At 61.5% G+C, this 48,903-nt stretch carries 46 protein-coding genes and 1 riboswitch (1 of these 47 running past the window's edge); of the genes, 21 read left to right on the forward strand and 25 right to left on the reverse strand.

Going from position 1 to position 48,903, the window contains the following annotated elements; translation table 11 throughout:
- The 4 genes from ACOYQJ_RS12920 to ACOYQJ_RS12935 all read right to left on the reverse strand — a co-directional run.
- A protein-coding gene (locus tag ACOYQJ_RS12920) for a DUF1194 domain-containing protein (RefSeq protein ID WP_422906434.1) crosses the window boundary here: on the reverse strand, positions 1-723 show its 5' portion. It extends 9 nt beyond the left edge of the window; the window shows 723 of its 732 coding nt (coding positions 1-723); its start codon is at positions 721-723; its stop codon lies beyond the left edge, outside the window.
- Entirely contained in the window at positions 690-1,118 is a 429-nt protein-coding gene (locus ACOYQJ_RS12925) for a VOC family protein (RefSeq protein WP_422906435.1), read from the reverse strand. Before ACOYQJ_RS12925 ends, ACOYQJ_RS12920 begins: the two co-directional genes overlap by 34 nt.
- 67 nt (positions 1,119-1,185) lie before the next feature.
- Positions 1,186-2,580 (reverse strand): surface lipoprotein assembly modifier, encoded by a 1,395-nt coding sequence (locus ACOYQJ_RS12930; RefSeq protein WP_422906436.1) that lies wholly within the window; start codon positions 2,578-2,580, stop codon positions 1,186-1,188.
- Between the two features lie 6 nt (positions 2,581-2,586).
- A complete protein-coding gene (locus tag ACOYQJ_RS12935) occupies positions 2,587-3,561 on the reverse strand; it encodes a hypothetical protein (RefSeq protein ID WP_422906437.1) in 975 nt (324 codons plus the stop codon).
- A 207-nt stretch (positions 3,562-3,768) separates the two neighbouring features.
- Between ACOYQJ_RS12935 and ACOYQJ_RS12940 the strand changes: the two genes are divergently transcribed.
- The 4 genes from ACOYQJ_RS12940 to parE all read left to right on the forward strand — a co-directional run bounded on the left by ACOYQJ_RS12940 (position 3,769) and on the right by parE (position 8,163).
- Complete coding sequence (locus ACOYQJ_RS12940; protein WP_422906438.1) at positions 3,769-4,560, forward strand: thymidylate synthase; 792 nt, start codon at positions 3,769-3,771, stop codon at positions 4,558-4,560.
- On the forward strand, positions 4,557-5,039 hold the full coding sequence (locus ACOYQJ_RS12945; RefSeq protein ID WP_422906439.1) for a dihydrofolate reductase: 483 nt from the start codon (positions 4,557-4,559) through the stop codon (positions 5,037-5,039). Before ACOYQJ_RS12940 ends, ACOYQJ_RS12945 begins: the two co-directional genes overlap by 4 nt.
- A 9-nt stretch (positions 5,040-5,048) precedes the next feature.
- Positions 5,049-5,927 (forward strand): BRCT domain-containing protein, encoded by an 879-nt coding sequence (locus tag ACOYQJ_RS12950; RefSeq protein ID WP_422906440.1) that lies wholly within the window; start codon positions 5,049-5,051, stop codon positions 5,925-5,927.
- A gap of 277 nt (positions 5,928-6,204) precedes the next feature.
- Complete coding sequence (gene parE / locus ACOYQJ_RS12955) at positions 6,205-8,163, forward strand: DNA topoisomerase IV subunit B (RefSeq protein ID WP_422906441.1); 1,959 nt, start codon at positions 6,205-6,207, stop codon at positions 8,161-8,163.
- Between the two features lie 280 nt (positions 8,164-8,443).
- On the opposite strand, the gene ACOYQJ_RS12960 is transcribed toward parE, so the two are convergent.
- Positions 8,444-8,641 carry a CsbD family protein gene (locus ACOYQJ_RS12960; protein WP_422906442.1) on the reverse strand — a complete coding sequence of 66 codons (198 nt, stop codon included), beginning with the start codon at positions 8,639-8,641 and terminating at the stop codon, positions 8,444-8,446.
- Between the two features lie 139 nt (positions 8,642-8,780).
- Between ACOYQJ_RS12960 and ACOYQJ_RS12965 the strand changes: the two genes are divergently transcribed.
- Positions 8,781-9,464, forward strand: coding sequence for a hypothetical protein (locus ACOYQJ_RS12965; protein ID WP_422906443.1), 684 nt, complete (start codon positions 8,781-8,783; stop codon positions 9,462-9,464).
- Here ACOYQJ_RS12965 and ACOYQJ_RS12970 read toward each other — a convergent pair.
- Together ACOYQJ_RS12970 and ACOYQJ_RS12975 are read right to left on the reverse strand one after the other, a co-directional pair.
- Complete coding sequence (locus tag ACOYQJ_RS12970) at positions 9,461-9,871, reverse strand: L,D-transpeptidase (RefSeq protein WP_422906444.1); 411 nt, start codon at positions 9,869-9,871, stop codon at positions 9,461-9,463. The two genes, ACOYQJ_RS12965 and ACOYQJ_RS12970, sit on opposite strands and share 4 nt — an antisense overlap.
- On the reverse strand, positions 9,868-10,266 hold the full coding sequence (locus ACOYQJ_RS12975) for a c-type cytochrome (protein ID WP_422906445.1): 399 nt from the start codon (positions 10,264-10,266) through the stop codon (positions 9,868-9,870). Before ACOYQJ_RS12975 ends, ACOYQJ_RS12970 begins: the two co-directional genes overlap by 4 nt.
- 125 nt (positions 10,267-10,391) lie before the next feature.
- Between ACOYQJ_RS12975 and ACOYQJ_RS12980 the strand changes: the two genes are divergently transcribed.
- A complete protein-coding gene (locus tag ACOYQJ_RS12980) occupies positions 10,392-11,099 on the forward strand; it encodes a DUF1194 domain-containing protein (RefSeq protein WP_422906446.1) in 708 nt (235 codons plus the stop codon).
- On the opposite strand, the gene ACOYQJ_RS12985 is transcribed toward ACOYQJ_RS12980, so the two are convergent.
- On the reverse strand, positions 11,096-12,592 hold the full coding sequence (locus ACOYQJ_RS12985; RefSeq protein WP_422906447.1) for a phosphatase PAP2 family protein: 1,497 nt from the start codon (positions 12,590-12,592) through the stop codon (positions 11,096-11,098). The two genes, ACOYQJ_RS12980 and ACOYQJ_RS12985, sit on opposite strands and share 4 nt — an antisense overlap.
- Positions 12,593-12,848: 256 nt before the next feature.
- Here ACOYQJ_RS12985 and ACOYQJ_RS12990 point away from each other — a divergent pair, with 256 nt between their 5' ends.
- On the forward strand, positions 12,849-14,918 hold the full coding sequence (locus ACOYQJ_RS12990; protein WP_422906448.1) for a S8/S53 family peptidase: 2,070 nt from the start codon (positions 12,849-12,851) through the stop codon (positions 14,916-14,918).
- A gap of 91 nt (positions 14,919-15,009) precedes the next feature.
- Here ACOYQJ_RS12990 and ACOYQJ_RS12995 read toward each other — a convergent pair whose 3' ends face one another.
- Positions 15,010-16,083: a phosphatase PAP2 family protein gene (locus ACOYQJ_RS12995; RefSeq protein ID WP_422906449.1), complete on the reverse strand. Its 1,074-nt coding sequence runs from the start codon at positions 16,081-16,083 to the stop codon at positions 15,010-15,012.
- Positions 16,084-16,243: 160 nt separating this feature from the next.
- Here ACOYQJ_RS12995 and ACOYQJ_RS13000 point away from each other — a divergent pair, with 160 nt between their 5' ends.
- Positions 16,244-17,848, forward strand: coding sequence for an AfsR/SARP family transcriptional regulator (locus ACOYQJ_RS13000; RefSeq protein ID WP_422906450.1), 1,605 nt, complete (start codon positions 16,244-16,246; stop codon positions 17,846-17,848).
- A 5-nt stretch (positions 17,849-17,853) separates the two neighbouring features.
- On the opposite strand, the gene ACOYQJ_RS13005 is transcribed toward ACOYQJ_RS13000, so the two are convergent.
- Positions 17,854-19,107 carry a lytic murein transglycosylase gene (locus tag ACOYQJ_RS13005; protein WP_422906451.1) on the reverse strand — a complete coding sequence of 418 codons (1,254 nt, stop codon included), beginning with the start codon at positions 19,105-19,107 and terminating at the stop codon, positions 17,854-17,856.
- A gap of 156 nt (positions 19,108-19,263) precedes the next feature.
- Here ACOYQJ_RS13005 and ACOYQJ_RS13010 point away from each other — a divergent pair, with 156 nt between their 5' ends.
- The 4 genes from ACOYQJ_RS13010 (at position 19,264) to ACOYQJ_RS13025 (ending at position 23,947) form a co-directional block, all read left to right on the forward strand.
- The gene (locus ACOYQJ_RS13010) at positions 19,264-19,503 is read left to right on the forward strand and encodes a hypothetical protein (RefSeq protein ID WP_422906452.1); all 240 of its coding nucleotides are present in this window, start codon (positions 19,264-19,266) and stop codon (positions 19,501-19,503) included.
- A gap of 88 nt (positions 19,504-19,591) precedes the next feature.
- Positions 19,592-20,725 carry an alpha-D-ribose 1-methylphosphonate 5-triphosphate diphosphatase gene (locus ACOYQJ_RS13015; protein ID WP_422906453.1) on the forward strand — a complete coding sequence of 378 codons (1,134 nt, stop codon included), beginning with the start codon at positions 19,592-19,594 and terminating at the stop codon, positions 20,723-20,725.
- Positions 20,726-20,786: 61 nt separating this feature from the next.
- Entirely contained in the window at positions 20,787-22,313 is a 1,527-nt protein-coding gene (locus ACOYQJ_RS13020; RefSeq protein ID WP_422906454.1) for an FGGY-family carbohydrate kinase, read from the forward strand.
- The gene (locus tag ACOYQJ_RS13025; RefSeq protein WP_422906455.1) at positions 22,310-23,947 is read left to right on the forward strand and encodes a glycerol-3-phosphate dehydrogenase/oxidase; all 1,638 of its coding nucleotides are present in this window, start codon (positions 22,310-22,312) and stop codon (positions 23,945-23,947) included. Before ACOYQJ_RS13020 ends, ACOYQJ_RS13025 begins: the two co-directional genes overlap by 4 nt.
- Positions 23,948-23,950: 3 nt before the next feature.
- Here ACOYQJ_RS13025 and derI read toward each other — a convergent pair whose 3' ends face one another.
- The 3 genes from derI to ACOYQJ_RS13040 are packed head-to-tail and all read right to left on the reverse strand — an operon-like array spanning position 23,951 to position 25,968.
- Positions 23,951-24,406: a D-erythrulose-4-phosphate isomerase gene (derI, locus tag ACOYQJ_RS13030; RefSeq protein ID WP_422906456.1), complete on the reverse strand. Its 456-nt coding sequence runs from the start codon at positions 24,404-24,406 to the stop codon at positions 23,951-23,953.
- A gap of 18 nt (positions 24,407-24,424) precedes the next feature.
- Complete coding sequence (locus tag ACOYQJ_RS13035) at positions 24,425-25,192, reverse strand: triose-phosphate isomerase (RefSeq protein ID WP_422906457.1); 768 nt, start codon at positions 25,190-25,192, stop codon at positions 24,425-24,427.
- Positions 25,189-25,968 carry a DeoR/GlpR family DNA-binding transcription regulator gene (locus ACOYQJ_RS13040; RefSeq protein WP_422906458.1) on the reverse strand — a complete coding sequence of 260 codons (780 nt, stop codon included), beginning with the start codon at positions 25,966-25,968 and terminating at the stop codon, positions 25,189-25,191. The genes ACOYQJ_RS13035 and ACOYQJ_RS13040 overlap by 4 nt, the downstream gene beginning before the upstream one ends.
- A 129-nt stretch (positions 25,969-26,097) precedes the next feature.
- Here ACOYQJ_RS13040 and fsa point away from each other — a divergent pair, with 129 nt between their 5' ends.
- Both fsa and ACOYQJ_RS13050 read left to right on the forward strand, forming a co-directional pair.
- A complete protein-coding gene (gene fsa / locus ACOYQJ_RS13045) occupies positions 26,098-26,751 on the forward strand; it encodes a fructose-6-phosphate aldolase (protein ID WP_422906459.1) in 654 nt (217 codons plus the stop codon).
- 150 nt (positions 26,752-26,901) lie between these two features.
- Positions 26,902-27,180: a YMGG-like glycine zipper-containing protein gene (locus ACOYQJ_RS13050; protein ID WP_422906460.1), complete on the forward strand. Its 279-nt coding sequence runs from the start codon at positions 26,902-26,904 to the stop codon at positions 27,178-27,180.
- Positions 27,181-27,187: 7 nt separating this feature from the next.
- On the opposite strand, the gene ACOYQJ_RS13055 is transcribed toward ACOYQJ_RS13050, so the two are convergent.
- The 6 genes from ACOYQJ_RS13055 to ACOYQJ_RS13080 all read right to left on the reverse strand — a co-directional run bounded on the left by ACOYQJ_RS13055 (position 27,188) and on the right by ACOYQJ_RS13080 (position 34,091).
- Positions 27,188-28,144 (reverse strand): sugar-binding transcriptional regulator, encoded by a 957-nt coding sequence (locus ACOYQJ_RS13055; RefSeq protein ID WP_422906461.1) that lies wholly within the window; start codon positions 28,142-28,144, stop codon positions 27,188-27,190.
- 22 nt (positions 28,145-28,166) lie between these two features.
- The gene (locus ACOYQJ_RS13060; RefSeq protein WP_422906462.1) at positions 28,167-29,318 is read right to left on the reverse strand and encodes an iron-containing alcohol dehydrogenase; all 1,152 of its coding nucleotides are present in this window, start codon (positions 29,316-29,318) and stop codon (positions 28,167-28,169) included.
- Positions 29,319-29,756 (reverse strand): 6,7-dimethyl-8-ribityllumazine synthase, encoded by a 438-nt coding sequence (locus ACOYQJ_RS13065; RefSeq protein ID WP_422906463.1) that lies wholly within the window; start codon positions 29,754-29,756, stop codon positions 29,319-29,321. It abuts the gene before it with no gap.
- A gap of 69 nt (positions 29,757-29,825) precedes the next feature.
- Positions 29,826-29,957: riboswitch (FMN riboswitch) on the reverse strand.
- Positions 29,958-30,078: 121 nt separating this feature from the next.
- Positions 30,079-31,011, reverse strand: a complete 933-nt coding sequence (locus ACOYQJ_RS13070) for a sugar phosphate isomerase/epimerase family protein (protein WP_422906464.1) — start codon at positions 31,009-31,011, stop codon at positions 30,079-30,081.
- Entirely contained in the window at positions 31,012-32,520 is a 1,509-nt protein-coding gene (locus tag ACOYQJ_RS13075) for a glycerol-3-phosphate dehydrogenase (RefSeq protein WP_422906465.1), read from the reverse strand. It lies immediately after the preceding gene.
- Positions 32,517-34,091, reverse strand: a complete 1,575-nt coding sequence (locus tag ACOYQJ_RS13080; protein ID WP_422906466.1) for an FGGY-family carbohydrate kinase — start codon at positions 34,089-34,091, stop codon at positions 32,517-32,519. Before ACOYQJ_RS13080 ends, ACOYQJ_RS13075 begins: the two co-directional genes overlap by 4 nt.
- Before the next feature lie 449 nt (positions 34,092-34,540).
- Here ACOYQJ_RS13080 and ACOYQJ_RS13085 point away from each other — a divergent pair, with 449 nt between their 5' ends.
- The 4 genes from ACOYQJ_RS13085 to ACOYQJ_RS13100 all read left to right on the forward strand — a co-directional run bounded on the left by ACOYQJ_RS13085 (position 34,541) and on the right by ACOYQJ_RS13100 (position 38,867).
- Positions 34,541-35,197 (forward strand): DUF2291 family protein, encoded by a 657-nt coding sequence (locus tag ACOYQJ_RS13085; protein ID WP_422906467.1) that lies wholly within the window; start codon positions 34,541-34,543, stop codon positions 35,195-35,197.
- A complete protein-coding gene (locus ACOYQJ_RS13090; RefSeq protein WP_422906468.1) occupies positions 35,194-36,747 on the forward strand; it encodes a sugar ABC transporter ATP-binding protein in 1,554 nt (517 codons plus the stop codon). Before ACOYQJ_RS13085 ends, ACOYQJ_RS13090 begins: the two co-directional genes overlap by 4 nt.
- Positions 36,748-36,773: 26 nt before the next feature.
- On the forward strand, positions 36,774-37,820 hold the full coding sequence (locus ACOYQJ_RS13095; RefSeq protein WP_422906469.1) for an ABC transporter permease: 1,047 nt from the start codon (positions 36,774-36,776) through the stop codon (positions 37,818-37,820).
- Positions 37,821-37,919: 99 nt separating this feature from the next.
- Entirely contained in the window at positions 37,920-38,867 is a 948-nt protein-coding gene (locus tag ACOYQJ_RS13100) for a D-ribose ABC transporter substrate-binding protein (protein ID WP_422906470.1), read from the forward strand.
- Between the two features lie 160 nt (positions 38,868-39,027).
- Here ACOYQJ_RS13100 and ACOYQJ_RS13105 read toward each other — a convergent pair whose 3' ends face one another.
- From ACOYQJ_RS13105 to ACOYQJ_RS13125, 5 genes are read right to left on the reverse strand one after another with little or no spacing between them, the layout of a single operon-like run.
- The gene (locus tag ACOYQJ_RS13105; protein ID WP_422906471.1) at positions 39,028-39,966 is read right to left on the reverse strand and encodes an SMP-30/gluconolactonase/LRE family protein; all 939 of its coding nucleotides are present in this window, start codon (positions 39,964-39,966) and stop codon (positions 39,028-39,030) included.
- A complete protein-coding gene (locus tag ACOYQJ_RS13110) occupies positions 39,963-40,910 on the reverse strand; it encodes an ABC transporter permease (protein ID WP_422906472.1) in 948 nt (315 codons plus the stop codon). Before ACOYQJ_RS13110 ends, ACOYQJ_RS13105 begins: the two co-directional genes overlap by 4 nt.
- A gap of 1 nt (position 40,911) precedes the next feature.
- Positions 40,912-41,847 (reverse strand): ABC transporter permease, encoded by a 936-nt coding sequence (locus ACOYQJ_RS13115; RefSeq protein WP_422906473.1) that lies wholly within the window; start codon positions 41,845-41,847, stop codon positions 40,912-40,914.
- Entirely contained in the window at positions 41,844-43,286 is a 1,443-nt protein-coding gene (locus ACOYQJ_RS13120) for a sugar ABC transporter ATP-binding protein (protein WP_422906474.1), read from the reverse strand. Before ACOYQJ_RS13120 ends, ACOYQJ_RS13115 begins: the two co-directional genes overlap by 4 nt.
- A 6-nt stretch (positions 43,287-43,292) precedes the next feature.
- Positions 43,293-44,297 (reverse strand): ABC transporter substrate-binding protein, encoded by a 1,005-nt coding sequence (locus tag ACOYQJ_RS13125; protein WP_422906475.1) that lies wholly within the window; start codon positions 44,295-44,297, stop codon positions 43,293-43,295.
- Between the two features lie 232 nt (positions 44,298-44,529).
- On the opposite strand from ACOYQJ_RS13125, the gene ACOYQJ_RS13130 reads away from it, so the two are divergent.
- The 3 genes from ACOYQJ_RS13130 (at position 44,530) to ACOYQJ_RS13140 (ending at position 47,766) form a co-directional block, all read left to right on the forward strand.
- Positions 44,530-45,744, forward strand: a complete 1,215-nt coding sequence (locus ACOYQJ_RS13130) for a GAF domain-containing sensor histidine kinase (RefSeq protein WP_422906476.1) — start codon at positions 44,530-44,532, stop codon at positions 45,742-45,744.
- A complete protein-coding gene (locus ACOYQJ_RS13135; protein ID WP_422906477.1) occupies positions 45,741-46,448 on the forward strand; it encodes a response regulator in 708 nt (235 codons plus the stop codon). Before ACOYQJ_RS13130 ends, ACOYQJ_RS13135 begins: the two co-directional genes overlap by 4 nt.
- 766 nt (positions 46,449-47,214) lie before the next feature.
- On the forward strand, positions 47,215-47,766 hold the full coding sequence (locus tag ACOYQJ_RS13140) for a 2OG-Fe(II) oxygenase (protein WP_422906478.1): 552 nt from the start codon (positions 47,215-47,217) through the stop codon (positions 47,764-47,766).
- 131 nt (positions 47,767-47,897) lie between these two features.
- Here ACOYQJ_RS13140 and ACOYQJ_RS13145 read toward each other — a convergent pair whose 3' ends face one another.
- A complete protein-coding gene (locus tag ACOYQJ_RS13145) occupies positions 47,898-48,542 on the reverse strand; it encodes a hypothetical protein (protein WP_422906479.1) in 645 nt (214 codons plus the stop codon).
- Positions 48,543-48,903: the final 361 nt, after the last annotated feature.

Genomic DNA, 48,903 nt, shown 5'->3' on the forward strand with positions numbered 1-48,903 from the left:
CTCTTGCTCCAAAGGCAGACCGCCGACGATGCGCTCTTCTATCTCGCGGAACAGCTTGCGTTCCATCGCATTCTGAAAACCTTGGTAGCCATCCGATGTCTCGACAAAGGCGCCCGGGCCGTGCTGCACGAAATACTCGTAGTGATCCAGAACATCCCGATCCGCCCCTAGCACCGCCAAGCCGTTTACCGTCACGCCGTCGAACGGAAAATGCCGATAGGCCAGTTCCGGTCCGAAACCGTCGTTGGTGATCCCGTCACCTGACACGTCGATCGTTCGGCGCTCGCACTGCGGCGCGCGCGCCATCATCGTCGCGCCAAACCCCAGCGCGAACCCCAATGCGGTGGGAAAGCGCGTGAACGAGCGCTGCGAACGCCGTAACTGCGTCGCCGCCGCCTCAATGTCCGCCTCGCTGCGCAGCACCGTCCAGTCAAGGATCACCGATGACTGGTTGCGCCCACTCCATTCATAGGCGCCCAGCGCCACGGCACCGCCACCACCCTCAAGGATCGCCCGCATCACATCGGGCGAGGTCAGCGCCGCGGCCGTGCCATCGCGCTGCAAGGCATATTCCGCGGCATCCACCGAGGAAGAAACATCCAGCGCCAAAAGCAGCGCCAACCGGCACGGGCTTTGCGCACCTGCCGCAACGGGCAGCAAGCACAGCAAAGCCAATAGCCGGAAAAGCCTTACCAATGGCCCGTGTTCTCCATCGACAGCCACGGCTCGGCGGGCTCAAGCGCATCGCCTTCCTGGAGCAATTCCACCGAGATATTGTCGGGGCTGCGCACGAAAGCCATGCGGCCATCGCGCGGCGGGCGGTTGATCACCACGCCGTTGTCCTGCAAATGCTGGCACATCTCGTAGATGTTCGGCACCGAATAAGCGAGGTGCCCAAAATGCCGACCATCAGACGGCAGCCCGTCGTCGCCGTCCCAATTGTAGGTCAGTTCGACCGGGCATTCTTCCTGCCCCTCGGGCGCCATGAAGATCAGCGAAAAGCGGCCCGCCTCGCTGTCCATGCGCCGGGTCTCTTTCAGGCCCAGCAGCGCATAAAACTTCATAGATTCCTCAAGGTCCTTCACCCGAACCATCGTGTGCAGATAGCGCGTTCCCATAATCTCTCCCATCAGGTCAGGCGGGGAGCAAAATTTTCACTGAAAATCTTCTCGCCGCAATGTGCGGTCAGAATACCGACCTGAGGCCAACGCGCAAATCGGTGCTCTGAGTTTCATACAGCGAATAGTTGGAGCTTCTGTCGCGGAAGGAAACCCCGATTTCCGGGGCAAAGCCGAAATAATCCATCTTTGGCAACAGCACGTCCACTGAAACGCCCCATTCTTCGTCCCTGCGCGGATCGACCCAAAAGCCAAAAGGCGACAAGTCGTATCGCACTTCCTCATAGGTCAGCGACAGGCGTGGCAACATTCCCATGACCGGCTTGCCCAACTGGTACCGCAGCGCGGCGCGGTCGGTCTCGCGGGCCACCAGCCGCGATTCAGAATCCGTTTCGGCGGTTTCCAGATCCAGCGTCAAAGCGCCATGGCCAAAGCGCCGCGTTACATTCAGGCCCAGCTCAGTGCTTTGCGAACTGCGCGACACCAAGTCATAACGGGTCTCATCCACAAAGCCGAACCGCAGCCCGCCTTCCCAACCCTCGCCGAGTCGGCGCTGATAGGTCAGGTCCAGCCGCACCGCGTCAGACGACAATTGGCCGCCCGTCCAGAACCGCGCCACCGACAATTCGCTTTTGGCCAGCCATTGCTGTTGGTCTCCGATCCGCTCGTAGCCAAGCGAAAGCCCCAGGCGATCCCGGCTGTAGTCGGCATCCTTGATGGTGGGCACCTTTTCGCGTGCGGCTTTGGAAAAACGCACCCGCTCGATCCCGGCAAAAGCGCCAAGATTCACGCGGCTGCGTTCGCCCGTCGGGATGCGATAGGTGAAATTCACGTCCCCGCCAAAGCGCAGCCCCGAAAACGGCACCGCGGCAGGGTTTTCAAATGTCAGCCCGGCAAAGGTGAATTCATTGGTCTTGGGGGCACCGTTGATGTTGTCCGAAGGTTCGCCAAAGAAACTGAGCTTCAGCCGCCAAGGCGTCGTGCGACGGACAAAGCGGAAATCGCGCACGGCCACCGCGCGCAGCCCGTCGTCCGGTGCGACCTGCGCCGCATAGCGCAGCCAGTATTGCGCAATCCCGTTTTTCCCGCCCGAGGCCTTGGCCTGCGCCGTCACCAGCGCCGCAAAGAAACGGTCCTTGTCGGAGCCTGCCGCCGCGCGGGCGGCCGCCGCGGCCTGATCCGCCTCTTTGAAACGGCCAAGATCGCGCAGCGCGCGGCTTTTGAGAACAAGCGCGGGAACATCGTTGGGCAGGCCCTTGAGCAGCCCTTCGGCCAGCATCAGCGCCTCGCGGGGGCGGCCCATCTGCAACAAGCGGCCCGCCACATCGCGCGCTTCTTCAATGCTGAGCCGGGTTTCGGCGAAAGCGGCTTGTGGCGGCGCTCCGATCAGCCCGCTTGCGATCATTGCAGCCAGCAGGCTGATCGCGGCGAACCGTCGCATCAGGCGTCGAAATGCCCCCATGCGCCCTTACCGTTCGGCTACAAAGCCGCCAACTTCGCGGACCTGAACCTCGATGTACTCACCTGTGGCGGGATCAATTCCAATCGGACCGGTGCCTTCGATAACGACGATGCCAGCCACCTCTTCACCGTTGGGACCGGCAAACAGCCCTTCCCATGTGCCGGTGGCGCCGGTGGTTCCCGGGCCGCCAACAATTGTCGCATCCGAAGATTCGATGGTCCAGTTGTCAAAGTTGATCGACGCGGTGCTCAGGCTGATGAATTCGCCGGTGCCGTTCAGATCGTCGATCGGCACTCCGTTGTTATCAAAGAACGTCCGGTCAGCAATATAGCCTTCGACCGCACCGGTGGTGTCAAAGTCTTCGATATCCACCCGGATCCGCGTTGTGCCCGCGACGTACTGGATTTGGGAACCGGTGTCCGGGTCAATGATCGTCCGAACCGCCGCGTATTCCCCGTCGTAGATATAAGACTGGTTGCTGGTCGGAAGCTTGCCGCTGCCACTCAGGCGCTGCGCCGCAACGCCGCCAAAGCCGAAGGTCACATAGTTGTCTGTGCCCACCGCAGTCACTTGGCTATAGCCAGAGCCGGTCCGGCGGAAGACGGCATAATAGCGGTTGGTACCTGCCACGTTGCGATAGGCATCAAAACTTGACCCCGCAGTTCCGAAAGCGGTCGAAACCGCTGCGTCGCGCTGGTACAGGTTGTCGTCGCCATCGAAAGGCAGGTTGTTCAGGACAAGTTCACCTGTCGCGGGATCAAAATCCACATCGTTCATGGTCAGCTTTTCATTGGCACTTGTGCCGTAGACGTCCGGGCCTGTACTGGCAGTCCCTTCGTCCGGCACGTTCGTCGGCACTTCCTCGTCAACAAGCGGTTGGGTACCAGACCCAATGCCATCGTCACCGGAATTGCCGGGGTTGCCACCTGTACAGGCGGCAAGGACGCTCGACAACGCGAGCGCGAGAATAAATCGATTCATCTGACTGCCTCAGGTCTTGCCCGTTTTTATTTTGAGGATGAACCTGCGCAGATGAGCCCTTCTTGTCAATTCCTGCCCCGATTACGACACAATTTCCCTGAATGTGAGGCAATTCAGCCGCTACAGTATCTCGCCTTCCCTACCCACGCCCCCACCAGATATAGTGACCTCCGACTCATCTTGTGGCTCTGATCCGGGAAGCGACCCATGCAGCAATATCTTGACGCCCTGCGCACCGTTCTCACCGAGGGCACCCCCTCGACCGACCGAACCGGCACCGGCACCACCTCGTACTTCGGCCTGCAATGCCGCTATCCGCTGGCTCAGGGCTTTCCGCTTGTGACCACCAAGAAACTGCACCTCAAATCCATCGTGTACGAACTTCTGTGGTTCCTGTCCGGTGACACCAACATCGCCTACCTCAAGGAAAACGGCGTTTCGATCTGGGACGAATGGGCCGACGAGAACGGCGATCTTGGGCCAGTCTACGGCCACCAGTGGCGCCACTGGCCCGGCCACAAGGGCACCATAGACCAGATCACCACCCTGCTGGACCAGATCAAGACCACCCCCGACAGCCGCCGCCTCATCGTTTCCGCCTGGAACCCGGCCGACGTGCCCGACATGGCCCTGCCGCCCTGCCACACCCTCTGGCAGGTCCGTATCCTTGACGGAAAACTGCACCTGCAACTCTATCAGCGCTCGGCTGACATGTTCCTTGGCGTGCCCTTCAACATTGCCTCTTACGCGCTGCTTGCCCATATGCTGGCCCATGTCACCGGGTACGAGCCGGGCGACTTTGTCCACTCCATCGGCGACGCGCATATCTATTCCAACCACATGGATCAGGTCCACGAACAGCTGTCGCGCGACCCGCGCGCCCTGCCAAGGCTCGAGATCAAACGTCAGGTGCCCTCACTCTTTGACTTTACCGATGACGACTTCGCCTTCCCCGGCTACGACCCCCTTCCGGCGATCAAGGCGCCTGTCGCGGTATGATCACCCTCATCGCCGCCCGCGCCCGCAATTCCGCCATTGGCAAGGCCGGGGACATCCCCTGGCACGCCCCGGAAGACCTCGCCATGTTCAAGCGCGAGACCCTCGGCGGGGCGCTGATCATGGGCCGCAAAACGTGGGAGAGCCTGCCCGTCAAACCGCTCAAATCCCGGCTCAACGTGGTGGTCACCTCGAACCCCGACCTGACCGAGCACACTGCCCCCAGTATCCAGGACGCCCTCGCCCTGTGCCAATCCCAAGGCTATTTCCGCATCTACGGCATCGGCGGGCAAAGCATCTACGAAGCGCTGTTGCCCTTAGCCCACCGCATGCTGATCACCGAGGTTGATCTGGAGGTCGACGGCGCAGATGCGTTTTTCCCGGGGTTTGACGAGGGGGAGTGGCGCGAATTGGCGTCAGAACAGTTGAGAGAGAAAGAGCCGAGGTGTAAGGTTAGGGAATTGATGAGATTCCGAAAATAGCGAGCCAAAATGGATAAGTTTGAAACCGGAAGCCGAACGCTAGCTAGAATTCACAAAGCGGCAAATGACAAAAAGTATTTCTGCTACTTCACTGGATTCTTAGAAGGTATTGTTGCCAGTGGCCGCATAGAGGCCGAAGAAATTCCTCCGCTAATTTCTCAATGTGAGGATTTTATCGCAAATATCGGAGACGCTGATGCCTCTGAAATAATTGAAGATTTTGATGTAGACCTCCTAGAGTTTGAGTCGCTCGAAAATGCGATCGAGTATCGCGGCAGAGAAATCGACACGGTTTGTCCAAAAAGCTCGACCAACAGATTCTTGGGCTACTGTGCTGGCATATCGTGTGATGGTAAGATCACAATCGACGAGGCGCGAATTCTAAAGGAAAAAATTGATGAAGCACCTGTGCTGCTGAACGATCCAATCTGCAGAAGTTTGAAGAGTATCTGCAACGATGCGCTTGAAGATGGTATTATTGATCCTTCAGAATCAGCTGAAATTTGTAACGCCATCACACGACTGATTGGTGATGCTTATAACGATACTGGAATCTCTGAACTCGGTAACGTTCCTGTATTCGAACCACACCCCATTGCTGCAGATCCAACCGAATTGGAAGGGGCTAACTTGGTTCTGACCGGCTCCTTTTCCATAACACCAAGGCGAATACTGGAAGAACACCTGGAAGCACACGGCAGCATTATCTTCCGTAGCGTTAGCAGGAAAACGTCGTTTGTAGTTGTTGCATCAGAAGCGTCTCGCGACTGGGTACACACACACAAAGGCACAAAGATAATCAGGGCATTGAAGCTTCAGGAGGAGACTGGGAAACCAAGATTTATTTCCGAAGCTGATTTGCTTACCTTGTTAGGAATGCGCCCATAAAGCAGCATTAGGTGCGTGCCCGCACGCAGTTCCCGTACAAAGGTTCACGCCCGAGCCCGGGAGGGTCGGGCGCAGCCCGGGGCTGATGCCCCGCAACAAGGGGGTTTGCTGAAGCCCTCGCTCCAGAATATCCGCTGTATGGGCCGTTGATCTGATTGGGCTGCTAAAAGACAGTGCAGTCCAACCGAATCCCTGTGACGGGACAAACGCATCCTCTTTCCCCGGCCCGCCCGCTCTGTCATACTGCGCCAAACCCCAATAAAAGAAGGGCTCGAGCATGGCCGACGACCTCTTGCAAGTCACTGAAAACAATGACTACAACGCCTCGTCCATCGAGATTCTGGAAGGGCTGGAACCAGTCCGCAAACGCCCCGGCATGTATATCGGCGGCACCGACGAACGCGCCCTGCACCATCTGGTGGCCGAAGTGCTCGACAACTCCATGGACGAAGCTGTCGCTGGCCACGCCAATCGCATCGAAGTCGCCCTGCTCTCCGATTACTCGATTGAAATCAAGGACAACGGGCGCGGCATCCCGATTGATCCGCACCCCAAGTTCCCCGACAAATCCGCCCTCGAAGTGATCCTTTGCACCCTGCACGCGGGCGGCAAATTCTCGGGCGATGCCTATGAGACCTCCGGCGGTCTGCACGGCGTCGGCGCCTCTGTGGTCAACGCCCTGTCGGATTCCATGGTGGTTCAGGTCGCCAAGAACAAGGAGCTTTACGAGCAGCGATTCTCGCGCGGGATCCCGCTTGGCCCCATCGAAAAGATCGGCGCGGCCCCCAATCGGCGCGGCACCACGACGACCTTCCACGCCGACGAAGAGATATTCGGCCACCACCGGTTCAAACCCGCCCGCCTGTTCAAGATGGTCCGCTCCAAGGCCTATCTGTTCAGCGGCGTCGAGATCCGCTGGAAGTCCGAGATCAACGACAACGAGACCCCGCTTGAGGCAACTTTCCATTTCCCCGGCGGCCTCGCGGACTATCTGACCGAAACGCTCGGCAGCGCCAGCACCTACGCCGATAAGCCCTTTGCCGGGATTGTGGATTTCAAAGAGAAGTTCAACACGCCGGGCAAGGTGGAATGGGCCATCAACTGGACCCCGTCGCGCGATGGCTTCATCCAGTCCTACTGTAACACCGTGCCCACGCCCGAGGGCGGCACCCACGAGGCGGGTTTTTGGGCGGCGATCCTCAAGGGCGTGCGCGGTTATGGCGAGCTGATCAACAACAAGAAAGCGGCGCAAATCACCCGTGACGATCTGATAACGGGGGGCTGCGCGCTGGTGTCCTGTTTCATCCGCGAACCGGAATTCGTCGGGCAGACCAAAGACCGCCTCGCCACGACCGAAGCGCAACGGCTGGTGGAAAACGCGGTGCGCGACCATTTCGACAACTGGCTGGCCTCGGATACGAAATCCGCCGGGGCGATCCTCGATTTCCTCGTGCTGCGTTCCGAGGAACGCCTTCGACGTCGTCAGGAAAAGGAAACCGCGCGCAAGTCGGCGACAAAGAAACTGCGTCTGCCGGGCAAGCTGACCGACTGCACTGCCAAGTCCCGCGAAGGGACCGAACTGTTCATCGTCGAGGGCGACTCGGCCGGTGGATCGGCCAAGGGCGCGCGGTTCCGCGAAACGCAGGCGCTGCTGCCGCTCAAGGGCAAGATCCTGAACGTGCTCGGCGCGGCCTCGAACAAGCTGTCGTCCAACGCCGAAATCCGAGACCTCTGCGAGGCTTTGGGCGTCGGCGTCGGCACCAAATTCAACCTTGATGACCTGCGCTATGAAAAGATCATCATCATGACCGACGCGGACGTCGACGGTGCCCACATCGCGGCCTTGCTGATGACGTTCTTCTTCACCCAGATGCGCCCGCTGATCGACAACGGCCATTTGTATCTGGCCTGCCCGCCGCTGTACCGCCTGACCCAGGGCGCACGGCGGATTTATGTCCCTGACGATGCAGCGAAAGAGGCTGCCATGGCCAAGGGGCTGGGTGGTAAAGGGAAGATCGATGTCCAGCGCTTCAAGGGTCTGGGCGAGATGGACGCGAAGGATCTGAAAGAAACCACGATGGACCCGGCAACCCGCACCCTGATCCGCGTCACGATAGACGAAGATGAGCCCGGCGAGACCGGCGATCTGGTCGAGCGACTGATGGGCAAGAAACCCGAGCTACGCTTCCAGTATATTCAGGAGAACGCGCGGTTTGTAGAAGAGTTGGATGTTTGAATTCGAAGCGCCCTGAAGGACTGTGGACAAAATCCGCAACACGCTGATGAGGCACCTCGGCTCAAAGCCCGCCGGATAAGTCATGAGGCGGAGGCTTGTCGGCGCTAAAAACTCCTATCAAGCTCCGGTTTCAAATCGGACAACCCTGAGCAGGTTTTCCTGAGAGCAAGCCTGCGTCGTTCCAACCGCTTTGATACTTATAGGCGGTGATTGGGCTTGGAGTGCCAACCACGAAAAAACGGCCCCGAAGGGTCGCTGCACTCGTTAATTCATCAAACCGTCAAAGCTGGGCGACCCACTCGTCGAATTCGCGTTCGGCCTCTTCGCGGGTCTTGCCGTATTTCTCTTGGATCTTGCCCACCAGCTGATCGCGTTCTCCGTGGGCTTCCTGCACTTCATTCTCGGTCAGCTCGCCCCATTCTTCACGGGCTTTGCCAACCAATTGAGTCCATTGTCCTTTGATCTGGTCCATATTCATGGCGTGATCTCCTTTGTGCTATCCAGCTTCACCAGACCAACCCCCGAACCGCGCATCAGGTTGCATCCGCCGGAAAATAAATTTGAATGGGTGGTGCAAATACCTTGCCTCCGGCGAGTTCACGCGCTTCCCTGCGCTTATGCGCAAACTTCTGATCTTCCTGCTTTTCCTTGCCGCCTGCGGACGGCCCCTGACCCCGTCAGAGACCGCCTATCTGCACGCCCTTCAGGGCGACCAGATCGACACGCAAAAGATCCGCATCGTGGACGGACATTTCGCGGGGTCCTACGTCTATACAATCCCCGTTCGCCCCCGCACCACCTGTCAGGAGCGGATCTGGCCACCTTTGGACAAAGCGCAAAAAGTCGAAGTCTCACCTGCCGCCAGCGTGATCTACAACACCATGATGTTCCGCAAGGACCTGTATCGCGATGACCTGATGCAGGGCTGGCCAACCAAGATCGATCTGTATCAGGCAATGCTTTTCGCCCATGAATCCACCCATGTCTGGCAATGGCAGAACAGGGATCGCACGGGCTATACCCCGCTCAAGGCGCTGTCCGAGCATACCGCCAACGTCGACCCCTACCTTTTCGATCCGGACAAGACGCAGGATTTTCTGAGCTACGGCTATGAACAGCAGGGCAGCATTGTCGAAGAATACGTTTGCTGCCGCCTGCTGGACCCCGGCGCGCCGCGCACCGGGCGGTTGCGGGCGATGATCTCGCAATACATGCCGGTGGATGGTCTGGACAAAGCCCTGGGCGAAGGGACCGTTCGCCTGTCATGGGCGGGCGCTCAGCCCAAGGGGATTTGCCGCTAGGGTTGGATCACAACCCGGGTTTCGTCCATGCCGACCGCTTTGACTTCACCGTACAGCGTCTCGGCGTTGTCAGGGGCCAAACGCACACAGCCCGCCGACGCTGGCGTGCCCAGTTTCGCCACATCGGTCGTGCCGTGGATCGCGTAATTGCCAGCAAAGAAGATCGACCAGGGCATTGGCGCGTTGTTGTAAAGGCTTGAATAGTGCATTCGCTTCATCAGGTAGGGCGTGTACGTGCCCACCGGAGTGCATTTGCCCGCACGGGCCGTCGATACTGGCCATTGATGCAAAATCTCATCGCCTGCCGTCACGGTCATCTGCTGATCCGACAGATCAACTGTGACGCGCAGGGATTCGGCCGGCAAAGGTGCGGCCCAGACCAGAAGAAGGGCCAGCAGTCGGATCATTCAAGCCGCTGGATTTCACGCAGATAAGCCACCAGATCAACAACCGGTTGCGACGTCAGCACCGGCTGGCCGGTCGGGGCCTTCATCGGGACATCGAAGGAGCCTTCGAAATAGTCGCCATAGACCGGCATGGGTGATCCGTGGCTGACAAGGGGATCGCGCCCGTCGATGCGCTTGACCACGCGCTCAAGCGGGAACGTGCCGCCATTCTGGGCAGAAAGCTCGGTCAGGTTGACCGGCTTGATCAGTAAGACGCCAGCCATCGGGCCATCGCCGCGCCCTTCCAGACCGTGACATGTGGCACAATGCGCGTGGTAATGCGCGCGCCCGATGTCGGCGTCCTGCGCCAAGGCAGGTGTTGCGGCCAGTGCAGCCATTAGAACAAGTCGTTTCATCTGTTCGTCCTCCGGTGTCCCCTGATGACATTGCCATGGCCCCCGGTCCGGCACCTTGATCCCCATCAATCTGGCCGTGGTGTTTTCCAGCCCTATCCTTGGATGATCCGCAACAGGAGACCCTTATGCGCCGGATCGCTTTTGCCCTGACCTGTCTTGCCCTGCCCGCCTTGGCACAGGACACCGATCTTGAACTTGTCCTTCTGGCCGATGCCTCGGGCAGCATTGACGCGAACGAGATCGCCTTTCAACGACAAGGCTATGCCGAAGCGATCACCGATCCAGAGGTGTTGGCAGCCATTGCCAATACCGCCTATGGCTCGATCGCCGTGACCTATGTGGAATGGGCGGCAAATCAGGCGGTGGTCGCAGACTGGCAGATCATAAACGATGGCAGCAGCGCGCAGACCTTTGCGAACGAGTTGTTGCGCAAACCCCGGCAGGCTTATGGACGCAACGCCATCGGGGCCGCCCTGCTCGAGGCGCTTCGGCTGATGGATGACAATGACATCGAAGGTTGGCGACGCGTGATCGACTTTTCCGGCGACAGTGCCAATTCGTTTTCCGGCCCCAGCATTGCCGAAGCCCGCGAGACGGTTCTGGCGGCAGGCGTGACGATCAATGCCCTGCCCATTTTGCGCCCGGACGATCCCGGGAGGGCGCAAGGCGGGCTGGAGGTGCTTTACGAACAGCGCATCATCGGCGGCCCCGGCGCCTTTGTGGTCACCGCAGAAAGCCGCGCGTCTTTTGCCGAGGCCGTGAAGCGCAAGTTGATCCTTGAGATATCCCAACGCATGCCCGAGCGCAGCTATGCTGCGACCGACGGCCGTTAGACCACGGCCGTCAAATGGGCAGCGGGCGGTGTCGCCTCTTGCGGCCAGGGCAAGCTGACATCGCCCTGACGCAGTTCGGCGATCCCGCGGCCAAACTGGCGCGGATGAGAGACCAGTTGAAGTATCCGGCCATCGAAATCGCGGAAGGTCAGGCTGGCGCTTCGGTTGTCCTCTTCCATCGCCGTGCGCAGGACCTGAAGCGCAATCGCCTGTCCCAGACGCATATCCTGATGGTTTTCCGCCGGGAAATAAGCCCCCGTCACTACACGCGCCAAGGCCGTATTGGCGACCAGTCTGTCCAATTCTTGCCCGAGGTCCATCCGCGCGTCCGCCTTGCTGGCCAGACGCAGGTGGCGCGGCTGCGAGGTGTCGAAAACCGCTTTCATCAAAGTTGCCAATGCCCCCGCGACAACCACATGTGTGGCGGTGTCAGACGGGTGCATTGTCTCGGCCGCTGTGCCAAGCGGCAGAAAGAGGCTGTGTTCAAAGCGTTGCCGACTGCGGGCCGCCTTATTTGCACGGCTTACCCAGTTCAACAGGTTCGGAGCCGATCGGGCCAGTTCGTCGGCAGCCCCGCGATAGCGCGCCTCTGCCGCATCACTTTGCTGTTCTTCGCGGGCCAGATGCACCGTCATCCGCGCCGCCGTCACCGCCGGGCGCGACAAGCGGTCGGCCCGCGCCAAGCGGCGCAGCGCGGCCCAGCGCGCGCGGCTCTCGGCCTCGGCCAAAAGCGCGAACAGCCGCCCGCCGGTCCAGCCCTCGGCTTTGCCCGTCAGCCCATTGAGCCCCGGATCGAAGGGGCTGCCATGTGCCAGACTGGCCAAAGTCGCTGAATGAAACGCCCGGGCAGGAGGCGCTTTGAACACATGCTCGGCAAGCTCGGACAGGGTCGTGATGTCAGCATTGGAGGCTCCGCGCCCCGGCAAACCCAGCCCCGCACCGCTGTGAACCGCGCACCACCGCGACCACAGGGACAAAGGCGCCGCGCTGACCGGTGCGGGCAAAGGCCCCTGCGCCGGTCCCACCGCGTGATCGGTCGCAAAAAGGCCGGACAGAGGCGCCGCTCCGCTCGTCAAGGCCACACCCGAGCGGAACAGCGTCCCGAGGGTCAGTTGACTCTCAATGTTCCAGCGGGCCGCGCGGCGATGCCCCGCCTCATCCATGTCGTCCGTAGCAGGCAGATCACCAAGGTCTTTGGCAGGTGTCCGGGCGTCGCACCATGGTAGGCTGCGCAATTCGCAAAGCAATTCATGCAGGTTAAAGCGGGTCGCCGGATCAATCTGCACGACGCAGTGCGGATTATCCAGATCGCTCAGGTGGCATTCTGCAATCAGCGACATCGCAAAGATCTCGGCCATTTCGGCGGCCAATTCCTGCGCCCCAAGGTCCGGCGCATCGGGCAACATCAAGGGCCTGACAAAAGCTTTGCCTGCGTCTTGAGAGCCATCAATCACACGCAGATTGCTGCGCGAAGGGGTCTGTTTGCGTATCATCACTGTCACCGGGTTGGCAGAGAATTGCGACTCTGCGAGGTTGACGAAAGGTTAACGTCACATTGCTTCCCTACCGTGATCGCTCCGTAAATCTGGCGTGAACGATGTGTAATTCTTGCGAATTCCTTTTGGTATGACGGGAAAAAGGGGCTTTTTTGCGTGAATTTTGCGTAAACAGTGGTGCTTTTCTTGACGGGCACCCCAGCGGCGGACTTACCTAGGCCACATAAATGCATGAATTTTCAGGAGGCGCCCCATGGGTTTGACTTGGACCGACAGTCAGGATGCGAGTTTTCAGGACGCTTACCTTGACTGGTCGTGGCTGCTGACGCGGCGGCGCGCCGCTCTGAACCCCGCCCAGCCCGACAAAGGCACGTTTTACGAACCGATCTTCGTGCGCCTTACCGGTCCCGCAGCGCGTGACGGCCTGATTGAGGCGCTCAATGACGGCAGCGGCGTCTTATTGATGGATGGCTATGAATATACAGAGCTGGTCGAGCGCGCGGGCAAGACCGATCCGTTGAAAGGTCTGCCGGATGAATATGCCCTTTATCGCCGTCTGGGAACCTCTGATGCGGATTTCGCCGATTTATTCCATGTGCTGGACTCAGGCGTTCCTGTCTCAATTGCGGATGTCGGCAGTGGCCCCGTGCAGGCCCGTTCCGCTCCCCCCAGCGGGAAACCCGGCGCGCCGATCATCGCGGTTGTGGACGACGGTATCGCCTTTCTCAACGGGCGGTTTCGCAGACAAGCCAAGGATGGCACGCAAACCAGCCGGTTTCACGCCGTTTGGGTGCAGGCCCTCGAACAATACAGTGGCGGTGGACAGGTTGTTCTGGGCGAGACCCTGAACAAGGATGAGATAACGGCGCTGTTGGGGCAGGACGAAACTGACGTCTATGCGAATTTGAACAATCGCCTTTTTGGCGTCGAGGCGCGGCAGGTCACCAATTTCAGCGCCTCGCATGGCACCAATGTGCTGGATCTGGCCGCCGGGGCGGACCCGAACGGCACGGACGAAGCGCGCGATTGGCCGCTGCTTGCGGTGCAACTGCCACCACAGGCGATCGAGGACACCTCGGGCACCCTGTTCGAAAGCTACATGATTCAAGCCGTTCGCTGGGTTCTTCGCAGCGCCCGGCAGGTTGACCCCACGGCGCCGGTGATCGTGAACCTGTCACTGGGCGTTCTGGCCGGCCCCAAGGATGGCACCCGGTTCGTTGAATACCAGATCGCCCGCGAAGCCTCGGAGTGGGAGCGCGTCACCGGGCAACCGGTTCGGGTTGTCTGGTCCTTTGGCAATAACTTCGAAACGCGATTGGTGGCGCAACTGCCCTACAAGGCTTCGGCCACGCGCAAACGGCCTGTCCGCAAGACGACATGGCGGGTGCAGCCCGGAGACCAGACGCCAAGCTACATGGAGGTGCGCGTGCCGCACGCGAACCTTGGAGATCTTCAGATTGCGCTGACTGCCCCGGATGGAACGGCCTCCGGCTTTCAGGACATCGCGCCCGGTCAATGGCGCACGCTTGAAAATGACGGCGCGGCCGTGGCCCGCATCTACCATGTGGCCCCGCGCGATTACGGGAATGGCGTGATCAGCCCGGCGCATTTCGTTCTGGCCCTCGCACTGACCGACGGGCGCAAGACGGGCGAGCCGGAAACGCCCTCGGGCGCATGGCAGGTCAAGTTGCAACACAGCGGCCCCGAGGCTTTGAATGTGGTCGCGCAAATTCAGCGCGACGATGGGCTGCGTGGATATCGCTCGCAAGCGCGCCAAAGCTATTTCGATGACGAATTTTCCCATGAATGGGATGACGAAACCATGTCCTACAGCGCCTATGGAAAAGGCTGCGCGATCACCCATGCCGGCAGCCACAGCGCCATGGTCACCGCGCCCGTCCGTCAGGTCTTTTCCGCGGGCGCTGCCCTGCGGCGCCCGGCGCCCGAACATTTCACTGTTGCCCGCTATTGCCCGGAAGGGGCGGATTGGTCCGTGCCGGGGCCAACAGCGTCGACAATCGCGGATGACAGTGTGTTCCATCGCGGCGTGTTGTCCAGCGGCACGTTCAGTGGCTCTACCCGCGCGCTGAGCGGCACCAGCGCGTCGGCGGCGCGACTGACGCGCGCCTTGGGGTTGTCGGCCAAACGGATTATTTCGAACGGCGGGCAAGGCCCGCGCACGGCCGACCTTGACCCCGCCAAATGTGATTTGTTTGCGGTCGCGACTGCGGACCAGCCGCGTCTGGGGGAATATGTCGTTGGGTTGAACTCTGGGCCGGGGCGCATCTGGGACGATGCAGAGGCCGCCCCGCCAGTCAGCTGACACGCCAAAGCCGAGGCCCTTTCGGCGCCTCGGCCCACTGGTTACCCATCATAACGGGGCCAAAGCCCCATTGAGCACCTACAAAACCTGATTACCACTCATCCTTGGCGGTCTGCCACATCTGGGCCAGCCAATAGGGAACTGCGCCGCTTGGCAGCGGGGCCGAAGACGTCTCAACAATCGAGGCGTCGTCGAGCGCAGAAGAAAACAGAGAAAGGTTAAAATCTCCCTTATAGCTCTCGCCATGGTAGAGGCGGGTGGTGGTTTGGCTTTCGCCATCCAGTTGGCGCACCAAGGCCTCGGCCACGGTCACCCCCAGAACGGCCCCCGCCATACTGTCTGTCGGAAAATGCACCCCGGCGACCGTGCGGTTCGTCGCGATACGCGCGGCCAGACGGTACAGATCGTTGCCTGCGGCGATTTCGGCCTTGGGATCAAAGGCGCGATTGTAAAAGAGCCGGGTCAGCAGGGTTGCCAGGGCAAAGGACTCGGTCGAATGCCCGGATGGCCATGACCCGTGCCCCGGTGTTTGGATGATCGGCTGCACCTTGTATGACATCGCGATTGGTCGGGCGACGTCAAACCCGAATTTCAGCGGCTGTTCTATCGACTGCATCAGGCGCAACACGGCGTAATGCAGCATCAGGGTCCATTTCGTCGCCTCGGGGGACATATGGCCAACCAGCCCGAAAAAGGACCGCAGGTTGCTGATCTGAACCTTGATCTCGCCCAGCCGATCAGGACGCAAGTCCGCAGCGGTGCGCAGGTAATGCAATTGGTGTTTGGCCAGAAACGCCTCTTCAGGTTTGTTCAGGGTCACGATGGTCTTGTCGTGGCAACTGACCGTTCCGGTAGTGTTGGCATCCTTTGAGTCATTCAGCGTGACGCCGAACATCCCACCAATCGCCTGATCCAGCACCTTGACCTTGGGTTTGCTGCCCAAAGTCTGAAACGTCGCCCAGCTGTCGCGCCCGATGCTGGCCGGTGTCCGATCCGCGCTGCCGTCCCAATAGCCGACCGTGCCATCCCGGGCCGATCCTAGCGCCGCGCTGGGGGCACCGCCGCCCCGGCCCCCGCTGCCATCGTACCCGTCGTAGCCATCATATCCGTCATACCCGTCGTAGCCATCGTACCCGTCATACCCATCATATCCATAGCGCGGCATAATCTGTCCTCTGAAATAATTTCGTTAACTTTTGTCTAAAGATTAACGCGCGTCAAAGCCCGATCACGCTGTGGACAAAAGATTAACGAAGAATTCACGGCAGTTGCCGGGCAAGTTGACCGGTGATAGCCTCTACGTAACGTCAATTGTGATTGGAACCATGCCGCGCCTTCCCCCCCTTGTTTCCATCTCTGTGTTTGGCCCGTTCCAGATGATCGGCGCCGAAGGGGAGGTCTTGACCCCGAAAGGTGCCAAGAATCAGGCGCTTGTCGCGCTGCTGGCGATGAGTCCCGGCATGTCGCGCTCGCGCCGCTGGATCGAGGACAAGCTGTGGTCGACCTTTGGCGCGGAACAAGCCAGCGCCAACCTGCGCCAAGCGCTCAGCAAACTGCGTACCGCATTGGGCAACCATAGCGACGTCCTGCAAGCCGATCGCACGACTGTTTCGCTTCGAACAAGCGCCGTTTCGGTGGATATGCTGGACGAAGTTCTGCCTGTCGACGAGCGGGTCGAACTGCTACAGGGCATGGATGTGCGTGACCCCGAGTTCGAGGAATGGCTGCGCATGGAACGCGCCGAACTCGACACCCGGCTCAGCCGAGCAAAACCAATGCCCGCGACCGGAATCTTGATCAACTGCCAGTCGATCTCGGACGGGTCGGAACGTGAAAAGATCATGGGCGAGGTTCTGGCCAACCAAGTCGGCGAAAGCATCGCCGAGCAAATTCGCGCCTGGCGTCAGGCGCAAAACCTGCCCGAGCAGTCCGATCAGATGCCCGCCGCAGATGTGGCCGTGACGGCGCAGCTGGTCACGGACGAATCCGGCCATTCGATTTTTGTCAAGGCGGTGCACCAGTCTAGCGGGCGCATCCTGTATTCCAAGCTTCAGCACGTCGACCGGTTGAACGACATCCTTGAAACCCACGAAACCATCGGCAAGACCATCTTTGAAGCCGCCGACCAGATCATCGGAAAATTGCCGCAGGTTCTGGAGACGACGCGCCCGGAAACCCGAGCCACTGCGCTGTCGCGGTTGGCGCTTTATCGGATGTTCAGCTTTGAACGCAGCGCCCTGCGCGAGGCATATGGCCTGATGAAACAGGCCTATGACCATGACCAGAACGGCATCTATCTTGCCTGGACCGCGTTGATCCGCACCATTCAGATCGTTGAACTTGCCGAAAGCGACCCCGAAGCCCTGCGTGAAGAGGCGGTCGATCTGCATTACAAGGCGCTGGAAATGGGCACCGACAACGCGCTGATCCAAGCGCTTGCCGGAAAGATCCGAGGCACGGCCTTGCGCGACGGTGCCGGCTTTTTCGAACTGGCCCAAAGGGCGGTCGAACGCAACCCGGCCAATGCCATCGCATGGAATTCCATGGCCGAGGCGCATTTGTTCGCGGGCAACCACGAGGCGGCTCTGGCGGCCTCGCAACGGGCCAGCTTTATCGCCTCAACCTCGCCCTTCAAACATTGGTGGGACACCGGGCGCTGCCTGATCGCCATCGCCTGCAACAAACCAGAGGTCGCGATCGAGGCCGGTGAGGCCGCGACCCGCTCGGCCCCGCTGTCGCGGCCCGCGCATCGCCAGCTTCTGGCGCTTTACGCATTGCAAGGTGATCTGGCCAAGGCGCAGGCCGTCGCCGACAAACTGACCAAGATCGAGCCCGGTTTCTCGCTTGATCGACTGGTCAACGATGGCAGCTATCCGGTCACCACCCTGCGCAATAACGGTATGCTAGAGCCGATCCGGGCCCTGCTTTAGGTGCCCTACCCCAGCCGTCGCAACAGTTCTTTCGACGGTTTGCCTGTGACGGGCAGCCCCTGAGATTGCTGGAAGGCGCGAATGGCGGCCTCGGTCTTTTTGCCAAAGACGCCGTCGGCTGTGCCCGCATCAAACCCGCGCTGGGTCAATCCGCGTTGCAGCGCCTTGCGGTCCTCCAGCGTCAGCCCGAATTCGTCGGCGCCAAACCCGCGCGTCAGCGGCCCGCCGCCGTTCAGACGATCCGCGAGATAGCCAACCCCCAGCCCGTAATTCTCGGAGGGATTGTAGCGCAGGATCATGTTGAAGTTGTGGTATACAAGGAAGGTTGGCCGCCCCAGCCCCATCGGCGCCAGCAGGGCCGCCGTGCCATGATCGGGCAAGGCGCCGCGTTTGGCCGCGCGCACCCCGAGATCGCGCCAAGCCGCCACGCTGCGCCGATTGCCGCGCCCTGTCGGGCCGGAATATCCCTCGGGCACGATCACTTCCAGCCCCCAAGTCTGCCCGCGTCGCCAGCCAGCCTTGGACAAAAAGCGCGCCGTGGTGGCAAGCGCGTCGGTGGGATCATCCGTCCAGATATCGCGCTTGCCGTCGCCGTTGAAATCCACCGCGTTGGCCTGATAGGCGTTCGGGATCAGTTGGGTGTGGCCCATCGCGCCCGCCCAACTGCCGACCAACTGGCTGGGTTTGGCATCCCCGGTTTGCACGATCCGCAGGGCATCCATCAGGTTGGATTCAAAGAACTTTCCACGCCGCCCCTCCCAAGCCAGCGTCGAGGTCGCCGAGATCACCGGGATCGCCCCGCGCTTGGTGCCAAAGTAGCTTTCCAAGCCCCAAATCGCTGCAAGGATATGCGGCGGCACACCATAACGCCCCTCGATCTGGCTCAGTACGCCGCGCTGGCGGGCATAGAGAGGGCGTCCAAAACGCACCTTTTCATCGGGCGCGACAATGGCGAGATAATCCTCAAGCGAGCGTTTGAATTCGGTCTGATTGCGATCCCGCTCAATCACGCCGGGCAGATAACCTTGGCCGCGAAAAGCGGCGGAAAGCGTATTGGCACTAATGCCCTGCGCCATGGCCCGTGCCTTGAAGGCTGCAACCCACGCGTCATACGAGGCATTGGGCTGCGGGCGAAGCCCCGGATCAGTCGCGGGATCAGGACGCGCGACCGCCGGCGCCCCAGAAATCCCCGCACCGCCGCAGCCCGAAAGAGCCAGCGCCGCAATGCTGAATGAGAAGGTCCGTCTATCCATCGTCATTGCCTGTACCCTGCACAAATTTTTCTTTTCTCGACCGTAGCGCGAAATGTGCCCGCTTGATAGCAGTCACCGCTGTTTCGGCAAGGATCGGCGCACACAACCCAAGGTAGTTGACAGCCTCTCGATCCCCTCCCAAAATATCATTGGGAGGTGGCGATGATCCTTCGTAAACTGATCCTTATCGTGCTGGCTTTCGCCCTTCTGGGGCTGGCTGGAACTTTGGTTTGGGAGTGGCTCAGCAGCGGCCCCCGCCCGGATGATAGCGCGCGCGTCCTGTCGACCTTTTTCTTTACGGCGGTTCTGGCGCTTTTGGCGGGATTGGCCCTTTTGCTTGCGCTGCGCGGCCCCGGTGAAGACGGCGCGCTCCCCTCCGAAGGTGAGCAACCCCAACAGTGACAGGCTTCGGGTTCGGCCCGACTTGTCCCAGCGACAAATTCCGGGTTCAGTGGGCGGGTAGACTCCTAGCCTTCTGGAAATCGCTAACATGGCCGAAACCGTTCTGACCAACGCCCGGATCGTTCTGCCCGATGAAATCATTCACGGCGGTCTGTGCATGCGCGACGGCCGGATCGCCGATCTGTCGTCCGGTCCGGGCGCGACGGGCATCGATTGCGACGGCGATCTGCTGATCCCCGGCCTGATCGAGCTGCACACAGACAACCTTGAACGTCACATCCAGCCGCGTCCGCGAGTCGACTGGCCCCATGCGCCCGCGATCCTTGCGCATGACGGCGAATTGGCCTCGGTCGGGATCACCACGGTTTTCGATGCCATGCGCGTCGGATCGATCCCGAACGGGCAAGGGCGATACCTGCGCTATGCCCGGCAACTGGCGACCGAACTGTGGGAGCTGCGCGCCGCGGGCGCCCTGCGGATCAACCACTATCTGCATCTGCGGGCCGAGGTCTGCTCGGCCACTTTGACCGATGAGCTGGCCGAATTCAGCCCGAAAGATCGCGTCGGCATCGTCAGCCTGATGGACCACACGCCCGGCCAGCGCCAGTTCCGCGATCTGGACAAGTACAAGGCCTACGTCAAAGGCAAACGCGATCTGACCGATGAACAACTGCGCCTGCATATGGCCCAGCTCTACGAATTGCGCAGCGCCCATGGCGACGCCCATGAACGCGCCGCCGTCGCCGAAGCGGCCCGTCTGGGCGCAACGCTGGCCAGCCACGACGACACCACCAAAGACCATGTCGCCACCAGCGCCGGACATGGCATCAAGCTGGCCGAATTCCCCACCACGCTCGAGGCCGCCCGCGCCTGCCACGCAAACGGCATACGGGTGATCATGGGCGGGCCGAACCTCGTGCGCGGCGGCTCTCACTCGGGCAATGTCGCCGCCGAGGAACTGGCGCGGTTGGGCCTGCTTGATATCCTGTCATCCGACTATGTGCCGTCCTCGCTGCTGACGGGCGCATTTCGGCTGGCCACGATTTGGCAGGATCTGCCGCGCGCCATCGCCTGCGTCACCGCAACACCTGCCGAGGCGGCAGGACTTGCGGATCGCGGCAGCATCGCGCCGGGCAAGCAAGCTGATCTGGTCCGGGTGTCGATGCTGGGCGACACGCCGGTGATCCGTACCGTCTGGAACCGGGGCCGGCAGGTGGCCTGAGCGCGGCACGCTTTGCTTTGCGGACATGCTGTGCCACTTTCGCAGAAACAAGGGGACGGGCATGTCATTCATTCTTGCAATCGATAGCGGGCTGACCGTGACCAAGGCCGTGGTCTTTGATCTGGACGGCATGCAAAAAGGTGTGGCGCGCCGGACTATCGCGCAGCTCATGCCCCGGTCGCGGCATGTTGAGCGCGACATGACCCAGCTTTGGCACCAGACCGCCGAGGCCATCGGCGAGGCGCTATCGCTCAGCGGTGCCCACCCACGCGATATTCTTGCGGTTGCGGCGACAGCGCATGGTGACGGGCTGTATCTGCTGGACAAGGATCGCGCGCCTTTGGGGCCGGGCATCCTGTCATTGGACAGCCGCGCCACGGCCGAGGTGGACCGCTGGGCGGCTGAGGGCGTTGATATGGCCAGCCTCGCTTTGACCGGCCAGGCGCCGCATGTCTCGGCGCCCTCGGCGCTGCTGGCATGGATCAAGGCCAATGAACCAGAGCGCTACGCCCGGATCGGCCATGGGATCGCCTGCAAGGACTGGCTGCGGTATTGTCTGACCGGCGAAGTCGGCACCGACCGAACCGAGGCAAGCACCTCATTCACCGATGTGCAGACCCAAGCCTATTCCCCAGAAGCCCTTGATCTGTTCGGCCTGAACGTTTTGCACGCCGCCCTGCCCCCGATCAGCCATTCCGCCGAGATTGTCGGACAGGTGACCACCGAAGCCGCCGCGCTGACGGGCCTGATCCAAGGCACGCCCGTCGCCGCCGGATTACACGACGTCACGGCCTCGGTTCTGGGGATCGGGGCGCATAAGACCGGCGTTGTGGGCATTGTCGCCGGGACCTATTCGATCAACGAAAGCCTGTCGCTGGCACCGCAAACCGATGCGCGCTGGTTCTGCCGCAGCGGCATCGCCCCCGGGACATGGAACAACATGTCGATTTCGCCCGCGTCGACCACCAATTACGACTGGTTCATCGATACCTTTTGCGCCGCGGAAAAAGCACAGGCCGAAGCCGCAGGCGACAGCATTCACGCCCGCCTTTCACCCGAGATCGACGCCGCGCTCGCCCGTCCATCCTCGGTGCTTTATCATCCCTATCTCTTTGGCTCACCCATGGGGGCGTTGCCCAGCGCGGGCTTTCTGGGCCTGCGGGGTTGGCACGGACGCGGCGATGTTCTGGCCGCGCTGCTGGAAGGCGTGGTTTTTAATCATCGCGATCATGTCGATGCCCTGCGTGGCAGCTTTGCCGCGTCCGAGGCGCGGCTGACCGGCGGGGCCTCGCGCAATCCCACCGTGGCGCGGCTGTTTGCCGATGTGCTGGGCCTGCCCGTCACCGTCACGCAAACCGACGAGGCCGCCGCATGGGGCGCGGCGCTGTGCGCGGGGGCGGCGGTCGGCGCTTTTGAGCGGTTCGACGCGGACCCGCGCGATCTTGCGGCAAGCAGCACCACCTATCAGCCCCAGCCCGACCGCCATGCGCATTACGAAACCCGTTATCGGATCTACCGAGAGGTTGCACAGGACATGGCGGAAAACTGGCGCCGGCTGGAACACCTCAGCCAGGAGCCGCGCGGATGAGCGATGTCCAAGATTACGACGTCGTCATCATCGGTGCGGGCATCAATGGCGCGGGCCTCTTCCGCGATCTTTGCGAACAGGGGCTACGCTGCCTGATCATCGACAAAGGGGATTTCGGCTCGGGCACCAGTGCGGCGCCCTCCCGATTGATCCACGGCGGGCTGAAGTATCTTGAAACCGGGGAATTCGGTCTGGTTGCGCAAAGTACGCTGGAGCGAAACCTGCTGCTGCGTAACGCACCGCATCTGGTGCACCCCCTGCCCACCGTTATCCCGATCTACAGCTGGACCAAGGGGATATGGGCCGCCCTGCGCACGTTTTTCGGCTCGACCACCGCGCCCCGGTCGCGCGGGGCAGTGCTGATCAAGATCGGGCTGCGGATGTATGATTTCTACGGGTCGCGCTCCCGGGTGATGCCGCGTCACAAGATGATCACCCGCGCCCGCGCCCTACGCGACATCCCGGCCCTGACGCCGCGCATCAAGGCCGTGGGTACCTACTACGACGCCGCCATAACCGGGGCCGAGCGTCTGGTGCTGGAACTGGTTCAGGATGGCTTGACCGCACGCCCCGGATCGAAGGCGCTGAATTGGGCGGACCTGCAAAGCTGTCACCAAGGCGTGCTGACGATCACCGCAAGCGACGGCAGCACCCTGCGCGCCCGCCCCCGGATCGTCGTCAACGCGGCAGGCCCGTGGATTGACAGCGTCAATGCGCTGCTGGGCGAACCGACCAAGCTGATCGGCGGCACAAAGGGCTCTCACATCCTGATCGATCACCCGGAACTGCTGCGCCAACTGGACGGGCGGATGATCTATTTCGAGGGCGACGACGGCCGTATCCTGCTGGTCTATCCCTATCTCGGCAAGGCGATGGTCGGCTCGACCGATATCCCGGCCCAGGATCCGGATACTGTCCTGTGCGACGACGACGAGATCGCCTATTTCATGCAAAGCCTCCGAGATCTCTTGCCGGGGCTGAGCTTTTCGACCGATCAGATCGTTTACACGTACGCGGGCATCCGCCCCCTGCCCAATTCCCAAGGCGTCGATCCGGGGCTGATCAGCCGTGATCATTCGACCCCGGAACTGCCCACCACCACGACGCGCCCATTTCCGGTGCTGTCGCTGGTCGGAGGCAAATGGACCACGTTTCGCGGCTTCGCCGAAGAGGTTGCTGACGGCCTTTTGCAGCGACTGGGAAAACCACGCAAGGTCTCGACCCGGGACTTGCCGATTGGCGGCGGCAAGGGCATACCGCACGCCCATGCGCGTCAGGCGTGGATCACAGACACAGGTGCGCCAGAGCGGGCCAAGGTGCTGCTGGCCCGCTATGGCACGACCGCCCGGCAGATCATTGCGCAGGAGGGACCCAAGCCCGTCCTCGTGACCGGAACGCAAGACACCAGCCGGGCCGAGATCGACTGGATCGCCCGAAACGAAATGGTGGTGCATCTTGAGGATATCGTGTTGCGCCGCACGCAACTGGCCCTGACCGGGCAGATCACTCGCGCGGGACTGGACGACATTTGCGCGGTTGCAGCGGCAGCCTTGGGCTGGGACGCTCAGCGCATCGCCGAGGAAGTTCAGCGCGCGGCAAAATTGCTGGCCGCGCGCCATGGGGTAAAGCTTTAACACTCAGCCCTTGTTGTACTTGGCATCAACCTGGTTGATTGCTTCGACGTTTCCAGCCGAGCGGCCCTCCGGATCGAACGAGGATGTCAGAAAAGCCTCGGCGATGTCCTTGGCCAATTCCGTCCCGATCACCCGCGCACCCATGGTGATGATCTGCGCGTTGTTCGATGTCGCGGCCTTACCCGCCGAATAGGTGTCGTGGCACTGCGCGGCGCGGATGCCCGGCACCTTGTTAGCGGACAGGCACACGCCGATGCCCGTGCCGCAGACCAGAATGGCGCGATCATAGGTCCCGTCCAATACCGCGTTGGCCACCCGGTCGCTCAGGTTGGCGTAGAAGGCGTCCGGGCCTGCCTCGGTCCGCGAGATTTCAGACACGTCGTAGTTGGCCGAAAGATGCTCGGCCAGAGTTTTGGCAAGACCTTCGCCCGCGCTGTCGCCCGCAATTGCGATTTTCATAATCTATCCTTTCACAGATCAGATGGCAGAGGCGCATTTGCTCAGGATGTCGAGATAACCCTCGACGTTCCAGGCGCTGCGCCCAATGAACAGCCCGTCAATATGCGGGCATTGGATAAGCTCTTTACAGTTGCCCGGATTGACCGAGCCGCCATAAAGGCAAGGGATGCGGCGGCTTAGAACCTTCTCGGCCACGGCAATGATCTCGGCCTGCCGCGCGTCGGCATACTCGGACGTGGCCGGGATACCGCCTTCGCCGATGGCCCAGACAGGTTCATAGGCCAGCAGGATCGGCGCGGTTTTCTGATCGCCGGACAGCTTGCCCAAGGCGCCGCGCACCTGCGCCTCCAGCACCTCTTGGGCGCGGCCCGCTTCGCGTTCGGGCAGGGTTTCCCCGATGCAGATCAGCGGGATCAACCCGTGGCGCACGGCGGCCTCGGTTTTCAGGCCAACTGTTTCGTCGGTTTCGCCAAAATGTTCCCGGCGCTCAGAATGGCCCAGCTCGACGACATCAAGCCCGCAGTCTTTCAACATCAGCGGCGAGACTTCGCCCGTCCAGGCGCCCCGATCAGCCCAGTGCATGTTCTGCGCCCCCACCTTGACCGAGGTATCGGCCAGGATCTGCGCCACCTCGCGCACGGCCGTGAAAGGCGGGATGACAAAGCGTTGGAAACGCGGATCGCGCGCGTCGTCCGCCTTGGCCAATGCGGAGGCAAAATCCTGCGCCTCGGCCAGTGTCTTGTTCATCTTCCAACTTGTGCCGATCCAGAAATTCGGGTCACTCATGCGGCGCTCTCTTTGCTGTTTGCGAAGGTCAAGGGCAGCCCCGCGCCTTGCAGCGCGGCCATGGCCTGCGCCTCGGGGGGCTGATCGGTGATGATGTGGTCGAACTCGCTCAGACCTGCGAGGCGGTACAGGGCGGTTTGCCCAAAGCGGCTGTGATTGACCAACAGGCAGGTCTGTGACGCGGCAGCCATCATCGCGCGCTTGGTGCCGACAACGCTGTCATCCATGTGGAACACCTCCAGACCCGAAACGGCAGGCGACGAGATAAAGGCGATGTCGGCGCGCAGATTGGCCAGAGCATCTTCGGTCAGTTTGCCGAAAAAGGCGTTGAACTTGGACGAATAGACGCCGCCCAGGGCGATCAGCGTGATGCCCGCCTCTCCCTTCAGGGTGTCCATCACGGCGGCATTGTTGGTGATCACGGTCAGCGGGCGCTTGGCCCCGAGTTGCGCGCCAAGCACCGCCGCCATCGAGCCGTCGTTGATCATCACCGTCATGCCCGGTTCGATAAGATCAAGGGCGGAGCGCGCCATAGCCGCCTTGGCGGCCCCGCCCTGCCGTTCACGAAAGCGAAACTCGCTTTCGAAACGGGTTCCGGATTCGATCGTCGCCCCGCCGCGGATCTTGCGCAGAAGGCCAGCGGTCTCAAGTTCGTCCAGATCGCGGTGAATGGTCATTTTCGACACGGCAAAGCGCCGCGCCAGATCATCCAGATCAACCGCCCCCTCGGCCACGAGGATGTCCATGATGGCCTGTCGCCGTTCGTCACGTTTCAAAGTGAAATCCTCCGAAGCGCAACATCACACATAACAAAAATATCGTCAATTGTGTTATTTTGTGATTTTTCTTGTGATATACCATTGATTGCGCTATCACACCCCAGCAACGCACATGGGAGAGCGCACATGAAGTTCTTTGTAGACACCGCAATCATCGCCGACATCAAAGAGCTGAACGATTACGGCTTGCTCGATGGAGTGACGACCAACCCTTCGCTGATCGCCAAATCAGGCCGCGATTTCAAAGAGGTGATCGCCGAGATTTGCGAACTGGTCAGCGGTCCGGTATCCGCCGAGGTCGCCTCGATGGCGTATGACGGCATGGTTGCCGAGGGCGAACATCTGGCCAAAATCGCAGACAACGTTGTGATCAAACTGCCGCTGACCTTGGACGGGTTGAAGGCCTGCCGGTATTTCACAAACAAGGGCATCAAGACCAATGTGACCCTGTGCTTTGCCGCCAATCAGGCACTGCTGGCCGCCAAGGCCGGGGCGACCTACATCAGTCCTTTCATCGGGCGACTGGACGATCTGAACATCGACGGGATGGAGCTGATCGGGGACATCCGCGCGATCTATGACAATTACGGGTTTGAAACCCAGATCCTTGCCGCCTCGGTGAGGACAGCCAACCACGTCAAGGACGCGGCGCTTGCCGGGGCTGATGTGGCGACGATCCCGCCGGGGGTGATCAAGGGGCTGGCAACGCATGTGCTGACCGACAAGGGGCTTGACCAGTTCACCAAGGATTGGGCCGCCACGGGTCAGTCGATCCTCTGACGTCGCAGCTCCGGTCTTGCGCAAGGTTAATGCATGGGCTCGACGTAAGTGACCATATGGCAAAGGCGGCCTGCCGCAGCCCCCAAGGCACCAGAGCGATGCGATGCTCAGGAAATTCGGCGGGCCGTCCGATCATTTGGGAGCCCTAACATGAACCACAGATTTACAGCCGCGCTTGCCGCGGCCAGCTTGTTGCTGGTTCCGGCCTGTGAAAACCTCACCCCTGAACAGCGCACTGTTGTCGGTGTGACCGCCGGTGCCGCAGCGGGCCTGATCACGGCCGACGTTCTGGAAGCTGACCGCAACTGGACTTTGATCGCGGCCCTTGCAGGTGCCGCTGCCGGAACGATCGTGGCGCAGAATTCGGCCACTGACCGCTGCGCCTATGCGCGCGGGGACGGCACCTATTACACGGCGCCCTGCCCGTAACGATCAATCAGTCAGGCAGCAGCGCGCGCGCCGTGCGCTCATCGGTGATCAGCCCCGACAGGCGGCCACTGTTGAGCACGGCGCGCAACGCTTCGAGCTTTTCCGGGCCGCCCGCAAGGGCGATGATCCGGTCCTGCCGCGTCTCATCTAGCGATACGGCCAGTGTACGATCGGTCAGGGGTGTTTCCAGCGCCCGGCCATCGCGGTCAAAGAAATGCCCCAGCATTTCGCCAACGCCGCCCGCCTTGGAAATCGCCGCGATTTCCGACTGTTCGATCATGCCAGAGGTCACAAGTTGGGTTTCCGTTTCCACCGTGCCGATCCCGACGATCTTGAGTGGCGCGGTCTCGGCCAACTGGAACACCTCGGCGACACCGCGCTGCGACAGCAAAACCTCGCGGTCCTCGCGGGTATTGGCAAAAAAGGGCACGGGCATGACATAAGCCTGCGCACCGGTCTTTTCGGCCAACATGTGCATCACGTCATGTGGGTTGGCGGCATAATTCCGGGTCAGCCCGCCCAACAACGAAACAAAGCGCAGCCCTTCCGTGGCAAAGCGCGGCATGGCGCGCACCGCCTGCGCGAGCGTCCGGCCATGGCCGATGCCGATGGTCAGCTCTTCACCGCTTTCCAGCCAACGGCGCAGCCGCGCGCCACCGGCAAGACCAAGCGTGCGCAGCGGCAGCCCATCTTCGTCAAGATCCGGAGCGACCTCGCAAGTCTCAAGGCCAAAGCGATCGCAGAGTGCCTGCTCGAGTTCGATACATTCGGTGATTTCGCCTTCGATGCTGACCTTCACGGCACCTTCGGCGACAGCGCGGGCGATCAGGCGATGCGCCTTGACCGAGGGCACGCCGAGCCGCTTGGCCACCTTGGCCTGCGTCAACCCGCCAACATAGTGCAGCCAAGCCGCGCGGATCGCGAGCGAATGTTCGGCGTCCGTCTGAGAGCGATCCTTGGCCATATTCCCCTCCCTGCCCCGCGCGTCAGCGGGCCTGTTCCATAATTTGAGCAAGATCGGCTTCGGTCAACGACACCGGATTGGCTCTCATTGACGAAGACGTTGCCGCGTCCTTGGCGGCCTGCGCGCGGTGATCGGCAGTTACACCCTGCGCGTCCAACCCTAAAAGACCTTGATCGCGGGACCAGGCGGCGAGCGCAGCGAAGGCGTCCGCTTCGGTGCTGCCGAGCGCATCGGCAATCCAATTGCGGATTTCGCCAATGCGATGCGCCGCCTCGTTGTCAGACAGGCGCGCAGCATTGGCGGCCAGCCCAAAGGGCAAAAGCGCTCCGCAGATAGCGCCATGCGCGGCGCTTGAAAGCCCGCCCAGCGGCCCTGCAAGCCCGTGGATCACGCCCAGACCGGCATTGGCAAGCGCCAGACCTCCGCTGAGGCTTGCCCAAGACATTTCGTCCCGCGCGTCGCGATCTTCGCCGTTCATCAAAGCGACAAGCGCCCGCAGACCGCGCGGGATGGCATCACGGCACAACGCATCGGTCATCGGGTTGGCGCGCGTACAGATATAGGGTTCGATCACTTGCGTTATGGCATCCAACCCCGAGGCCAGAGTGACCGCGCGCGGGCAACCATCCGTCAGCGCAGGATCGACAATCGCGAGGCGCGGCAGCATGGCCGGATCGCGCAGCGACACCTTGCGTGCAGCATCAGGTACAGCGATCACCGCGTTGCGCGTCACCTCCGCTCCGGTGCCCGAAGTTGTCGGAAGCGCCGCGAAAGGCAGCGGGGCCTGCCCCAGCGGCAGGCCCTTGCCCACCACTTCAAGATGGTCGGACATGGGACGCATGGTGGGTGTCAGGGCAGCAATCGCCTTGCCCGCGTCAATTACCGCGCCGCCGCCGAGGGCAATCACCGACGCCACCTTTGCCGCCCGCGCGGCCCGAACGCCCGCCTCGACCAGCGCAACATCGGGCTCACCCTGCACCGCGAATTTGGTGACCTGCACATCCTGATCCTCAAGTGCCTGCGCCAGCCAGTCACTGCGGGAGGGCGTGCCCCCGATGACCAACAATGCGCTGGCCCCGAGGGCGGCAAGATCAGGCACCGCACGCGCGCTTTCGCCCCGGCCAAACCGGATTTCGGTTGCGGTGGCAAAGCGAAAGGCGCGCGGCGATGTCATTTACACCTCGATCCCGGCGACCATGAGAACCGCATCCGCGGCCTCTTCGCCCTTTTTGACAAAGTGATCGCGGAAGAACCCGATGTGCTCCTCCGTCGGCTGAAAGTGATGCGGCGTCAGCGAGACCGAGTAGGTCGGCACACCAGTTTCCAGTTGCGCCTGCATCAACCCGTCGACCACCGCGGCCGCAACGAAATCGTGGCGGTAGATGCCGCCATCGACCACCAAGGCCGCGCAGACCACGGCGTCATACTTGCTGCTTTGCCCCAGCTTCTTGGCAAGCAGCGGCATTTCAAAGGCGCCGGGCACGTCAAACGCCGTGACCTCATGCGCCTTGCCCGAGGTCGCCATGCGGGCCTCAAAGCCCACAAGCGCCTGATCGACGATTTCGGAATGCCAACGTGCCTTGATAAAGGCGATTTTCAGTTTCTTAGTCATGGAACCATCCTTGAGCTTCAACAAATGGTCCCAAGGCGTCTCCAGCCGCGCGCGCCAAAAGGCCCGTCGGTTGGTTCTCTTCCATCCGGACTTTAACCGTCGGCCCCGGAATTTCACCGGTGTCTGCTGACCCATCCCGAAGGATGGCGCTCGCGGGCTATAACCGCCGGTAGGGAATTTCACCCCGCCCTGAGAACGCCGGCAGGTTTGGCCAGAGCCGCCGGAAAAGGCAAGAGAGGCAGGCGATTTTTTCGCAAAAGCCGCCAATAAAACGCTGCGGCCCGGAGCGACCCCGGGACCCTGCGTGCCAATTTCGCCTACCTCAAACACGCAGATCCTGAACGCCGCTGTCGATATGCGGCGCCCAGAAGGCGACGCTTTCGGCGATCTGGGCAATGACCTGACGGTCGTTTGGTTCGCGCTCCTTGAAGGACAGCTCAAGGCAGATTTCGTTGTCCTTTGCTCCGCCCTCGGCCAAAGCCCTGAGCAGCGGTTCCGGCTGGATCGCGCCCTTGGCGTTGAATTCAGCGGTAAAGGGGCGATGGCCGCTTTTATCCATCATGGATTGCTTGATGTGGATGATCGGGCTGACTTTTGGCACCGCCCGCGCCCAGGCATAGGGATCGGTGTCATCGGGGTTTGGGCTGGTGACATCGCCATGGTCGATATCGGCCATCATCCACATCGGCACAGCCATCCCCGCCGCTGTCAGGCGGTCCTGAAGCGCCAAACATTCCGCGATCGTTTCGCCAAATTCGCGGCCCACGCTCATCGGCTCCCAATAGACATAGGACAGCCCAGCCGCCTTGGCGTGCTCGGCCACTTCGGCCCAGCAGTCGATGGCGATCTGGATCAGTTCTTCGCGGCGCGCCCGGTCGTCGTAATCGCGGTAGGTGAAGATCGCGAACTGCGTGCCCACAGACGCGCCGCCAAGATCCCCGATGATGTCGGCAAAGCCCTTGAACCAATCCACGTAGTAGCGCCGCACATCGCGGTCGGGATGGCCAAAGTGGTTGAGCCGCCCATACGGCCCTGTCATGCCGCTGGTCACCCGGACACCGGTGCGCTGGCAAGCGCGATCCATCTCGCGCGTCAACCGCCGGATCACCGGTGCGGGCCAACTGGGGTTGATGAATTCGTGGGTCAATTGCAGATCGCGCAGGCGCAACTCGCGCGCGGTCGTTTCGATCAGGTCCGCCGGGTCGGCGAAGCGGTTGACCAAAGGGTTGGTGTTCAGGGACAGCGTCAGCGCCATTTACGCGGCCTCCGCATAGGCTTGGAACCATTCCGCAAAAGCCGCCTGTTCCGCCGGGCTGAGATGCAGGCGATGCTTGGTGCGGCGCCACAGGATATCCTCGGCGGTCTGCGCCCATTCGGTCTGCACCAGATACAACACTTCGGCCTCATACAGATCGCCACCAAAGTGTCGCCCCAGCCCCTCAAGCGAGGTGGCCTCACCGACAATCTGCGCAATCCGCGCGCCGTAAAGCCGCCCGTAATGCCGCCGCAGGCTGCGCGGCATCCAAGGGTAATCGGCCTTCATCTTGCCGCGAAACGCCTCGTAATCGGCGTTGTCCATGTCGCCACCGGGCAAAGGCGCGCTTTCGGTCCAGTCCTTGCCCATCTTCGGGAAGAACTGTTCAATCTTGTGCATCCCGCGCTCGGCCAATTCGCGGAACGTGGTGATCTTGCCGCCAAAGATGTTCAGCATCGGCGCACCGCCGGCTTCGTCCAGATCGAACACGTAATCGCGCGTCACCGCCGAGGGATTTCCCTTGCCGTCATCGAACAACGGGCGCACTCCGGAAAAGCTGGTCTCCACGTCGTCACGGGTCAGCTCTTCCTTGAAGTAGCGGTTCACCGCGTCCAGCAAGTACTGGATTTCGGACTCGTCCGCCGTGACATCCTCGGCGCGGCCTTCATACGCGATGTCTGTTGTGCCGATCAGCGCCTTGTCGCGTTCGTAGGGGTTGATGAAGATCACGCGTTTGTCGTGGTTCTGCACCAGATAGGCGTTCTCGCCTTTCCAGAATTTTGGCACGATGATGTGTGATCCCTTGACCAGCCGCACATTGCGGGAAGAATTCGCGCCCGCAACCCGCGTCAAGACATCCGTCACCCAAGGGCCAGCGGCATTGACCAGAACCTTGGCCTCGAACTCCTTGCTTTCTCCGGTCATGCGATTGGTCGTGGTCACCCGCCAAGCACCGTTCTCGCGCCGGGCCGAGGTGCAGGGGCTGCGGGTCAGCACAACCGCCCCGCGTTCAGCTGCATCGACGGCGTTCAGCACCACAAGCCGGGCATCGTCGACCCAACAATCAGAGTATTCAAAGCCTCGCGTATACTGATCTTTGATCGGAGCGCCTTCGGGATCGCGCAGCAAGTTCAGCGTGCGCGTCCCAGGCAGTTTCTTGCGCCCGCCGAGATGATCGTACAGGAACAGCCCCAGCCGGACGAGCCACGCCGGGCGATCCTGTGGGCTGTGCGGCAGCACAAAGCGCATCGGCCAGATGATATGCGGGGCGTTGTTCATCAACACTTCGCGTTCGATCAGCGCTTCGCGCACCAGCCGGAATTCGTAATACTCCAGATAACGCAACCCGCCATGGACCAACTTGCCCGAGCGGGACGAAGTGCCCTCGGCCAGATCGTCCTTTTCGCACAGGACAACCGACAGGCCGCGCCCCGCCGCATCCCGCGCGATCCCTGCACCATTGATGCCGCCACCGATTACGAAAAGATCGACCTTGGGAATATCAGTCATGTCTTGGCTCCCTGAGTTGCGCGGTGCCGGGCAAGGGTGCCCCAGACCGGGACAAGTCCGCTCCGCGCCGCGCGATAAGAGGTGAAAAGGCTGTCATAGACCTGCGCAAGGCCCGGATCAGGCGCCTCGGGCCGCCCCAAAAGCGGCGTCGTCCAGTCCGTGATACAGGTGTTCATGTCGGGATAGGCGCCGATGGCGACCGCCGTCATCATGGCGCAGCCCGCCGCGCCAGCCTCGTCGCGGGCCGATACCCGCACAGGGGTGTTCAAAGACGCCGCCAACACCTGGCGTAGCGCGGGCGAACGTGCCGCGCCGCCGGTCAGGCGCAATTCGCGCGGCATCTCTCCCATGGCGGCATAGCAATCGCGCGCCGCCATCCCGAGCCCTTCGATCACGGCGCGGATTACATCCGGAAAGCGGTGGCTGGCATTCAACCCGATCAGGCTGGCCCGAGCGTCCGCATTGACAAAGGGGCCGCGCTCTCCTGCCTCCGAGATATAGGGGTGGTAGACCAGCGCGCCGGGGGTTGAGTGGTCCAACCAGTCATCGATCCTTGCGACCAGATCCGCATGGCTGGGCGCGTCGCCCATCTCGCCGATCAGATCGCTGGCCAGGTCCAGCGCCCAGTCGATGTTCAGCGTGGCCGCCATGTTGGTCTGCACCTGCGTGACCAGATCGGGAATCGGCAAGCAGATGACATACCCGGTGCCTTCGGCATTCAAATGCACCCGGTCCGAGGTCACGGCGCGCATATGCACCCCGGTCGACCCCACCGTGGAACAGGCCGCGCCTGCATCGCCTGTATGCACGCCTGCGCCCAGCGCAGTCATAACCATATCGACATAGCCCAGTGACACCGGCGTGCCCTGCAACAGACCGGTTTGCGCGGCGGCCTCGGCGGTCAGCGGAAAGGTCTGCCGGGTGCCGTCCACGATCTCGGGCAGCAGATGGCGGCGGGTTTCCAGACCCAAAGCCGCGATGACCGTGTCGCTGTAGAGGCGAGTGCGGAAATCGCCAAAGGTAAAACTGGCCTCAGAGGGGTCCGTCGCGCGGATGCCCGTCAGGTTCAGAAACAGCCAATCCTTGCAATGCAGCGCGACTTCGGCCCGGTCCAGATTTTCTGGCTGATGCGCCTGCATATGCGCCATCTGGCTGCCTTGCTGGCAGGTGTTCAGGCCGGTTCCGGTGGCTTCAAACCGGGCGCGCTCGGCACTCCCTTGGGCAAGGCGCTTCACAGTCGGCGCTGCCCGGGCATCCAGCCAAAGCCATGCGTCCGCGACCGCCTCGTTTCCCTTGCCCGCCAGCCAAGTCCCATCGCCCTGACCGGTCACGGCGACGGCCGCAACGCGCCGCGCCAGAGTGTCGATCTTGTCGCCCAGACCGCGCAGGGCAGTCGCGCAATCCGTCCACGTCTGAGGCAAGGACTGCGTGGCCGATCCATCCGCGCCCAGCACATAGCGATTGCGCACCGAAGATACGGCCAGTTGCTGCCCGCGCAAATCAAAGGCAACCGCCTTGATGACCGAAGTCCCCGCGTCGATGCCGATGATCAAGTCCCGCGAATCGGTCATTTGGCACTGCCTGCTGGCCGTTCTGTCAGGTCGCGCGTCATGTCCTCTTCCCCTTTATCGTCTTGCCGTGATCCTCACTCCACGACCGCTCCCCTATCAGGTGAAGCGACCGACACCGCGCAAATCGCTCGGCGTCAGGTTGCATCAGGTGTAACATGAAAATTTTCACTTGGGTGAATTTTTTTGCAGACAGAGTAATTTTTTTCACCTATGGTCAAGTCAATCGGTCGCAGCTCAAGGGCGGACCAAGCGGTTGTTCAGATCACCGGGTTGAGGAGCCCCTGAGCAACCAAGGGGGAGGAAATATGTTATTCGCCAAAGGCGTAACAATTGCCCCGTAAAATTGATGGCGCTTCGGCGTCCAAACGGCACAGCCCTTCGGCACAGTCGAAGCGGCGGATTGGCACATCGGAATGGTGGGCCACGAAAAACGGAGGAGCGACGACGCCATGGCTATGACCGGACATGCCCCGACAGGTGACAGCAAAACCACCAAACGTCGCGCGATTGCCGCTATCGCTATGATTGTTCTCTTGGGCGCGATCGGGCTGGACACCAAGGTAGTGCGGATCGGCTCGGACGAGGATGCCCGCCAGCAGGCCTTCAACCCCGACGTTTTTGGCCGGACCGAATTTCCACGCATCCGCGATCTGGTGATGGAACGCGCCCCGGCGGCTGCCAAGCTGGCCACGGATCTGGTCGCCGACAAGAAAGCTGCGATTGACAGCTATGGTACCATGGCCGGTGCTTTCCCGGTGCTTCCGGTCACGCTGACCGGTACCGTCGGTGAGGGCAAGTCGGGCATCTTCTATGTCACCGTCGAGGGGCTGCCGGATGGCACCAAGGTGCGCGTTCAGACCGGCCCGGCGATCAACGGGACTGAACTGCGTGACATTCCCGGCGACATCGACTTTGGCGCTTTCAAAAACCAGATCGAATATCAGAACGTTGGCAGCGGCATCAATCGCGCCATGTCGGCCGAGGTGCTGTCTGATCTGGACCGTGACGCCCTGCCCGGCAAGACCATCACCGTCACCGGGGTTTTCAAGTTGATCAACCCGAAGAACTGGCTGGTGACCCCTGTCGCGCTAGAGGTGAAGGAATGAAAACTCCCGCGCACGACGAAACTCCGACCAGCGCGCCGGACACCCACGAGGTTGTTCTTGCCGCGCGCAATGTGGCCAAGTCCTTTGGCGCGGTACAGGCGCTGAAAGGCGTGAACTTTGATGTCCATCGCGGGCAAGTCACCACGCTCTTTGGCGAAAACGGCGCGGGCAAGTCGACCCTGATGAAGGTCCTGTCCGGCGTCCACCTGCCAACATCCGGCGAGCTGATACTGGACGGCAAGCCGGTCCAGATCACATCCACCGTCGCGGCGCGGGAGCTGGGGATTTCGATTATCCATCAGGAGCTGAGCCTCGCCCCAAACATGAACGTGCGCGACAATATATTTATGGGCCGCGAAATCATGGGTCCGTTCGGCGTGAACTATGCCGAAGAGGAACGTCAGGCGCGCGACCTGATGCGCGAGTTGGAAGAAGACATCGACCCGCTGACCCCGGTCGAAGACCTGCGCCTTGGCCAGCAACAGATCGTCGAGATCGCCCGCGCGCTGTCCGTCCGCTCTCGTATTCTGATCATGGATGAGCCGACCTCGGCGCTGTCTGCCTCGGAGGTCGAAGTGTTGTTCAAGGTCATTCACGACCTGAAGGCACGCGGCGTCAGCATCGTTTATATCTCGCACCACCTCGAAGAAGCGCTGACCATCACCGACCACGCCGTGGTGCTGCGCGATGGCACGATGACCGCCTATGCCCCCCGAGCCGAAATTGATCTGGAATGGATCGTGCGCAACATGGTGGGCGAAAACTTTGACCTTGGCACCCCGCCCGAGGGCCATGAAATGGGTGCGCCGGCGCTGCAACTCGAGGCGCTTAGCGTGCCTGCGGCCTCGGGCGCCGGCAATGCGGTGGATCGGTTGGATCTGTCGGTCAGGGCGGGCGAGGTTGTTTGCATTTACGGTCTGATGGGCGCGGGTCGCACCGAGATGATGGAATGCGTCGCGGGGCGCCTTGGGGCGACAGGTGGGCGCGTTCTGCTGCACGGACAGGATGTGTCGGGCCTGACCATCGCCGAGCGCATCAACGCCGGGCTTGTTCTGGTCCCGGAGGATCGCCAGCGCGACGGGTTGGTGCAGACCATGACAGTCGGGCGCAACCTGTCACTGGCCTCGATCGGGAATTTCACGCGCGGCTTGCTGACCAACCGCAAGGACGAAGCACAGATCGTCGAACAGTCGATCAAGGAAGTCACCGTCAAGACCGATGGCCCGGATGCGCCGATTGGCTCGCTGTCTGGGGGCAACCAGCAAAAGGTGGTGATCGGCAAGATGCTGGCCACGCACCCTTCGGTGGTTTTGTTGGATGAACCCAGCCGGGGCATCGACATCGGCGCCAAGGCCGAGGTCTTCCGCATTCTGGCTGAGCACGCAAAGCAGGGCATGGCGGTGATCTATTCGACCTCGGAAGTCGGAGAATGCCTTGCCATCGCCCACCGCATCATCGTCATGCGCCGCGGCCGGATCGCCGCCGAATTCACCCATGACACCACCAAAGAAGCGATCATGGCCGCCTCGGGCGAAAGCCTGGTCGCCTGATGAACAAGCCGCAGGGAGAGCCGATCATGTCGGAGACCACGACAAACGGAACCAAGGCCGAAGGCAAGAAGGGCGGCGTCAACATCGTCCATCTGCTGCTGGAAGGCCGGGCCTTTTTCGCTCTGATCGCCATCATTGCGATCTTTTCCTTCCTGTCGCCGAATTATGCCACCATCGGGAATTTCCTGATCATGGCGAACCACGTGGCGATCTTTGGCCTTTTGGCGATTGGCATGATGCTGGTAATCCTGAATGGCGGTATCGACCTGTCGGTCGGCTCGGTTCTGGGACTGACGGGGGTCTTTGCGGGCTTTCTGATGCAAGGGGTCGAAATCGAGGCGGCCGGGGTCATCCTGTACCCGCCGGTCTGGGCCGTTGTCGTGCTGACCATCGCGCTAGGGGCCTTTGTCGGCTTTGCAAACGGCATCCTTGTCGCCTATTTCCGGGTGCCTGCTTTCGTGGCGACGCTTGGCTCGCTATACGTCGCGCGCGGTGTGGCGTTGCTGATGACCAACGGTCTGACCTACAACAATCTTTCAGGCAGATCCGAGCTTGGCAACACCGGCTTTGACTGGCTCGGCTTCAACCGGATCGCGGGCATCCCGATCGGCGTGATTGTCCTGACGGTCGTCGCGCTGGCCGCCGGGCTCTTGCTGTCGCGCACCGCATTTGGCCGCTGGCTCTATTCCTCTGGCGGCAATGAGCGCGCGGCGGAACTGTCGGGTGTTCCGGTCAAGCGTGTGCAGATCATCGTCTATATGCTCTCGGGCATTTGCGCCGCCATCGCCGGGCTTGTCCTGTCCTCACAGCTGACCTCGGCCGGGCCGACCGCTGGCACCACCTACGAGCTGACGGCCATCGCCGCGGTTGTGGTTGGCGGGGCGTCCTTGATGGGCGGGCGGGGCACCGTGCGCGGCACTTTGCTGGGCGCTTTTGTCATCGGCTTTCTGTCCGACGGCCTCGTGATCATCGGCGTCAGTTCCTACTGGCAGACCGTCTTTACCGGCGCGGTCATCGTGCTCGCCGTGATGCTGAACTCGATCCAATACGGCGGCGCAGGCAAGAAAACCTGATCCCCACCCGCTTTTCACACCTGCATGGGGCAAGAGGAGGCCCCTCCGCGGAAACCGCCGGTCAACCGGCACACCACCAACCCAAGGGAGACTGAACAAATGATGACTTTTACCAAACGCACGCTTCTGGCCGCTGCCGCATCGCTGCCGCTGATGGCAGGGTCGGCATGGGCCGAAGGCCTGATCTCGATCATCGTGAACGACCCGGCGAACCCCTACTGGTTCACCGAGGGCGAAGTTGCCAAGGCCACCGCCGAAGAACTGGGCTATGAAGCCACCGTCGCCGCGCACAAGGGCGACACCAACGTCGAATCCAACCTTGTCGACGCTGCCATCACCAATGGCGCCAAGGCCATCATCCTTGACCCCGCGAACGCGGACGGCTCGATCGGCGTGGTCAAAAAGGCCAAGGAGGCTGGCATCCCGGTCTTTCTCGTGAATGCCGAGATCAACGAAAGCGGTCTCGCCATCGGCCAGCTGGTCTCGAATAACGCGCAGGGCGCCGCCCTTGGCGCCGTGGCTTGGCAGGAAATGGTTGGCGACAGCGCCAAATATGTCGAATTCTTCGGCAACCCGGCGGACAACAACGCCGCCACGCGCTCCAACGGTTATGAAACCGTCATCAGCCAATATCCGGACCTGATGCAGGTTGCGGAAGAAGTGGCCAACTGGGACCGCACCCAAGGCTACAACAAGATGCAGTCGATCATTCAGGCCAACCCCGACTTTACGGCCGTGATTTCGGGCAACGACGAAATGGCTTTGGGGGCGATTGCGGCGCTGAAAGAAGCCGGCAAGCTGGACGGCGTGACCGTCGGTGGTTTTGACGGATCGCCCGATGCGGTGGCGGCCGTGAAAGCGGGCGAGATGGCCTATACCGTGCTTCAGCCGGTCGCCGTTTTCTCGCGCGAGGCTGTGATCCAGGCAGACTACTACATCAAGAACGGCTCACCGATGGTTGATGAAGAAAAGCAACTGTTCGACTGCCTGCTGATCACCGCAGACAATGTCGCCAACTACACCGCGCCCTTTACTCTTTCCGAGTAATCGGCCCCTCACTCCCTGAGGACCTGAGAGGCGCCCTTTGCGGCGTCTCTCTTTTTTTTGCGCCGGGGTCTGCGATAAATTCAGTCAGGATCGGCGGATTACCTATGAACACAGGACCGCACGGAAGAATGCCGCACCACTGCACGGCCCCGGCATGACACTATCGTTGGCGGCTTGACCGGGTCCAAGGCTCGGCGCCTTTCACGTTCACGAAGATGCGATACAGCGACGTTGTTCCAGCAATATACATCCGAAATCCATCCGCCCCGCCAAAGGCGAGGTTTGCCACCGTCTCGGGGACAAGGATCTTGCCCAGCAATGTCCCGTCCGGCGCAAAGCAATGCACGCCATCCGCCGCCGAGGACCACAGATTGCCCTGCGTATCCACGCGCATCCCGTCAGGCAGGCCGTTGTCGATGGTGGCGAAGACACCCGCATCCGTCAGCGCTCCGCCCTCTGCCACGTCGAACTGGCGGATGACCGAAGGCACGGCATCGTCATGGCTCGATCCGCTCTCTGCGATGTACAAACGGCGTTCGTCCGGCGAAAAGACCAGCCCGTTCGGCTGCACGAAATCCGAGACGACCGGCGCGAGCGTTCCGGTCACGGGATCAAGGCGAAAGACGTGATTGGCGGCCTGTTCGCGCGGCGCTTCATGGCCCTCGAAACTCGAAAGGATGCCATAGGTCGGATCAGTAAACCAAACCGCCCCATCCGAGCTGACGACAACGTCATTGGGGGAATTGAGGCGCTTTCCGTCATAGCTGTCCGCCAGCACAGTCAAAGTGCCGTCAAACTCGGTCCGGACCACGTCGCGGGCACCGTGACGGCAGCCGATCAGGCGGCCTTGCCTGTCGCGCGTGTTGCCGTTGTTGAACTGCGATCCCGCGCGATAAACGCTGAGACCCTCGCGGTCGCTATAGCGCATGATACGCTGTGACGGGATGTCAGAGAACAACAGGCATTCGTGATCCCCGAACCAGACCGGCCCTTCGGTCCATGTGAACCCGGTGGCCAACTGCTCAAGCTGTGACATCGGGTGTACAAGGCCAAGGAAACGGTCGTCGTGGGTCTGGAGATGATCGGGAAGGTGGATCATGCGCGAAGCCTCCTGGTGCTGGCGGCAATGACGATGCCGATGATGATAAGCCCGGTCAGAACCATGCGGACCCCGGCGCCAAAGCCGTAGGAGTTCAACATGGACACGACAAGGAACATGAACAGCGACGCGCCCCAGACGCCCGGCACGTTGGAAAAACCACCCGCGATCGAGGTGCCGCCAATCACCACCACGGCGATCGAGGTCAACAGATATTCCTGCCCCATGTTCAGCGCCGCGCCACCCGAAAACGACGCAAGGAAATAGCCTGCGACCGCGGCAAAGACCGTGACGGAAAGGTAGGTCGTCGCGCGGACCATTTCGACCGGCACACCGGCCAGACGCGCGGCGCGCAGGTTCTGCCCCGACGCCAACAGCCAGCGGCCAAAGACGGTGCGCTCAAGCACGACCCACACGGCGATGGACAGCACAAGCGCCACAAGCGCCACATTCGGCAAGCCGAAAGTGCGACCCGTGGCAAAGTCGGCAAGTCCCGCCGGCGGCTTGATCCGCAGGCCCCGGTTGGACCAGATGGCCAGCGACTGGTAGATCAACGATGCCGCAAGCGTTGCAATGATAGGCGGCAGGCGCAACAGGTAGATCAGGGCGAAATTCGCCATCCCCGCGCCCAATCCAACTCCAATCGCGATCAGCAACCCAAGGGCAGCGGTGCCCGGATCGCTTCCCATCGCCTTGAGCGAAAGCGTACCGGCCAAAGTCATGACGGCAGGAATGGACAGATCTACGTTGCCGGGGCCAAGCGTGATGACCAGCATCTGCCCCAAACCGACGATGGCCGCGAAGGCTCCGAAGGACAGCGCGGCATAGGCCAGTTCTCCGGCACCGCGGCCTTGGGTCAGGGCGATGATCAAGGCAAAGGCGGCAGCGGCAGCCAGCCACGACCAGATCCACGGGCGCCCGGCAAGGGTTTTGAGCATCACCATGTCAGGCCCCTTCCCTGTTGCGGCGGGTAAAGATCAGCCGCGCGGTCAGAACAAGGATCAGGATCGCCCCCTGCGCCCCGATCTGCCAATCCGGCGACAGGCGCAGGAACGACAGGAACGAGGCGGCCAGTGTCAGGGTCAGCGCCCCGATCACCGCGCCCACCGGGCTGACCTTGCCGCCGATAAACTCACCGCCGCCAAGGATCACCCCCGCGATGGACAAAAGCGTGTAGCGCAACGCGATGTTCGCATCTGCGGCGGTCGTCAGTCCGACCAGCGCCATTCCCGCCAGCACGCCAAACAGACCGGCCAGCGCATAGGCCAGCGCCTTGAGCCGCAGCAATGGCCAGCCCGCCCGCGCCACCGACGCCGGGTTGCCTCCGACGCCGCGCAAAACTGTTCCGATACCGGACCGGATGATCAGAAAATGCGTCAGAACCGCGATCAGGATCGAGGCGACGACGGCCATAGGCATCAGCGGCGGCTTGACCGTCATGATCGCGCGCAGCCATCCCGGCGCGGCCCCGCCAGGCGACGGCAGGATGAACAGGGCCAGTCCGCCCCAGACAAATGACATGCCCAGCGTGACCACGATGGCGGGCAGCTCGAACCGGTGGATCAGCGCCCCCATCCCGGCATAGGCCACCACCAGGGCCGCCAGAACCAGAACGCCCAGCATCGGCGTGTCATGCAGAAAGGTCGCTGTGACACAGGCCACCAGCGACACGAAGGCCCCCAAGGACAGGTCGATATCGTTGACCATGATGATCATCATCTGCGCGATGGTCGCCAAGGCGATGGGCACCGCGAGATTGAACAGCAGGTTGACCCCGAAATAGCTCATGGCGCGGGGCTGCAGATAGAAGGTCGCCGCAAGAAGCACGACCAAAGACAGCACCGGCAACAAAATGCGGTGACGCGCGAAAAGTCGGATCATGCGGCGCTCTCCTGCATTTCGAACGAGGCTTCGAGGATGCGTTCCTCGGTGATGTCAGCGCCGGTCAACTCGGCCGAGATCTGCCCGTTGCGGAAGACGAAGACGCGGTCGCATTGGCAGATTTCCTCGGTCTCGGTGGAATACCACAGGAAGGTTCGGCCGCCCGCTGCCTCGGTCCGGATCATGTCATAGACATCCTGCTTGGTGCCGACATCGACGCCGCGCATCGGATCGTCCATCACCACGACCGGCGCAGACGAGGCCAAGGCGCGGGCGAACAGCACTTTCTGCTGATTGCCGCCCGACAGCGAAAGGATCGGATTGAGCATATCGTCCGTGCGAATACCGATACGTTTTTTCCATTCGGCCGCAACGCGGATCTCGTCTTCGTGGTCCACAAGACCGCGGTTGGCCTTTTGCGGCAGGATGGAAATCGAGACATTGCGCAGGATCGACCAGAGCGGCAGGATACCGTCCCGCCCGCGATCCCCGGCGACAAAGACCATTTCGCTGGCCCTGCCCCGGCGCCAGGATGACGTGTTATCAAAGTACAGGCGTGCCAGCGCCTCGGCCTGACCGTGACCGGCCAACCCTGCCAACCCGATCACCTCGCCCTTGCGCGCACAAAGACCGTCCTGCGTCCGCAGGATCTCTGGTCCCAGTTCACTGGCGCGAGGCGCGGCGCCCTCGGGTTTTTCAGCGGCGACATGGCCCATGGCATCGACCAGCGAAGCGCGGTCGAATACCTCGGTCGCCCCTTCGGCAACGACTTTGCCGTCCTTCATGACGACAATGCGCGAGGCCACCTGAAAAATTTCGCCCATCATGTGGGAAATGAAAATGACTGCGCCGCCCGCCGTGCAGAAGTCTTTGATATGGGACAGAAGTTGTTGGGCGATGCCCGCATCCAGCGACGACGTGGGTTCATCCAGGATGACCAGCCGCGCCTTGGATCCGCGCGGCGCAAACCCGATGGCGATTTCGACCATCTGGCGTTCAGCGATCGACAGGGTATCAACCTCGGCATTTGCGTCGATGCCGTGACCGGGAAAGACAGTATCGAGGCTTTGGGCGATTTCCGCCCGCGCCGTGCGGCGCCAACCGATGCCTTTGAGGGCGCTGTGCGAGATCCGCAGGTTTTCGGCGACGGTCAGGTTCGGGCAAAGCGACAGCTCCTGAAAGACGGATCGCACGCCTGCCTCAAGCGCCTTTGCCGCGCCGCTTGCGGGAAAGGCCACCGCGCCCCCCGAGGGCGCGAGTCCGCCGTTGACAAGGTTGACCAGCGTCGACTTGCCCGCGCCATTATGGCCAACAAGCCCGATACATTCGCCCGGCTCTATTGAAAGACTGACGCCGTCAAGCGCCCTGACCGCACCGAAGTGTTTTTCGGCATCGGTCAGGGCGACGATGGGCGTGCCTTGTGTTTCGGCACGTGTCATCTTGGTTTACATCGAACTCGCGATGGCAGCCTTGGCGTCTTCCAGCGAATAGTTGGTGGTCGCAACCGAACCTTCGGGCGTGCCCGCCAGCGTTTCGTCCAGCGTATCCTGCGTGACTTTCAGGAAAGGCACCGTCAGGTCTTTGGGCACTTCGGCACCATCCAGCACCTGCTGCGCCACCCAGAAGGCCAGCGAAGCAACACCCGGCGCGATCGACAGCGACAGCGTTTCATAGCCGTTGGCGTCGCGCTGATCGGCCCACCACTGCATTTCGTCCTGACGATTGCCCAGCACGATCAGCGGTGTGTCGCGGCCACCGGCCTTGAAGGCCTGCGCGGCACCATAGCCGTCCCCGCCCTGCGTGACCACGCCGACAACATCCGGCAACGACGGAAGGACACCGGCAACAGCCTTTTGCGCCACGTCTTGCGCCCAGTCACCATGCACCGAGCCGACGATCTTGAACTGCGGGTTTTCTTCTACGCCTGCGTGGATGCCAGCGGAAATCTCGTCATCGACGAAAACGCCCGCAAGGCCGCGAATTTCAAGCAGGTTGCCACCATCGGGCAGACGCGTGGCAAGATATTCAACCTGCTGGCGTCCCATTTCCTTGAAATCCACAGCGATGCGCCAGGCGCAGGGCTCGGACACGATGCCGTCAAAGGACACGACGGTGACACCGGCATCGCAGGCTTCCTTGATCGCGCCGTTCAGCGCGGTCGGGGAAGCGGCGTTGACAACGATGGCGTCATACCCCTGCAGGATCATGTTCTGGATTTGCGCGGCCTGTTCGGTGGCCTGGTTTTCAGAGGTGGTGAAGGCATCGGCGGCGGCAACGACACCATCCTTGACCGCCTGTGAGCCGACCTCTTCCCAGGATTGCAGCATCGCCTGGCGCCACGAATTGCCGGCATAGTTGTTGGAAAGCGCGATGCGCTTGTCGGATGTATCAGCTTGAACGGCGGACGCAGCCATGGCGATGGCTGCTGCGCTGAGCAACAGTCGTTTCATGTTCAGATTTCCTCCCATTGAACCGCAGCTTGGCTGCCGCGGCTATGTCAGCGCGTATCAATCCTGACCCGGCGCTGGCGTGACTGTTCCACAGCGCTGGATTTGCTGTAAAGAACCTCAGCCGCAAACTTGTTGCGGGTTCCCGCAAGTTGAATGCGGTCAATACGGTTCTCGGCGCGTCGCTTGATGTGTATCCTGACTCAGAAGGCGCCGTGCCGCGCCGGGAGGAAATATGACCGAACTCGCTATGCGGCCCTCAGAGACCGCGAACCGCCGCGACATTTTTCTGCGGATCTCCAAACATCTCGCGTGCGAGGTCGAGATTCAGTCGGCACTCGCCGCTGTTGCCGGAGAGATCGGCGAAGTTCTGCCCTTCACCCATGTGGACATCTGCCTGCTAGATGGCCTTGACTGGGTCGTGTCCTACGAAGTCGGGATCAAAACCCGTTGGTCGCGGCGCCGCACGCGGCTGAGCGCCTCGCCGATCCGCGACCTGCTGCGCGGCAAGACCGAGTATATGCTCTGCGAAAACGCCATGGAGGATCCGCGCCAGACCTTCCCCGGCGCCACAAGCGAGCCGATCTTCAACCACCGCCTTCGGTCGCGCATGCATGTGGGGATGCGGGTCATGGGGCAGTTGATCGGAACACTCAATATTTCGCACAGCGAAACCGGGCTGTTCGACGAAGACAGCCTGCGTTTGGCGCAACATCTGGCCGATTTGCTCGCGCCTTATTTTCACGCTCTTCGTTCAATCGAAAAGGCGCAGCGCGACGCGTCCGTGCGGGCCGAGGTTCAGTCGCGCGAAGAAGGCTTGCGGCAGGGCGCGCTGCGTTTGACCCAGGCGCTGGAACAAGAACGGCAGCGGATCGGCATGGACCTGCACGACCAGACCTTGGCAGATCTCACGCGGTTGTTGCGCCTTGTCACCAGCGAAGGCGCAAATCTGTCGCCCGAGATTCTGGCCGACAGCCTGTCAACTTGTGTGCGCGATCTTCGCCGGATCATCGACGAAGCGGTGCCCTCTCAGCTGCAACTGTTCGGCTTCTGCCATGCCATTTCCGAACATCTGGAAAAGGCCGCCCGACAGTCCGATACAATTGTCACGACGGTCGAGGACCGCACCGACGGCGCCATCGACAACATTGGCGACACCGCGCGCACAGCCCTGTTCCGCATCGCCCAAGAGGCGACGAACAACGCCCTGCGCCATGCAGGGGCCAGCCGGATCACGGTGATCATCGACCACGACATCGCCGGGGCGCTGTGCCTGTCTGTGCAGGACAACGGCTGCGGACTGTCCCGCAATGGCCCTTCGCGGCGGTCGGGTCTTGTGCACATGGAAACACGCGCCCGGTTGATCTCGGCCCGCCTCGACATCTCCGAAAGCGACGGGACGCGGGTCACGGTCACACTGCCGCGCGGCAAGGAGGTTTCACAATCATGAAACTGCTTGTGGTTGAGGATGATCCGTTTCACGCCCAGTTCATGCTGGACACCATTGCGCGCGCCCTGCCCGACGTGACCGAGATTACCCATGTGGTCGATGGTGCCGAAGGCGAGGCCGAATTTCTCAGCGGCGGCTACCTAGCCGTTGTGCTCGACCTTCAGATGCCGCGGCGCAACGGTGTCGAAGCAGCGCGCGCGATCTGGGCCAGTCGGCCTGAAACCCGCATCCTGTTCTGGTCAAACTATGCCGACGAAGCCTACCTGCGGGGCATCACCAAGATTGTGCCCGAAGAAAGCGCCTATGGCTACGTTCTGAAAACCGCTTCGGTCAGCCAATTGGAACTGGCGCTGCGGGCGGTGCTGATGGAAGGCCAGATCATGGTGGACCGCGAGGTGCATCGTTTGCAGAAACGTGTGGCCACCCCGCGCGACGCGCTCAGCGAAAGCGAATTTGCCGTGCTTGTGGATGTGGCGCTTGGCCTGACGGACAAGGTCATTGCCGAACGGCGCGCCATGTCACTCCGATCCGTCCAGAACCGGTTGTTATCGCTTTACGACAAGCTGGGTGTCGACGGAGAAGACACTGGCGTGATCAACAAACGCACCCGCGCCATCAACCGCGCCTTGCTGACCCGGACACTGAACGTGGAAACACTGGTCTCGGCCGAGCGCGAGATGACGCAGTGGCTCGCACAGCACTGATGTCGGTTGAAATGGCGATCCCTGAACGACTGACTTGCAATTTTGAAGGTCAGCATATCAAGTAATTTCAGAGACTTAAAGGCCAGGCACTCTGGAGAGTGTCATTCGGTGCGTCGCCACGCCCTCAAGCTCCCAAAGTGTGGCTTTTCTTCCGTCAGTTACACATCCGATAAACCGACCGCTCTGAAATCGATAGCTCCTTGGCCATCCGCCCCTTTGATAGCCCTTGCTCGAGGAGTGCCTGAACTTGTCCCATAGTGCTTCCTTCCAGTCCTGCGAAAGGATCACACCATCAAACCGTGGGATCAAACACCTAAAGAGCAGCATGCATATCCGAAGATGAGCCAACAACCTCAACGATGGTTTCTACCGGAGTTCCAAGTCTCAGGGAAACCAGCGATTGCCGATCATTTGCCCTGAAGCGGCCTTCGGCATACCCGCAGCGAATTCAAACTTTGTCCGCTCACCTGACCTTTCCCAAACCGCGCTCAAGGTCCGGCTTTGGTCACAAATGCTTGATGTTTGGCCCAAGATAGCGTGACGTCCCCGCTGACATGATCTGAAATTTGCGCCGCGCCGCGTTCAAAGCCTGTGGCGTTCCACATAGGGCAAGGCCGCCCAAACACGCAGGATTTCGCCTGCAACACAGCATCGGGCGATTGAATTTTCAGACAAGGGCGCGGCGCAGTGGTATGATAAGTGACCGATCGTTTGCCCCGTTCGGGCGGCTTGGGGCCGGTGTATCCTTGTCTGAAAGACCCATATAATGCTGTCTATGCATGCGATGCCCGAGGCCTTCAGCGTCGGGGAATGCGACGCGATCGTGGCCGCCATATCCCAAGCTCCCACCGATCCGGCGCTGCTGGTCGGGCGCAACCGTGACCACAACATGCGCGGTGCCGATCTGGTGTGGACCGACGAGGTTGACGGGCTGGGCTGGGTGATGGACCGGCTGATTGATCTTGTGCGGGTGGCGAACCGCGATCACTTTGGTTTTGATTTGACCGCCTTTGAGGAAAGCCCGCAGGTGGCGATCTACCGAGCCACCGCTGCGGGGCATTTTGTGTGGCATTCGGACATTGGCCGCGGGCCAATTTCGGCCAAACGCAAGCTGACGCTGGTGCTGCAACTGTCGCCGCACGGCGACTATGAGGGCGGCACGCTTCAGGTGATGCCCGGTGTGCAGGTGCTGGACGCCAGTCGGGCGCAGGGCTGTGTGACCGTGTTCCCCAGCTTTACGCTGCATCAGGTCACACCGGTGCGCAGTGGCGTGCGCCATTCGCTGACAGTCTGGGCGCACGGGCCTGCGTTCCGGTGAACGGGGCGGACCGCAGATGTGTTGAACGAGCTCGAAAGCAGCCATTGGCGCAGGCGCAGCGAATGCTCACGTCCTCCGCTCAGCAGACCTCTATGCAAAGCGCAGCGAATTCACACTTGCCGCCACTATCCTCACGTCCCGTAACGAGCAAGCTCGGCGATCGTCATGCGGCGGATCCTGCGGCGGTCGCGGCGGCTGAAGATCTGACGGGTCTGGGGTTCGGTCGGAACGACCATCCAGGGCGTGCGGCGGGTCACGACGCGGAAGGTGCGCTTGGCCGCCACCTCCAGATCGTCGCCTCCGAACGCGCCGGTGACCATCACCTCGATCAATTGCAACTTGTCCTGAAGGTCCTGCAGGCCGCCAAGTTCCGAGTCGGATACGTGGATCGACAGTTCGATCATGTGCCGGAAAGAGCCGATAGACATGAAGTCGCCCTGGTTCAGCGGGCCGTGACTGGTGACGTCGCGGGGCGGATCTTCTTCCTCGGGAGTCCGGAGCAGGTCCCGGTCAGTGATTGCGGCCTGGCAGGTGGACCCGTCAGCGAGGGTCATAGTGAAATAGACGTTCAGCGGGTAGATAGGCTCTTGGCTCATGTTGGACACGAGGCAAAGCGCGTCGATATCCGCACCTTTCCCACGATTGATGAGAATGCGCGGCTTACGGGATCGCAGAAACGTAAACAGGAAGAGCTGCAAATAAAGGATCCATACGGCGAGCATCCCCACGTTGATAGCGATATTCAGGATCGCGCTGTGCTGTGTCAGCCAGTCCACTAGAACTCCATTGATCGTCGGCCGCCTGGGTTGGTCTAAGGGTGGAACGCGGGGCTTGCTTAACTGTTCCAAGGCGGCCGGGCGCAGCAGTCAAGACATTGAGGGTGACCACGGTTCGCAAATTTGCGGCGACCGCGCGTCTGCGTATTGCGCACTTTCAAGCGGGGCGCAGCATCGTCCTAGACATTACCATTGTGTGGGTTGCCCGGTTTCGGGAAAGCAGCCTTGGAATTTCGCAACTGCATCGAACTGCGTGCTGCGCTTGGTGGGAATGTCGTGAAAGGGCTGATTCCGTGGAAAAACACCCGTTCGCGAGTGCAGAATATCGACGGCTGAACATGGCGTGAGCGCCTTTCCTGTC

The organism is Pacificoceanicola algae, assembly GCF_049341065.1.
Taxonomy (GTDB): Bacteria; Pseudomonadota; Alphaproteobacteria; order Rhodobacterales; family Rhodobacteraceae; genus Pacificoceanicola.

Coding starts and splice junctions, on each gene's coding strand:
- parE (WP_422906441.1), top strand. CDS start 6,205: ATGGCCGACGACCTCTTGCAAGTCACTGAAAACAATGACTACAACGCC.
- ACOYQJ_RS12930 (WP_422906436.1), bottom strand. CDS start 2,580: ATGGGGGCATTTCGACGCCTGATGCGACGGTTCGCCGCGATCAGCCTG.
- derI (WP_422906456.1), bottom strand. CDS start 24,406: ATGAAAATCGCAATTGCGGGCGACAGCGCGGGCGAAGGTCTTGCCAAA.
- ACOYQJ_RS13100 (WP_422906470.1), top strand. CDS start 37,920: ATGATGACTTTTACCAAACGCACGCTTCTGGCCGCTGCCGCATCGCTG.
- ACOYQJ_RS13125 (WP_422906475.1), bottom strand. CDS start 44,297: ATGAAACGACTGTTGCTCAGCGCAGCAGCCATCGCCATGGCTGCGTCC.
- ACOYQJ_RS13025 (WP_422906455.1), top strand. CDS start 22,310: ATGAGCGATGTCCAAGATTACGACGTCGTCATCATCGGTGCGGGCATC.
- ACOYQJ_RS13000 (WP_422906450.1), top strand. CDS start 16,244: ATGCCGCGCCTTCCCCCCCTTGTTTCCATCTCTGTGTTTGGCCCGTTC.
- ACOYQJ_RS13110 (WP_422906472.1), bottom strand. CDS start 40,910: ATGGTGATGCTCAAAACCCTTGCCGGGCGCCCGTGGATCTGGTCGTGG.
- ACOYQJ_RS12990 (WP_422906448.1), top strand. CDS start 12,849: ATGGGTTTGACTTGGACCGACAGTCAGGATGCGAGTTTTCAGGACGCT.
- ACOYQJ_RS13080 (WP_422906466.1), bottom strand. CDS start 34,091: ATGACCGATTCGCGGGACTTGATCATCGGCATCGACGCGGGGACTTCG.
- ACOYQJ_RS13085 (WP_422906467.1), top strand. CDS start 34,541: ATGGCTATGACCGGACATGCCCCGACAGGTGACAGCAAAACCACCAAA.
- ACOYQJ_RS12950 (WP_422906440.1), top strand. CDS start 5,049: ATGGATAAGTTTGAAACCGGAAGCCGAACGCTAGCTAGAATTCACAAA.
- ACOYQJ_RS13015 (WP_422906453.1), top strand. CDS start 19,592: ATGGCCGAAACCGTTCTGACCAACGCCCGGATCGTTCTGCCCGATGAA.
- ACOYQJ_RS13020 (WP_422906454.1), top strand. CDS start 20,787: ATGTCATTCATTCTTGCAATCGATAGCGGGCTGACCGTGACCAAGGCC.
- ACOYQJ_RS12980 (WP_422906446.1), top strand. CDS start 10,392: ATGCGCCGGATCGCTTTTGCCCTGACCTGTCTTGCCCTGCCCGCCTTG.
- ACOYQJ_RS13035 (WP_422906457.1), bottom strand. CDS start 25,192: ATGAGTGACCCGAATTTCTGGATCGGCACAAGTTGGAAGATGAACAAG.
- ACOYQJ_RS13070 (WP_422906464.1), bottom strand. CDS start 31,011: ATGGCGCTGACGCTGTCCCTGAACACCAACCCTTTGGTCAACCGCTTC.
- ACOYQJ_RS13060 (WP_422906462.1), bottom strand. CDS start 29,318: ATGACATCGCCGCGCGCCTTTCGCTTTGCCACCGCAACCGAAATCCGG.
- fsa (WP_422906459.1), top strand. CDS start 26,098: ATGAAGTTCTTTGTAGACACCGCAATCATCGCCGACATCAAAGAGCTG.
- ACOYQJ_RS13130 (WP_422906476.1), top strand. CDS start 44,530: ATGACCGAACTCGCTATGCGGCCCTCAGAGACCGCGAACCGCCGCGAC.
- ACOYQJ_RS13055 (WP_422906461.1), bottom strand. CDS start 28,144: ATGGCCAAGGATCGCTCTCAGACGGACGCCGAACATTCGCTCGCGATC.
- ACOYQJ_RS12970 (WP_422906444.1), bottom strand. CDS start 9,871: ATGATCCGACTGCTGGCCCTTCTTCTGGTCTGGGCCGCACCTTTGCCG.
- ACOYQJ_RS13010 (WP_422906452.1), top strand. CDS start 19,264: ATGATCCTTCGTAAACTGATCCTTATCGTGCTGGCTTTCGCCCTTCTG.
- ACOYQJ_RS13005 (WP_422906451.1), bottom strand. CDS start 19,107: ATGACGATGGATAGACGGACCTTCTCATTCAGCATTGCGGCGCTGGCT.
- ACOYQJ_RS12960 (WP_422906442.1), bottom strand. CDS start 8,641: ATGAATATGGACCAGATCAAAGGACAATGGACTCAATTGGTTGGCAAA.
- ACOYQJ_RS13090 (WP_422906468.1), top strand. CDS start 35,194: ATGAAAACTCCCGCGCACGACGAAACTCCGACCAGCGCGCCGGACACC.
- ACOYQJ_RS13140 (WP_422906478.1), top strand. CDS start 47,215: ATGCTGTCTATGCATGCGATGCCCGAGGCCTTCAGCGTCGGGGAATGC.
- ACOYQJ_RS13050 (WP_422906460.1), top strand. CDS start 26,902: ATGAACCACAGATTTACAGCCGCGCTTGCCGCGGCCAGCTTGTTGCTG.
- ACOYQJ_RS12940 (WP_422906438.1), top strand. CDS start 3,769: ATGCAGCAATATCTTGACGCCCTGCGCACCGTTCTCACCGAGGGCACC.
- ACOYQJ_RS12985 (WP_422906447.1), bottom strand. CDS start 12,592: ATGATACGCAAACAGACCCCTTCGCGCAGCAATCTGCGTGTGATTGAT.
- ACOYQJ_RS13135 (WP_422906477.1), top strand. CDS start 45,741: ATGAAACTGCTTGTGGTTGAGGATGATCCGTTTCACGCCCAGTTCATG.
- ACOYQJ_RS13065 (WP_422906463.1), bottom strand. CDS start 29,756: ATGACTAAGAAACTGAAAATCGCCTTTATCAAGGCACGTTGGCATTCC.
- ACOYQJ_RS12965 (WP_422906443.1), top strand. CDS start 8,781: ATGCGCAAACTTCTGATCTTCCTGCTTTTCCTTGCCGCCTGCGGACGG.
- ACOYQJ_RS13120 (WP_422906474.1), bottom strand. CDS start 43,286: ATGACACGTGCCGAAACACAAGGCACGCCCATCGTCGCCCTGACCGAT.
- ACOYQJ_RS13075 (WP_422906465.1), bottom strand. CDS start 32,520: ATGACTGATATTCCCAAGGTCGATCTTTTCGTAATCGGTGGCGGCATC.
- ACOYQJ_RS12935 (WP_422906437.1), bottom strand. CDS start 3,561: ATGAATCGATTTATTCTCGCGCTCGCGTTGTCGAGCGTCCTTGCCGCC.
- ACOYQJ_RS12995 (WP_422906449.1), bottom strand. CDS start 16,083: ATGCCGCGCTATGGATATGATGGGTATGACGGGTACGATGGCTACGAC.
- ACOYQJ_RS13095 (WP_422906469.1), top strand. CDS start 36,774: ATGTCGGAGACCACGACAAACGGAACCAAGGCCGAAGGCAAGAAGGGC.
- ACOYQJ_RS13105 (WP_422906471.1), bottom strand. CDS start 39,966: ATGATCCACCTTCCCGATCATCTCCAGACCCACGACGACCGTTTCCTT.
- ACOYQJ_RS12945 (WP_422906439.1), top strand. CDS start 4,557: ATGATCACCCTCATCGCCGCCCGCGCCCGCAATTCCGCCATTGGCAAG.
- ACOYQJ_RS12925 (WP_422906435.1), bottom strand. CDS start 1,118: ATGGGAACGCGCTATCTGCACACGATGGTTCGGGTGAAGGACCTTGAG.
- ACOYQJ_RS12975 (WP_422906445.1), bottom strand. CDS start 10,266: ATGAAACGACTTGTTCTAATGGCTGCACTGGCCGCAACACCTGCCTTG.
- ACOYQJ_RS13115 (WP_422906473.1), bottom strand. CDS start 41,847: ATGATCCGACTTTTCGCGCGTCACCGCATTTTGTTGCCGGTGCTGTCT.